Source organism: Synechococcus sp. CS-1328, assembly GCF_025128095.1.
Taxonomy (GTDB): Bacteria; Cyanobacteriota; Cyanobacteriia; order PCC-6307; family Cyanobiaceae; genus CBW1002.
Genome location: NZ_JAHLYT010000024.1, coordinates 55367 through 112325, shown reverse-complemented (window position 1 = coordinate 112325; position 56959 = coordinate 55367). Strand labels below are relative to the sequence as shown.

The window sequence follows — 56959 nt, the reverse complement described above, 5'->3', positions numbered from 1 at the left end:
TGGCGATCCGCGGCTCCCAGGTCTGCGCCCCAGCGTCGCACCTGCAGGACGCTCCTGCTTCGGCTGTACGGCAACCACAGGGAGCCAGGATGGGGCCTGTGCATGGGGCAAGACCCCGGCCAGACCGCATCGCCATGACCACCGATCTTGCCGGTCCGCCCCACCTCCAGGTGCGGCTCTTCGCCGGATTGCGCGAGCAGGCCGGCTGGGGAGAGCGGCACCTGGCGCTCCACGAGCCGGCGACCCCAGACGCCCACAACGGAGCGCCTCCCCCCACAGCCGCCCAGCTGTGGCAGAGGCTCGGCCTCGGCCCCTGGCCCGCCGGGGTGCGGGTGGCGGTAAACCGGGAGTTCGCCGAGCCCGGCCGGATCCTGGCAGCCGGCGATGAAGTGGCCTACCTGCCGCCGATCACCGGTGGCTGATCCCAGCTCGCCGCTGAGGGAGAGCAGCACGACCCTCTCGATCGCCCTGGAAGCCTGGCCCTTCGATCCCTTCGCGGTGTTGCGGCCCTGGAGCACGGGCAGCGCGGCGGCAGCCGAAGCCCACTTCATCGGCCGGGTGCGGGGCTGGAGTGCAGCCGGTGAACCCCTGGCGGCCCTGGAGCTGGAGCATTACCCGGGCATGACCGAAGCCCAGCTGGAGCGCCTCGCCGCCGCCGCCGCCGCCCGTCATGCCGTGCGAGCGGTACTGGTGCGCCATCGGGTGGGACGGGTGCAGCCGGGGGAGGCGATCGTGCTGGTGGCGGTGGCCGCCGATCGGCGCGGTCCTGCCCAGCGGTGCTGTCAGGAGCTGCTGGAGGCGCTCAAGCACGACGCCCCCTTCTGGAAAAAGGAAGTGGGCGTGGCCGGCCAAGGCCGCTGGGTGGACGGCAACACACCCCTGGAGGAGCCAGCCCCGCCAGGCCAGGGCACGCAGACGATCAGAACAGCGTGATCAGCTGCAGCATCACATTGGTGGAGCTGTAGGCGGCACTGGCCAGTCCTGGCTGGGGCAGGTAAGTGAGGGCCGGCTGCACGTAGGTCGTGCCTCCCAGGTGGAACTGGCCATAGGCCTGCAGCATCAGCTCAGCGGGGCGGAAGACCTCTCCGAGAAAGCTCCGATCGTTGACCCGGGCCCAGGACAGACCGACGCCGAAGCTGTCCTGGGGACGGCTCTCCATCGGCGCGAACACCGTCAGACCCGCAGTGACCGACCTGGTCATCAGGTTGGTGATCGAGGGCGTCCAGCCGGCACTCACGAGGCCCACCAGGCCGCTGTGGTCACGGCCATACCGAAAGTTGACCAGCCGCTGCGCCACGGTTCCGTAGAAGCCATGGGCTCCGCTCTCGCGAAGACAGGCCTGGTTGCTGCCGGATCCATTGCAACGGCGCGACTCCCCGCCCTGGAACCAGGCCCCGAAGCTGGCGGACCCGGGGCGATTGCTGGAACCCAGCGACCAGCCACCCCCCAGTTCCGCCACGGAAAACAGGGGCCCGCTGAGACTGGGGGCGGAGGGACCCGTGCGGATCGAGCCATCCCCCACACCGCCGCGGCCGTCGTACACCCCGGCGTTGAGGTACACCTTGCGATCCAGGGCCTTCGGTTGCCAGCTCAGCGAGGCCCCCAGGGCCGAATCGGGGTAACCGGGCATGCGCCCCAGCAGGGTGGGCATCGCATAGAGCGGCGTGAAGGCGAGGGCGCTGAGCGCCGGCACGGCATAGGTGGGGTTCTGGGTGAGGTCGGGGCGAGTGACGTTGGCGAACTCGATGCTGGCGGCCTGCTTGCCCACCAGGATCTTCAGCTGGCGATCCCAGAGGTCCTGGCGCAGCACATAGCTGTAGAGCTCGGTGCGATCAAGCGGTGGCGGCGCCACCAGGCTGTTGCTGCCCTGCACGCTTCCAGAGGGCAGTGCAGCTCCGGCGCCGGCGTTCACCTGCAAGCCCTGGACCCACAGCCGGCCGCCTCGCCAGCCAACGGCCCACTCCAGATCCAGGGTGGCGTCGAGCAGAAGCTGCTGGGCCAGGCCGTTGGCCGGAGCCGCCTGGATGCCCCCGACAATCTGGGACGTGCCATTGCCCACCCAGACCCCGCCAAGGCGCAAGGGGGAATCGGCCGGCAGGCCAAGCCAACGACCCAGCTGACCGGTGCCGGGGATGGCATCGGTGGCGGCCGGGTTGCCGGAAGGCAAGCGCAGTTCCGGGCCGAGCTTCGCTGCCCCTCCAGCCGGAGCCGGGGCCGCCGGAGCCGCTTCCTCCGCGACGGCCTCATCTGCTTCGGCAGCGACCGCAGCGTCTGGGCCCAGCAGCAGCAGGCAGACAGGCAGCAGACAGGACCACAGACGCGCCGAACGAACAGCCTCAGGGAACATGGATGCGGTCTCGTCGGGCATGAGTGCCCGGCAGCCTGACATCGAAACAGCAGCAGCCTCAGCAACTGGGAGCAGAATTCCTGAGCGGCCCCAGGAACAAACCGATGCAGGAAGAGGCCTGGATGTGGGGCCTGTGGGTATCAGAGCAGTGGATGTCAGACCTGCTTAAGCCAATAAAACTGATAGCTCGGTAGCAGGATGTTCTCCTCGATCTGGTGGGGCCTGCGACCGGTGAAGACATCAATCAGCGGCGCCGTGAAATCGAGCCCGCGCCGCCGCAGGGCGTCAACAGGAAGGGTCTGCGGACTGGAATGGAAGTTGGCCACCACCAGCACCTGCTCGGAGGGGCGTTGCTGATAGGAACGCAAGAAGCAGAGCAGATGCTCGTTGCCCGTATCCAACAACTCTCGGTTGTTGAAATCGGCAAAGGCATCCAGCGACTTACGGATGGCGATCATCCGCCGCAACGCCGTGAACAGCCGATTCTCCACCGTGCCGCTCTGATGACGCCGCTCAGCCTGCTGCCAATCAATGCTCGGCCGGTGCACCCAGCGGTTGTCCGAGGCCTTGGCTGGATCCTCCTGATAGCCATAGTCATTCAGCAGACCGAGGGCATCGCCGTTGTAGAGCAAGGGAATACCACCGAAGGAAAAGATCAGGCTGTGCAGCATCAGAATGCGACTAATGGCGATATTAATCTCTACCGGATTCTCTTCCTGAATCGCCTTCTCCAGGCCCGCCAGAGAAGCCAGCGACCCACAGATGCGAGCATCTCCGGTGGCTTCGTTGCGCATGAATGGAAGCCCCCGCGAGGGAGATCCCTCGAAATCACCACAGAAGAAGTCAGTCAGAAATCGACGATGAGACTTGGGCTGGTAACCGACAGCCAGCACATCCTGGTCGTCAAAACCAAAGCCGATGTCGTCATGACAACGCAGATAGTTAAGCCAGGTGGCACGATCCAGCTTGTTGGGCAGACTCCTGAGCCCCCGGATGAGCAGCTTGGCGTTCTGGGTCGCCACCGCATCCCAGAGCAGGGCCATGAAGGTGGCGTTGTAGGCGATCTCGCACTCCTTGGCGCTGATCGCATCTTCGCCGAAATATTTAATCACCTCGACAGGGGCGACAATCGCCTCAGCAATGAACAAGACTCCCGGCGCCGTGGCCTGGCAGCAGTCCTTCATCAGCTGGAGTAACAGATGGGCATTCCGCTCGTTCTGACAGTCGCTGCCGATTTCCTTCCAAAGGAAGGCCACGGCATCCAAGCGCATGATGTCAACACCGTTGTTGGCCCAGAACAGGACAACACCAAGCATCTCAATAAAGACCTCAGGATTGCTGTAATTGAGATCCCACTGATAACTATGAAAGACCGTCATGACCCAGCGCTGGGTCTGCTGATTCCAGGTGAAGTTACCTGGCGAAGACTCCGGGAAGACTTCAGGCATTGACTTTTCGAAAAGATCAGGAATATCGCGACTCTCATACATATAGTAGTAATCCTGATAGACGGGGTCCCCTTCGATGGCCTTTCGCGCCCAGGAATGCTCATCGGAGGTGTGATTCATCACAATGTCAAGCACCAGAAGAATCTGGCGCTGACGCAGTTCCGATGCAAGATATTGAAGATCCTCCAGATCACCAACCCGACCGTCAATCTGCCTGAAGTCGCTCACGGCGTAGCCGCCATCACTCTTGCCGATCGGACACTTCAGAATCGGCATCACATGAATCATGTTGACCCCGAGCTCCTGAAAATACTCGGTCTTCTCAGCCAAGTCTCGCAGGTTTTTAGCGAAGCCATTGGTGTAAAGGGCCATGCCGACCCATTGCTGGGAGAGAAACCAGTTGTGATCTTTCTCCCGAGCTATGTCGAGCGCCTCCAGCCCAGGCGAACGATTGACATAGCCTTCCGCCATCGTTTCGACCAAGCCCAGCATCTGGCGCTTGAAATCAGGCCTGTGGCCATAAAGGCGAAAGAACAGCGAGTATATCGCGTAAAAGTTGGCACCCAGACGCGTATAGAAGTGTCTCAGATCCTGACGGCGGATCTCAGGTCTCAGGTCATCAAGAATTGAGTTGAGCAGCGAGTGGGAGACCTGTTCATACATGATTCGGGTGCAGGCAAGAGAAAAAGATCGTCAACACACTGATCGGCTGCACTCAAGCTGCCCAACCAGTTTTCATCGGCACCTGACTGCGTCAGCGGAGCTGAACTCAACAAGGCTCGGCCAACCAGCTAGAACACTGTGGGTGGAAGTGGAGCACTCCTTCCACAATCCCGGCGGCGTAGTTGCCGTTCATCCCCATGAAGCCGCCCTGAGCCAGATAGAGAGTCTCCCGACCGGATCGCTCCCCCGGAGAACAGCCTAGCTGGGCCATCAGCGCAGGATCTGCATTGGCCACAAGAATCGAGGGGAGGTCACTCTTCATCACAGGCAGATCATTGCCGCTGTCCCCACAGAAGAGAGTCTGGGAGGAATCAAAACCCAGCGACTCCATCAGAAAGCGCACCGCATGCAACTTGGTGGCTGCCGCTGGCAACACATCCAGCAAGCCGATCTCAGCCTGCTCATCAATGCTGGTGATCAGACTGGCGCTCAGCTGCTCAAGCTGCAGCCGCCGCTCGATTTCGCCGCAGAGGCTGGGAACGTCAACCCCAAGATCGAGGTAATAGCTCAACTTGTACGTGTTCTGTTTGGCGGGCTCCTGCAGTTGCAGGGGGGAGAGATCCGCCAGCAGCTGGTGAAGATCCTGGGCCGTGCGACCGGCCCAATCCACTCCGATGCTCTGGTGCCATCCCCCATGGGCTCGCCAACCCTCGGGGGCCACCTCCAGGAGCGTGGTGCCCACATCGGCCACTACCCAGTCCGGTGGAGGGAGGGCATAGTCCGCAATCGCCTCAGCCACGAGACCGGCATCGCGGCCGCTGACATAGGCCAGAGTCACCTCGGGTCGCTGGACCAGGCGAGCGAACAGGCTCCTGGCGGCGGGCGACTCGGGCTGCCGCCCATTGGGGATCAGGGTGCGGTCGAGATCCGTGCAGAGCAACAACCTGGCCGGAGGGTCAGCAGCCATGGACAGCCTGCGGGAGCAGAGGGGACATCGCGGGCAGGATCGGAGCGATCGCGAACAACAGAAGCCTAGAGATTGAAGAAGTCATAGTGTTCAAGGGCCTCAAGGATCCCCCTGGCGTGGGATTGCTCCGCGAGATAGACATGCTCAGTATCTCCAAGAATGGACAGTTCCTCCCGGTGACGGTTGGCAACAACAACCCCCAGGGTGTTGCCGCGCAGCATGTCTTCATCGCCACCAGAACCACCGGTGGCCAGAATCCGATCTAAAGGGATATTCCAGCGCTGGGCGATGAATCGCAAGGCCTGCCCCTTGGAGGCCCGGACGGGCACAAAGTCGAGATACTGGCCAAACGACAATGTCACATTGACCAGTAAATCTTGTTGCCTGAGAATGGCTCGGACCTGATCCAGAGACGGCGCAAGATTGCCGTCATAGTGATAAGAATACTTGAATTGGCTTTGGTCCTTCCTCGACTGGGGCTGCAGACCAGGCAGCTCCTTCAGCGTCGCCCTGAGCACCTGGGGGGTCCAGAGGTGATTGATGTGCTTGGCCCAGGCAAGATCGGGAAGCCAGTGGGGAGCGTAATAAATTTCCGTACCGAGGCTGGTGATCAAGATATCCGGCACAGGGATGTCATACTCGCGAATGATCGCCAGGACAGAATCCAGGCGCCGCCCGGTGGCGATCCCGAACAGGCAGCTTTTACGGCGCTCACGAATCAACTGGCTGAGCAGATTCAGGCCGTCTCGATCCCCCAGCAGCGTGTTGTCAATGGCGGTGAAGATGGCCTTGGTGCGCCGGCGGTCGCCACTGAGGATTCGCGAAGCGGCCAAGGGCGGTCGCTGCTGCTGAACCAGCTGGTTGAGCTGATGGAGATAGGCCTTGGCATGGGCATCCCAGGAATAGAACTGGGCCACGTGGCGCACTCCATTGCGTGAGAAGGTCTCCCACTGGTTGGCATCCTCCAGAATGGCGATCAGGGCCTGGGCAATCGCCTGCTTGTTGAGGGGATCCACCAACAGGCCATTGCGGCAGTTGGCAATGATGTCCACCGGGCCACCATTCTCGGTCGCCACCAAGGGCAGACCACTGGCGGCGGCCTCCAACAGGGTCAGGCCAAAGGGCTCTGTCAGAGCCGGATTGACGAACACACCCCGGGTGCTGGCGGCCAGGCGATAGATGAGGGGAACCTCATCGGAGCTGTGGTGCTTGGGCAGGGCGGCAAGGCCATAGAGATCATAGGAATCCATGGCAATCAGCAACTCGGTGAACACCGCCTGGGGACCTTCATCGAGATCCCGCACATCATCACGATTGCCAGCCACGATCACCAGATTGGCGCGTCTCTGGAGTGGCTTCGACTCGCCGTAGGCTTCCAGCAGCGTGATGATGTTCTTGCGCAGATCCGGTCTGGACAACGCCAGAATCATGGGCTTGGTCGGATCTTTCAGAGAAACCTGGAGCCCCTCCTGAAAGCCTGAGTCCAGCACCGGCTCAGAGCCATCAGCAACATGAAACTGCTGGAGATCCGTGCCTGGCGGAACGACCACCATCTTGCCCGGGTTGCAACAGTCATAGAGCTCATACTGATCTTCAATTTCATTGCGCGTGCTGGTGATCACGAGCGCCGCTTGATTGATCACCTCTTCCTCGGCATCAATTCGCCTGGAGATATTGTAATCATCCTCAATCTTTTCAAGGGCGAGACCCATGGAGATCAAGCGTCGGTACTTGTCACGCCCCAGCGAATGGCCCGTATGAACCAGGGGAAGTCCCGTCATGTGGGCCAGCTTGACGCCAACGTAACCGGCATCCGCATAGTGGCTGTGCAACACATCCGGCCTGGCGGGCTGATTCTGGATCCAGGCAAAGAGATGGTCAGCAAAACTGTCGAGGTGATCCCAGAGTTCCTCCTTGCGGAGGTAGTCGGGCGGGCCCGCGTCGATCCGCACGATCCTCGCCTTGTCCGCCAGCGGCTCCAGGGGCTCGGCATAGTCGGCGCTGACGGCGGGATCCTCGATCCGGCGGGTGACCAGATCCACACCCGCCACCGAGGGGCTGCGGGCCAGGGCCTTGGCCAGCTCCACCACGTACTTGGTCTGCCCGCCTGTGTCGGGATCCCGGCCGAGTTCGAGCTGACGGCCCCGGATCAGGCCATGGATGCTGATCAGCAGGATCCTGAGCGGCTCCTGGCGCACCTCCGAGGCCTGCAGCGTGCCGCCAGGGGCACTGGCTGGGGGGAGGGCCATGGAGCCAAGCACGTCAAAGACCTGAAGCCAGCCTGCTCAGGTCTGGTGCCTTCCACAAGCTGAGGTCCACCAGCCGACATCCGCCGGCCGATCATGTGTCTGACCCTGCTGAACAACCGACTGAGTGCGTCGCTGATCGGTCCACTGCTGGCCGGCAGCCGGGCCTCAGAACAGCGGCAACCGCAGCAGCTGGGCCCAGAGCTCCTGCCCGGCCCCGAGGCTGCCGAGCTCCGCCGGGATCTCCAGCAGCAGATCGGCCCCCTGCAGCGAACCGATGCGGGAGGAGGCCTGGGAGCCCTCCGTCATCGCCAGGAGCTCACCAGCTGGGCCCACCCGCAGGCGGGCCCGGGCCAGCTCAGGGCGTCCCGCGCCGCGCTTCAACGGCCCCGCCAGCCGGACCCGCAGGCGGGGCAACGGATCCGGCTCAGCACCCTCGAGCTGCTGCAGCGCCGGCCAGAGCAGCTGCAGCGCCGTGATCGCCGCCGCCACCGGATTGCCCGGCAGCCCGAAGAACGGCACGCTGCCGGCCCCGGCAGGACGCTGCAGTGTCCCGTAGGCAAAGGGCCGGCCCGGCTTGAGAAACAGCTTCCAGAAGGCCACCGAGCCGAGCTCCGCCAGCAGCGGCCGGATCCAGTCGGTGTCGCCGGCGGACACGCCGCCGGTGCTGACCACCACATCGCAGCAGGCCGCCAGATCTGCCAGCGCCTGGCGCAGCGCGATCGGATCGTCGCCCACCACACGCCGCTCCAGCAGGGGATAGCCGAGCCGCTCGCACAGGCACGCCAACAGGGTGCCGTTGCTCTCCCAGATCTGGCCGGGGCCGCGCGGTGTTCCCGCCGGCACCAGTTCATCGCCACTCACCAGCAGGCCCAGCCGCGGCCGGGGCGCCACGGCCAGCTCCGCCACGCCGCAGCCCGCCAGCCGGGCCAGATCGGCCGGACCGAGCCGCTCGCCGCAGGCCAGCAACTCCTGGCCCGGTGCCGCCTCCTCCTCGGCGCTGCGGATCCAGGGGTTGGCCCCGGTGGCCTGCAGCAACCGCAGCTCGCCGGCCTCCACCTCCACCAGCTCCTGGGGCAGCACCCGCACGGCGCCCTCCGGCAGGGGGGCACCGGTGAGGATGCGAATCGCCTCGTGGGGCTCCAGAGTCCGCTCGAACGGGGCCCCCGCGGCTGAACGCCCCACCAGCGGCCAACACTGGCCGGGTTCCGCCGTTGGGCTGGCGATCGCGTAGCCATCCAGGATCGAGGCCCGAAAGCCCGGCACCGCCGCCGGGGCGATCACCGCCGCGGCGCACACCCGCCCGAGGCACTGCTCCAGGGGCAGGGTGCGGCAGCCGGCCAGGGGCTGCAGGCTGGCCAGCACCAGACACCGTGCCTGCTCAAGGGGCAGGCCCTCCGGCGGAAAGGGATCGGCCGACACCGGCACGCCGGCGGGGAGGGCAGACGACATCGGCAGCGGAACAAAGCTCAGGTGGGAGGGAAGGGCGACGTGGGCGGCGGCGGCGGCCCGGCATCGAGGCGCTCCACCACCACGGCGGTGCCATAACAAAGAACTTCGGTGGCACCGGTGGCGCCGCTCTCCACCTCGGAGCCGTCGTAGCGGGTGCCCACGATGGCGTTGGCGCCGAGCTGGCGGGCATGGGCCACCATCTGGTCGTAGGCCTGCTGGCGGGTCTGCTCACACATCTCGGTGTAGGCCCCGATGCGGCCGCCGATCATCGACTTGAGGCTTCCGAGAAAGCCCTGGATCAGGGTGGGGGAGCGCACCACGATGCCGCGCACGATTCCCTTGTAGTCGCGAATCGCGAAGCCTTCAATGGTGAAGGTGGTGGTCACGAAGACGGGCTTGACCATGACGGGGCACGCAGGGGTGGCTGGGATCGAAGGGGCGTCCTCAGGACAGGAGGCGCGAGGCTCAGCCCGGGTCAGGGATGACCGATGGGCGCTGCCAGGGGCCATGGCGTCCACCTTCCTTGGTCAGCAATCGCACCGGGCCGATCGTCATCGCCGGATCGGCGGATTTGAGCATGTCGTAGAGCGTGAGCAGCCCCACCTGCACGGCGGTGAGGGCCTCCATCTCCACGCCGGTGGGGGCGGTGGTGCGGGTCGTCGCCTCCAGCCGCAAGCCGCTGCCATCGGCGGCAGGCTCGATCCGCACCCCCACCCCGCTCAACGCGATCGGATGGCAGAGGGGGATCAGCTCCCAGGTGCGCTTGGCGGCCTGGATCGCCGCCACGCGGGCCACCGCCAGCACGTCGCCCTTGGGGGCCCGGCCCTCCAGCACCAGGGCCAGCACCGCCGGCTCCATGGCAAGAAAGCCCTCGGCCACGGCACGGCGATCGGTGGCGGCCCGATCACCCACCTCCACCATGTGCACCTCGCCGGCGGCGTTGAGATGGCTCAGCGAGGGAGTCGGCTCTGACGCGGAACGTGGGACTGGAGTTACGTTCAAGGCACCGGCAGCGCCGCAGCCCTGATCATGGCGCGACTCAGCCAGCCTGAGGCCGGGCCTCCCGGTGCATCCAGCTGATCCAGTCGGCGGAGATCTGCTGGGGGCAGACCGCCTCGCACTCCAGGGTGTTGCTGCAGCTGCCGAAGCCCTCCTCTGCCATGCGCTGCTGCAGGGCCCGGGCCCGCTGCCCTCGCTCCGGCTGGCCCTGGGGCAACTGGCCGAGATGGGCCAGCTTGGCCGCCACAAACAGACTGGCGGAGGCGTTGCGGCAGCTGGCCACGCAGGCGCCGCAGCCGATGCAGGTGGCCGTGTCGAAGGCCGAGGCCGCCTGCTCGCGGCCGATCAGGATCGTGTTGGCTTCCGGCGCACTGCCGGTGTTCACCGAGCAGTAGCCCCCCGCCGCCAGGATCCGATCGAAACCGGAGCGATCGACGCTGAGATCCTGCAGCACCGGAAAGGCCCTGGCCCGCCAGGGTTCGAGCACCAGGGTGGCGCCATCGGCCACGTGGCGCAGATAGAGCTGGCAGACCGTGGTGGCGGCGCGGGGTCCGTGGGCCTGGCCGTTCACCAGAAAGCCACAGCTGCCGCAGATGCCTTCGCGGCAGTCGTGATCGAAGCCCACGGGCCGCTGGCCGGCGGCGATCAGCTGCTCATTGAGCTGATCGAGGGCCTCCAGCAGGGAGAGATCGGCAGACACGCCCTCGAGCCGATGGCTTTCAAAGCCACCGGGAGCGTCAGGGCCGGCCTGGCGCCAGATCCGCAGGGTGAGGCAGAGGGTGCGGCTCATCGGTAGTCACGCGCCTGGGGAACAACGGTGCTGAAGCTGAGGGGCTCGATGTGGCGCTGCGGCACGCTGCCCTGGCGATGCTTCCAGGCGGCGATGTGGGCGAAATGGACGTCGTCACGCAGGGCTTCGCCGGTTTCGCTCTGGTGCTCCTCGCGGAAATGGGCCCCGCAGGATTCCTCCCGGGCCAGGGCATCGCGCAGCATCAGATCGGCCAGGCCGAGGAAATCCTCCAGCCGCAGGGCCTTCTCCAGTTCGCCCTGGATGGGGGTATCCACCGCCGGCAGGCAGAGATCGTCGTGGAAGCGCCGCGTCAGCTGCGCCACCTCCTCCAGCCCGCGACGCAGGCCGGCGGCCTGGCGGCTGATGCCACAGACATCGAGCATCAGCAGCCCCAGCTCACGATGCAGCCCATCCACCGAGCTGCTGCCGCCGATGGCCGTGAGGTGATCGATTCGGGCGCGCACGTCCGCCAGCGCCGCACGGCAGGCAGGGTGCTCCGGCCCCACCTCCGGCTGCGGCTGCCCCGCCAGCCAGGCCGTCACCGTGGCCGGGGCAATGACATAGCCATCCGCCAGGCCCTGCATCAGGGCACTGGCCCCGAGGCGATTGGCACCATGCTCGGAGAAATTGGCCTCCCCCAGCACAAACAGACCGGGAATCGTGCTCATCAGGTGGTAGTCCACCCAGAGCCCGCCCATCGTGTAGTGGGGAGCGGGAGCAATGCGCAGCGGCCTGGCGAAGGGATCCTCGCCGGTGATGCGCGCATACATCTGCAGCAGGTTGCCGTAACGGGCCTCGATGGCGGCCCGGCCATCCCGGGCGATCGCCTCAGCCAGGTCCAGATACACCCCCTGAGCGCCGCCGGAGCCGCCATCGCCAGGGCCAACCCCCTGGCCGGCGAGGCAGCGTTCTCGCGCCCGGCGGGAGGCCACATCGCGGGGCACCAGATTGCCGTAGGTGGGGTACTGACGTTCGAGGAAGTAGTCGCGCTCGGCTTCGGGAATCTCCGCCGGCGGCCGGTCGTCGCCGGGCCGCAGGGGCAGCCAGACCCGCCCGTCGTTGCGCAGGCTCTCGCTCATCAGGGTGAGCTTGCTCTGGTAGGCGCCGCCGCTGGGGATGCAGGTGGGGTGGACCTGGGTGAAGCAGGGGTTCGCGAACCAGGCGCCGCGGCGATGGGCACACCAGAGCGCGGTGGCATTCGACTTCACCGCATTGGTGGAGAGGAAATAGACGTTGGAATAGCCACCACTGGCCAGCAGCACGGCATGGGCGGTGTGGCACTCCAGGGCGCCGCTGAGCTGGTGGCGGCACACCACCCCACGGGCGACGCCGTCGACCGTGATCAGATCGAGCATGTCGCGCCGGCAGAACAGGCGCACCCGACCGGCCTCCACCTGCCGCAGCAGGGCCTGAACGGCGCCATACAACAGCTGCTGGCCCGTCTGGCCGCGGGCATAGAAGGTGCGGCTCACCAGGGCACCGCCGAAGCTGCGGTTGGCGAGGGTGCCGCCGTACTCCCGGGCGAAGGGCACTCCCTGGGCGACGCAGTGGTCGATCAGGCGGCCGCTGATCTCCGCCAGGCGGTGGCAGCCGGCCTCGCGGGCACGGAAGTCGCCTCCTTTGACCGTGTCGCGGAACAGCCGTTCGATGCTGTCGCCATCGCCGGCGTAATTCTTGGCGGCATTGATGCCCCCCTGGGCCGCCACAGAATGGGCCCTGCGGGGGCTGTCGTGATATGTGACCACGTCCACCGCGTAGCCCTGCTCCGCCAGGGTGGCGGCCGCCGAGGCACCGGCCAGGCCGCTGCCCACCACCAGCACCCGCAGACCCCGTTTGTTGGCCGGGCTGATCCGCGGCAGATCCAGCAGGGTGCGCTCCCAGGCCGTGGCCAGCCGCCCCGCCGGCAGGTGCGGGTCCAACGGGAGATCGTCAAGGGAGGCATTCCCCGAGGGGGCTGCGGTCATCGGCCCACCCCCTGCAGCACCAGCGCCAGCGGCAGCAGCGTGAAGCCGCCCCCCAGCAGCAGTGCCAGCCAACGACCGGCCATGCGGATGCGGCCGGCGTTGATGGGATCGAGCCAGCCGAGGCTGCGATGGGCGCTCTCGACGCCATGGAGCAGATGCAGGCCCGCCGCCGCTCCGGCCGCCCCGTAGAGCAGCAGCACGCCGGGGTTGGCGAGCACGGCCCGCAGGGCAGCGAGCTCCGCGGCGGCCGCTGGCCGGTGCCAGCGCAACTGCAGCAGGTGCACCACCAGGAACAGCAGCAGCAGGGCACCACTCCAGGGTGCAACGCGGGCCGCCAGGGCCGCGAGGGCCTCAGCGGGCCCGGCGGCGGCCCGGCGACTGCGCAACACCAGGGGCCGCTGCGCTCCGGCGGCGCGGGCGTTGCGGCTCACCCGCAGAAGCGCCGCCAGGCCATGGCCGAGCCCAACAGCCGCCAGGGCCAGCTCCAGCGGCGGCAACCACCAGGCGCTGTGCAGAACGGCCACCAGCCGGCCGAAGGCCACCGGATCGACCAGGGCCACCCCCACACCGGCCAGGTGCAGCACCAGGAAGAGCACCAAGGCCAGGCCCAGCGCGGCGATCAGCGGTCGGGCGGCCGCTCCCTGGGCTCCTGCGTCCATGGGTGGCGCGGCGACAGCGATTCCCATGGTGGCCCCAGCGCGCCGCCGCCGCAGAGGGCCATGGGAATGTGAAGACCCCCTGGGCCCCTCGCCGTGCGCTGGACGCGCCCCTCCACCCTCCTGTGCGTCTTCATCACGCTGCTCAACGACCGGCTGGGGGAGAGCATCGTGTTTCCACTTCTGCCCTATCTGCTGGCGGGGATCACCAATGACGGACGGGTGCTGGGCCTGCTGGCCGGCAGCTATGCCCTGGCCCAGTTCGGTTTCACCCCACTGATCGGCGCCCTGAGCGACCGCTACGGCCGCAGGCCGGTGATCATGGTCTGCGTGACGGGCTCCCTGCTGGGGCTGAGCCTGTTTGCCCTCACCCTGGCCTTGCCCTGGGCCAGCCTCTGGCCAGCGGCGGCGGCGGCTGGCTGGCCCCTGGCCCTGTTGTTCGCGGCGCGGCTGATCGACGGTGTGAGCGGCGGCACGGCGGCTACCGCCGCTGCGGTGCTGGCAGACATCTCGGCCCCGGAACAACGGGCCAAAGCCTTCGGCCTGATCGGGGTGGCCTTTGGGCTGGGCTTCATCCTCGGACCTGCCCTGGGGGGCGCCCTGGCCGGGATCAACATCACCCTGCCGCTTCTGCTGGCCGTGGCGATCGCCGCCCTCAACCTGGTGCTGGTGATCCTGCTGCTGCCCGAAACCCATCCGCCGCAGGCCCGCTCACCCCTGCCGCGCAAGCGCGATCTGCAACCCTTCACCCAGCTGGCGCGGGTGATGGCCAACCCGCAGGTGCGTCGCCTGAGTGCGGCCTTCTTCCTGTTTTTTCTGGCCTTCAACGGCTTCACGGCCGTGCTGGTGCTGTATTTCAAGCAGGCCTTCGGCTGGGGGCCCACCACCTCGGCGCTGGCCTTCCTGGTGGTGGGCGTGGTGGCGACCCTGGTGCAGGGCGGCTTGATCGGACCCTTGGTGCAGCGCTTCGGTGAATGGCGCCTCACCCTGGCGGGCATCGGCTTCGTGATCGTGGGATTCCTGCTGATCCTGCTGGCCACCGCCGGCAACGCCCAGCCCCAGGTGTTCATCGCCCTGGCAATCCTGGCCACCGGCACCGGTCTGGTCACCCCCAGCCTGCGCAGCCTCGTCTCCCGCCGGCTCGATGAGGGCGGTCAGGGAGCCGCCCTCGGCAGCCTCCAGGGTCTGCAGAGCCTCACCGGGTTCGTGGGGCCACCGCTGGCGGGCCTGGCCTACGAAACCGTGGGGCATCAAAGCCCATTCTGGTTCGGCACCGTGTTGATGGTGGGGGTGGCCCTGCTGGTGGCCGGGGGGCTGCCCGGTCAAGCAACCCGATCACCAGGAGCAACGGAGTGAGATTGCTACGTTGCCGGGGAGGAACCGGCAGCGTGCGTCGTGTCAGCACCGCCGACAGCAGAACACCATGGGCGAGCCCGCCGTCGCTGCCGAGCTGTACATCAACCGCGAGTTGAGCTGGATCGATTTCAACCGGCGCGTTCTGGCCCAGGCGCTGAATGAACACACCCCGCTGCTGGAGCAGGCCAAGTTCAGCGCCATCTTCAGCAACAACCTCGATGAGTTCTTCATGGTGCGGGTGGCATCGCTGAAGTCGCAACTCGAAGCCGGTGTCACCAGCCTCAGCGACGATGGCCGCACACCCCTCCAGCAACTGGAGGCGATTCAGGAGAAACTGCGCCCCCTGCTGGATCTGCAGCAGCAGCACTACCGCCATTCGCTCAAGAACCAGCTGGCCGAGTACGGCGTCCATCTGATCGATTACGCCAACCTCAGCAACCGCCAGCGGCAGTGGGTGGATCACACCTTCCAGACGGCCATCTTCCCGGTGCTCACACCCCTGGCGGTGGATCCGGCCCACCCCTTCCCGTTCGTGAGCAACCTCAGCCTCAACGTGGCAGCCCTGGTGCGCGATCCAGACACGGGCCAGCAGCAGTTCGCGCGGGTGAAGGTGCCCCAGAAAATCCTGCCCCGCTTCGTGGAGATCCCCAGCGATCTGAGCGGCAAGCGGCCCAAACCTGTGTTCACGGCGGTGCCGCTGGAGCAGGTGGTGGCCTTCAACCTGCAACTGCTGTTCCCCGGCATGACGATCGAGGGGCACTACTTCTTCCGGGTCACCCGCGACGCTGACCTGGAGCTGCGCGATCTCGAAGCCGACGACCTGATGGAGGCCCTGCAGGAGGGCCTGCGTAAGCGGCGCAAGGGCGGCGAGGTGGTGCGGCTGGAGGTGGCCGACGAAATGCCCGACGAGGTGATTCACGTGCTGATGGACGGCATGCACGTGGAGGCGCAGGATCTCTACCGCGTCAACGGTCCGCTCGGCCTCGATGACCTGATGAGCCTGCTGGCGATTCCCCTGCCCCAGTTGAAGGACAAGCCCTTCCAGGGCCGCACCGTGCCGGCCCTGGCGCGGGCGCAGCGCAGCCATCTGGACGACGGCTCGCTGAAGGAGGAGGACTTCCAGAGCATCTTCGCGGCGATTCGCCAGGGCGATGTGCTGCTGCACCATCCCTACGACCTGTTCGCCACCTCGGTGGAGGAGTTCCTCAACCAGGCCGCCGACGATCCGTTGGTGCTGGCGATCAAGATGACGCTCTATCGCACCTCAAAGGATTCGCCGGTGGTGGCCGCCCTGATCCGGGCGGCGGAGAACGGCAAGCAGGTGATGGCCCTGGTGGAGCTCAAGGCCCGCTTCGATGAAGACAACAACATTCAATGGGCCCGGCGGCTGGAACGCTCCGGCGTGCATGTGGTCTATGGGGTGCTGGGTCTGAAGACGCACACCAAGATCCTGCTGGTGGTGCGCAAGGAGAAGCAGATCCTGCGCAGCTATGTCCATATCGGCACGGGCAATTACAACTCCCGCACCTCCAGCCTCTACACCGACGTGGGTCTACTCACCTCCCACACCGATTTCGGCCAGGATCTGGTGGAGCTGTTCAACTACCTCACCGGCTTCTCGAAGCAGCAGAGCTTCCGCAAATTGCTGGTGGCCCCGGTCACCCTGCGCAAGGGCATGGAAGCGCTGATCCGTCGCGAGATCGACAGCGCCAAGGCGGGCCAGGGCGGTCAGATCCGGGCCAAGATGAATGCGCTGGTCGACCCGGCGATCATTGCCCTGCTCTACGAGGCCTCCCAGGCGGGCGTGAAAATCGAGCTGGTGATCCGCGGCATGTGCTGCCTCAGGCCAGGCGTTGAGGGCATCAGCGACCACATCCAGGTGGTGAGCGTGATCGGCCGCTTTCTCGAACACTCGCGCCTGTTCTGGTTTGCCAATGGCGGCAACCCTGAGATGTATTTCGGCAGCGCCGACTGGATGCCCCGCAACCTGGACCGCCGGGTCGAGGCGGTGGCGCCGGTGGAAGACCCACGGCTGCGCGGCCAGCTGGAGGACCTGCTGGACCTCTATCTGAGCGATACGGGCGCCTGGCACATGCGCAGCGATGGCAGCTTCGAGCAGCTGCAGCCCGAAGGTGATGCTTTCCAGACCCAGGAGACCCTGATCAAGCGCTGGCGCGGCGGCCTGCCATCCGCCAGCTGAAGCGAAACAGCAACATCCGTTACACAAGCGCCAGCCTGTGGTCGTCTTGCTTACAGGATGTCTTTGGTTTACATTCCTCATTCCAGCAGTAACGCTGCTACATTCCGGCCACCAACTCACGGAGGCCGGGGTGATGAGTACGCCTCAGCGTTCCGCTCATGACGTAATCGCCAACACCGAGAACGTCAGCGGGCGCCGCACACCAACCAAATCCGCCAGTGCTGCCAAGCAGGCTGCCGGTCGCATCAGCGCCGACACGATCGGCTGGTACCTGAGCACGATCGGCCGTGTGCCACTGCTCACACCGGCCGAAGAAATTGAGCTGGCCCATCACGTTCAACAGGGCAAGCGTCTGCTGGAGCTGCCTGCTGACACCCTCACCACCCAGCAGCGCCGCCAGATCCGCATGGGCCAGCGGGCAAGGGACCGGATGATGGCCGCCAACCTGCGCCTGGTGGTGAGCGTGGCGAAGAAATATCAGAATCAGGGACTGGAACTGCTTGACTTGGTCCAGGAAGGCGCGATCGGCCTGGAGCGGGCCGTCGACAAATTCGACCCGGCCATGGGGTACAAATTCTCCACCTATGCCTATTGGTGGATCCGCCAGGGCATGACCCGCGCGATTGACAACAGCGCCCGCACGATCCGGTTGCCGATCCACGTCAGCGAGAAACTCTCGAAGATGCGGCGCATCTCGCGCGAGCTCTCCCACCGGCTCGGCCGCCAACCCAACCGGCTGGAGCTGGCCCACGCCATGGGCATCCCGCTCAACGAACTCGAAGACCTCGTGTCGCAGAGCGCCCCCTGCGCCTCCCTCGACGCCCACGCCCGTGGCGACGAAGACCGCAGCACCCTGGGGGAACTGATCGCCGATCCGGCCAGTGGGGCGCACATCGAATCGATGGACCGCCTGTTCCAGAAGGAGCATCTCGGCACCTGGCTGGCCCAGCTGAACGAACGCGAGCGTCGCATCCTGCAGATGCGGTTTGGCCTGGAGGGCACCGAACCCCAGACCCTCGCCGAGATCGGCCGCCAGATCAACGTGTCCCGCGAGCGGGTGCGGCAGCTCGAAACCAAGGCGATCATGAAGCTGCGGCTGATGAGCAACCGCACCACCTACGGACAGCAGGCCGCCTGACCACGACCCTTCTGGTGGACAACTGGGCCCTGAGGCAGCTGGTCGGCATCGGCGTCCTGGCTCTCTGGCTCGGCCTGCTGGCAGGGGCAGCCACGGCCATGGCGAAGCGCTGGCCGGAGCAACGCGAGTGGCACCGCAAGTTCGTGCATGTGGGCTGCGGTCCGGTGATCCTGCTGGCCTGGTGGCTGGGGATCGACCGCAACCTTGCCATCGGCCTGGCTGGGCTGATCACCGCCCTGGCCGCCCTCAATCACCGCCTGCGGGTGCTGCCCGCCATCGAAGACGTGGGCCGCGCCAGTTACGGCACCGTGGCCTATGGAGCGGCGATCACCCTGCTGCTGTGGCTGTACTGGCCGGATCAGGCCGCTGCCGTGGCAGCGGGCGTGCTGGTGATGGCCTGGGGCGATGGTCTGGCGGGCCTGGTGGGTGTCTCGGTCGCCTCGCCCAGCTGGCGCCTCTGGGGCCAGCGCAAATCCGTGGCGGGCACCAGCGCCATGGCCGCCGCCAGCCTCAGCGTGCTGCTGCTGCTGCAGGCCTTCTCGGCAGTGCCCAGCCCGGCCATCGGCGGCGCCACGACCTGGCTGGTCCCGATCGGCATCGCCCTGGTGGCCTGCCTGCTGGAGCAGGCTGCCCTGCTCGGCCTCGACAATCTGACGGTGCCCCTGGCCGTGGGCTGGCTCTGGAGCCTCTTCTACTCCGGAGCCAGCCTGTAGCCGCCGCGGCCTCAGGCCTGCAGCAAGAGCTCACAGCGGCATTCCCAGTCGCGCTGCGTACCCAGTCCGGCAACCACCATCCGATCGGCCGGCTCCTCCCGCAGCCGCAGCTGCCACTGGCGGATCACATCAGCCCGCTCGATCCACTCATCCAGCACGGTGCGCTCGATCAGCGCCGGATCCCAGCAGCGGCCGCGGGCGGTCTCCACGGCCCAGGCGAGCAGGTCGTCGAGCTGGAATGGGCGGAAGCCTCCGAAGGCCGGCCCCGCCGTCTGCTCCAGATAGAAGAGCTGGAGAGGATCGGTCAGACCACAGAACTGCAGGAGATAGCTCATCACGGAACTCCTGAATCACACGAGGAGCCCAAACGTACCGAGAACCGAGAGATCGCATGTCCACAAGGAACATTTCGATGGGATCATCATGCTTTGGCACTCGCAATCCTTGAGTGCCAATGAGCAGGAATTCAGGCCGTCATGCCGCCGCCAGCTGCCGATCACCGGCCTGGCGCACCGCAGCGGCGAGATGGTCGAGCAACTGCCGCGTGGTGGCCAGATCGATGCAGGCATCGGTGATGCTCTGGCCGTAGGCGAGCTGGCTGAGGTCCTTGGGGATCTTCTGGCTGCCGGCCACCAGGTGACTTTCCAGCATCACGCCCATCACCCTCCGGGAGCCATCCCGCAGTTGCTCGGCCACCTGTTCCAGCACCTCGCCCTGACGGCGGTAGTCCTTATTGGAATTACCGTGGCTGCAATCCACCATCAGCCGGGCCGGCAGGGTCTCCTTCTCAAGGGAGAGGGAGGCCGCCTCGATCGCTTCGCGGTGGTAGTTGGTGCCGGTCTTGCCGCCCCGCAGCACCAGATGGCCATCGGGATTGCCGGTGGTGGTCACGATCGAGGCCTGACCCTCGCTGTTGATGCCCAGGAAATGGTGCGGCCGTGCCGCCGCCTGCATGGCATGGATGGCGGTGCTGGCACTGCCATCGGTGCCGTTCTTGAAGCCGATCGGCATCGACAGCCCCGAGGCCATCTCCCGGTGGGTCTGGCTCTCGGTGGTGCGGGCGCCGATGGCGGTCCAGCTGATCAGGTCGGCGATGTACTGGGGCACCACCGGATCGAGCAGCTCGGTGGCGGCCGGCAGTCCCATCTCGGCGAGGTGGAGCAGCAGGGTGCGGGCGCGGCGCAGGCCGGTGTTGATGTCGTAGCTGCCGTCGAGATGGGGATCGTTGATCAACCCCTTCCAGCCCACGGTGGTGCGGGGCTTCTCGAAATAGACCCGCATCACCACCTCCAGCTCGCCGCGGTGGCGCTGGCGCAGCTCCTGGATCGCTGCGGCGTACTCCTGCGCCGCGGCCACATCGTGCACCGAACACGGACCCACGATCACCAGCATGCGGGCATCGTCGCCACGCAGGATCGCCTTGATGCGCTCGCGGGCCTGTTGCACCGTGGCGGAGGACGTCTCCGTGATCGGCAGATCCCGGTGCAGCAGCGCCGGTGGAACAAGGGGCCGGGTCTCCACCACGTGCAGATCGGAGGTGGCTGTCATGAACCCTGGGCTGCTCGTCTGGCGCCGCGGAACGGACTTCACCCTAGTCATCGGCTTCCGCAGGCCGTTCGGAGTGAACCTTTGGCAACGGTCGCCACCAACAGCCGGCCGGTCTGGCAAGAACAATGGAGAGCAGAAGCCGAAACCCCTGGGATGACCGTTGCCAGCTCGAGCCCAGCCAGCTCCTCCCCCGATCCGGCCAGGGTCCTCAGCAGCTACCGCGCCGCCGCGGCGGAACGGGAGGCCCTGGGGGTGCCGCCCCTGCCCCTGAACGCCACCGAAACCCAGGCCCTCACCGAGCTGCTGGGCGCACCGCCGGCCGGGGAGGAATCCTTCCTGCTGCACCTGCTGAGCGAGCGCATCCCCCCGGGGGTGGATGAGGCGGCCTACGTGAAGGCCGGCTGGTTGAGCGGCGTGGCCCAGGGCAGCGTCAGCAGCCCCCTGATCAGCCCGGTGGAAGCCGTGCAGCTGCTGGCCACCATGATCGGCGGCTACAACGTGGGCGCCCTGATCGAGCTGCTCAGCAGCAGCGACAGCACCATCGCCGAGACGGCGGCCGAGGGCCTCAGCCGCACCCTGCTGGTCTACGACGCCTACCACGACGTTTTCGAGCTGGCCGAGAGCAAGCCCTACGCCAAGCGGGTGATCGACAGCTGGGCCGCCGCCGAGTGGTTCACCGCCAAGCCGGAACTCCCCGCCGCCATCACCGTGACGGTGTTCAAGGTGGAGGGCGAAACCAACACCGACGACCTCTCCCCCGCCACCCACGCCACCACCCGGCCGGACATCCCCCTGCACGCCATGGCGATGCTGGAGACCCGCATGCCCGGCGGCCTGGAGCTGATCGCGGAGCTGAAGACCAAGGGCCACCCGGTGGCCTACGTGGGCGATGTGGTGGGCACGGGCAGCTCGCGCAAATCGGCGATCAACTCGGTGCTGTGGCACACCGGCACCGACATTCCCCACGTGCCCAACAAGCGCAGTGGTGGCGTGGTGCTGGGCGGCAAGATCGCACCGATCTTCTTCAACACGGCCGAAGACTCCGGCGCCCTGCCGATCGAATGCGACGTGACTGCCCTCAACTCCGGGGATGTGATCACGATCCGCCCCTATGCCGGCACGATCGAGCGGGCAGCCGGCGAAGCCAACGCCGGCGAGATCGTGGCCCGCTTTGAGCTCAAGCCCAGCACGATCACCGATGAGGTGCGGGCCGGCGGCCGCATCCCCCTGCTGATCGGCCGCTCCCTGACCGACAAGGTCCGCGCCCAGCTGGGCCTCAGTGCCAGCGACCTGTTCATCCGGCCGGTGGCCCCCGCCGAAACCGGCAAGGGTTTCACCCTGGCCCAGAAGATGGTGGGCAAGGCCTGCGGCCTGGCGGGCGTGCTCCCCGGCACCAGCTGCGAGCCGCTGATGACCACCGTGGGCTCCCAGGACACCACCGGGCCCATGACCCGCGATGAGATGAAGGAGCTGGCCTGCCTCGGCTTCTCGGCGGATCTGGTGATGCAGAGCTTCTGCCACACCGCCGCCTACCCCAAGCCGGTGGACCTCAAGACCCACGCCGAACTGCCCGACTTCATGGCCTCCCGCGGCGGCGTCGCCCTGCGGCCCGGCGACGGCATCATCCACAGCTGGCTCAACCGCATGCTGCTGCCGGACACCGTGGGTACCGGCGGCGACAGCCACACCCGCTTCCCCCTCGGCATCTCCTTCCCGGCGGGGTCGGGCCTGGTCGCCTTCGCCGCCGCCATCGGCGCCATGCCCCTGGACATGCCGGAATCGGTGCTGGTCAAATTCAGCGGTTCGCTCCAGCCGGGTGTGACCCTGCGGGACGTGGTCAACGCCATCCCCTATGTGGCGATTCAGCAGGGGCTGCTCACGGTGGAGAAAGCCGGCAAGAAGAACATCTTCTCGGGCCGGATCATGGAGATCGAAGGACTGCCCGACCTGAAGCTGGAGCAGGCCTTTGAGTTGACCGACGCCACCGCCGAACGCTCCTGCGCCGGCAGCACGATCAAGCTGAGCGTGGACACGGTGAGCGAATACCTGCGCAGCAACGTGGCGTTGATGAAGAACATGATCGCCCGCGGCTACAGCGATGCCCGCACCCTGGCCCGCCGCATCCAGGCGATGGAGGCCTGGCTGGCCAACCCGGTGCTGATGGAGGCCGATGCCGATGCCGAGTACGCCGCCGTGATCGCGATCGATCTTGATGCGATCACCGAGCCGATCCTGGCCTGCCCCAACGACCCCGACAACGTCAAGACGCTCTCGGAGGTGGCGGGCGCACCGATCGATGAGGTGTTCATCGGCTCCTGCATGACCAACATCGGCCACTACCGCGCCGCCGCCACGGTGCTGGAGGGCCAGGGCGCCAATGCCGCCCGCCTCTGGGTCTGCCCCCCCACCCGCATGGACGAGGAGATGCTCAAGCAAGAGGGCTACTACGCGATCTTCGAGGCGGCCGGCAGCCGCATGGAGATGCCGGGCTGCTCGCTGTGCATGGGCAACCAGGCCCGGGTGGAAGACGACACCACCGTGTTCTCCACCAGCACCCGCAACTTCAACAACCGCCTTGGCAATGGCGCGCAGGTGTACCTGGGCAGCGCTGAGCTGGCGGCGGTGTGCGCCCAGCTGGGCCGCATCCCCACCAAGGAGGACTACCTGGCGATCGCCGCCGAGAAGATCGACCCCAACGGCGCCACGCTCTACCGCTACCTCAACTTCGATCAGATCGAGGGCTTCGAGGATCAGGGCCGCGTGGTGAGCAGCGAGGAGGAGGCGAAGGTGCTGGCGGGGGTCTGAGCGGGGTCCGCGGATGCTGGGGCGCTTCCGCCGCATGATTGGGGCGGCCGGTGGTGGCGCGGGCATCGCGGCCGTGTTCCGGGCGCCGATCGGCGGCTTCCTCTACGCCCTGGAGGAGCTGCTCCTGCAGGGCGCCCGACCGGTGGTGATGCTGTTGTTCGGCCACAGGGCCCTCGTGGCCCTGGCCGCCGAGCTCTACTGCCGCTACGTGGAGGGGCAGAATCGGCTGCGGTTGCAGCTGCAGATCCCTCTGGCGGCGGACTTCATCAACCGCGCCGGCATTCGCCAGGCGATCGCCGAGGGCAACGTGGACATCGGCCAGGCTTTGGCGATCTTCCTGGTGCTGTTCTTCAGCACGGGGCTGGCCGCCGCGGCCGGCACCCCTGGGGGCCTGTTTGCTCCCATGCTCACCCTGGGTGGAGCGCTGGGTCTGGCGGCGGCCGATCTGGTGGAGCAGTGGGGCCCTGATGCACCGAACACGGCGGTGTTCGCCGGCATGGGCGCCTTCATGGCGGCCTGTGCCCGCACACCGATCAGTGCCACGTTCCTCACCTTCGCGATCAGCAAGGATCTGCTGATCCTCAAACCGGTGCTGGAGGCCTGCCTCGGCAGCCTGGTCACAGCGCGGCTGCTGCATCGCCAGTCGCTGTTCAAGCGGCTGATCCCCAGCGAGCCAGATGGCGTCGCCCCCTCAGGCCGAACCGACAACTTCACCCTGCCCTCGGTGCCACTGCGGCCACGCCCCCTGCCACGACCAGAACGGGCGTCTGTGCCGAGCGATCCGCCTGCCTGATGGGGCCTGCGCGCCTGTGGCTACGTGCATACAGTCCGGCTAGGCCCTCTGGCGCGAGCGTTGATGGACTTCGTGGTAAGCAACCTCAATGACGCGGGACTCGGCAGCCTGCGCTGGGCCCTGGAGCAGGCCAACAGCACCGCTGGCTTTGACAGCATCAGCTGCGACCAGAACCTCAGTGGCGGGAGGATCGCCCTGGCTTCGGCACTGCCCGACATCCTGGATGGCGTCGCGATCAAGGGGCTGAGCAGTCCAACCGGTGCTCCTCTGGTTCAGATTGATTTCAATGCCAACGCCGGCCTGATCTTCCGTGGCGGCTCGGCACGCTCCAGCCTGACGGGATTTTCGCTGGTGGATGCCGGCAGCGACGCGCTCCGCCTCGAGGCCTCCGCGATCACGATCGCCTCGAATTACATCGGCGTGGATCTTGACGGCATCACCGGCATCGCCAACCGTGGGCACGGCATTCGCATCGGCAACGCCTCCTCAGACAACCTCATCGGCACCTTGGAGCCGTTAACCGGGATTGCACTGGCTGATCAGGTCTCCAATGTGATCAGCGCCAATACAGGCAATGGAATCTTGATCGAGGGATCCCGAGATAATCAGATCGTCAATAATCGCATCGGCACCAATGCAGGCGGCACCTCCGATCTCGGCAATAAGGGAACCGGCATCCAGATCACGGCGCAGGCGAACAATAATCGCATCGGTGGGGATGCCAGCGGTGGCAACAGTCCCACCAATGGGGTGTTCGTGAGGCCCCCTCAGGGCAATCTGCTGTCTGGAAATAGCGGTGATGGCCTGCGGATTGATAGCGATTCCAGGGGGAATCTGCTGATGGGCAATTTCATTGGAACCGATAGCGCAGGCACAACGGCAATCGGCAACGACGGCGACGGGGTCGCCATCCTCAACGCGAATGATAACAAACTGATCGGAACCACGTTCAGTCAGGATCCCTTCGTCTTCTTCAACGTCCTTGGTGGCAATGGCGGCAATGGCCTGCGTGTCAACAGCAGCAACGACACCACCATCCACGCCAACTTCTTTGGCCTCGGTTCGGACAATGCCACGATCGTGGCCAATGGTGGCAATGGTGCCTTGATCGAAGGCAGCTCGAGCAACACTCAATATGGCGGAGTGATTCCTCTTGGCAACGTCAATGCCGGCAACCGTGGCAACGGCATTGAGGTGCGGGACAGGGCCAGTGACTTCATCAGCTTCAACACCTTCGCCGGCCTCACCGCATTTGGCGGCATCGCGCCCAATCAAGGCGACGGCATGCTGATCACATCGCGAGGCAGAAACAACACGATTCGCACCAATGTGATCTCCGGCAATCTTCTAAATGGCCTGCACATCAGCGGCCGGGCTCGCGGCGTTTCAGTGGATCCCAACATCATCGGGCTCAGCACCAATGGCCTGATGGCGACTTACACCGACAGCAGCGGCGCCCAGACCTCCTGGGGGAATGGCCTGGACGGCATACGAATTGATGGATCCGCCAAAGACATCACCATCGCCGGCAACCGCCGCTCCGTCATCCCTCGCAACACGGTCGCCAACAACCCGGGCTACGGAATTGCCATCCAGGACCAGGCAAAAAGAGTGTTGGTCAGCAATACCAGCGTGGGACTCAGCAGCACCGAAAAGGAAACATTCCCCAATGGAGAGGGTGGAATCTACGTGGGCCCCTCCAACCGCAAGGTCGTCATCGGCAGCCAGAAGCGGCGCCTGATCAATCAAGTCGTCGGCAACATCGGTGACGGGATCATGCTCGATGGCACCCGCAAGGCCACCGTGTACTTCAATCAGCTGAATCAGAATCGTGGCAGCGGGCTACGGCTTCAAGGTGGAGACGGCAACCGCATCGTGCACAACCAGGCCAGTGACAACGGTCGCTATGGATTCGAGCTGGTCAGGAGTCCAGACAACACGCTTCGAGGCAATCGTGGCTCCGGCAACCGGCTCGGTCTCTACAGCTGATGATCATCGACGCCTGCTTCGTCTGATCCCCCTGACAACAGTGGCGGTTGAACAAAGGGAGCCACGCCGGCATGACTGGGCGATCAGAGCAGCTCCCCCAGCCCCAGCAATTTCAGGGATGCCAGCAACAGCACCAGGGCCAGACTGCGCCGGATCCAGGCCACGGGCCAGTGACGACTGCCCAGGCGGGAGCCGATGGCGCCGGCCAGCAGCACCACAGCCAGCCAAACCAGCAACTGGGGCGTCAATACCGCAGCGATGGCAGCCGGGCGGGCCAGCAGCAGCCCCGCCAGACCGGCCAGGGAATTGAACAGGATGAAGACCACCGACACCGCAGCCGCCTGACGGGTGCTGCACCAGCGAAACAACAGCAGCAGAGGCGTGAGGAAGACACCACCCCCTGTGCCCGTGAGGCCCGCCAGCAACCCCAGCCCGCCTCCAACCAGCGTCAGCAACGGCGCACTGGGCTCGCGGTAGCTGGGCGGATCGTGGGGGTGGATGCCGAAGCGCCAGGCGGAGAACAACAACACGCCCCCCACCAACCGCTCGAACCAGACCCCCGGCAGATTCCACGAGCCGCCAAGAAAGGCGCCGGGCACCGCCAACAGCAGCAACGGCCAGAAGCGGCGCCAGGGAAGGTGACCAGCCTGCAGAAAGTTCCAGCACCCCACGCTCGCCACCACGGTGTTGAGCATCAGCGCCAGGGGCTTGATCAGCGGAGGCGACTGCCCGGCCAGGGCCAGCACAGCGATGTAGCCCGATGCCCCGGCATGCCCCACCGAGGCGTAGAGGAAGGCCACCAGGGCCAGAGCAGCCGTCAGGGCCAGGCCGGCGGGCAGGATCAGAACCGACACCAGCACACCCATCACGATAACGGCCACGTTCAGAGGTAGGCGGCCACTGTGCAGAACGGTCAGGAGAATCAGGCCCCAGGCCACTGCAGCATTGACAACTGCAGCCATCGGTGGAGAACTGCCAAACAGATGAGTCTGATCTGGATTCTCCACTGGATCAGTCAGCCTGGGTTGCTAATGGCACGATGGGGGGCCAGCAGGCAGACACTTTGGGTTCTCTGAGCCAGCTCACAGAACCGAAGGCCGGGCCACAAAATCGGCCGCGGAGAGAGTGCCGTCGCCGTTGGGATAATTGGCAAAGCCCACAGTCACATTGTCGTACTGGGAGTTGGAGGTGGTGAGCACACTGGCGATGCCGGTGTCGCTGTTCACCACGTTCAGATCACGCCAGCGGGCTTTGGCCTGGAAATGCTGGGAGGGCTTGCGCCTGACCGTCACCACGGAGGGGATCGAGATTTCAGCCCTATCGGAGACGCCCACGGAGGTGGCAGGCAGGCGGTACTTGCCGTTGTCGGTGCGATAGATCCCTTCGAAATGGGTGATCAGATCACCGCGTTTGCGGTTGTCGTAGTTGAACGCCTGGTAATGGGAAAAGCGCCCAGTGATGCTGTCGTAGTCGATCAGATAGCCGGAGCCCGCCTGCAGCACAGAGCCACTGGGGCCCGCCACGTCGCCCGAGCCACCAGCAATGGTGTAGGTCCGATCTCCGTTGTCCCAGATGCCGTAGGCCGTATGGGTGACATCCAGGCCGGAGCCGGGGAAGCGGATGTTGATCTGCCGGCCGCTGGCCAGATCCACGATGAAGGCGGTGGAGGCAAGGCTGTAGCCCGTCAGGGAATCGGCGGCAGCGGTGTCGACGTTGCCCACCGCCAGCCCCCCATCGACGCTATGGACAAAGGTGTAGGTTCCCGCTTCCCCGCTGCGGGTCTGCCCCTGAACGCTGCGGTAGCCGGAGCTGGTGGAGCCATCGATGGCCCCGGTATAGAGAAAGCCCACGGTGTTGGGATCCTCCCCTGTGGCCGAATCACCGCTGACCGTGCGCGTGTAGGACCCCACCAGATCGACCAGGCCACCACCGAGGTTGTCGGGGCCATAGACGCTGGTGCCATTGACGTTGGTGAAGGCCCCCGTCTCGGGAACATCGATCGTGTACCAGGTGCCGGAACCACTCACCCCATCCCGTTGCACCGAATCGAGCGGACCCTCGTAGACCAGGCCGACGGAACCCGGGCCGGTGGCATTGATACTGCCGGCCAGAAGATAGGTGCCCCGTTGATCGCCTCCCTTGATCCCCTGCAGGAAGGTGACATTGGCGGGATCCTGCGTGGGGTTGTACTCAAACGGAGAGATCACCTGCAGCTTTGGCATGACACCCGCTCAGCAGCCCCCGCTCTAGCCAGGCACAGCAACCGGCACCAGGGATCCGTGAGACTGCCCCATTGGCATGCCCCTTCCCCTGAACCAGGAAACCCTGCTGTTCGAGCCCGCCCAGCCCGTCGCCGGTGCCCTGCGCGCCGTGCTGGCCTTCCCCAGCACCTACTCCGTGGGAATCACCAGCCTGGGCTACCAGGTGGTCTGGGCGACCCTGGCGCGGCGCGCCGACGTGGATGTGCGGCGCCTGTTCACCGACCGCAGTGACCCACCCCACCGCCATGGCGACCTGTTCGGCCTGTCGCTGAGCTGGGAACTGGACGGGCCGGTGCTGCTGGATCTGCTGGAGCAGCAGCGCATCCCAATCTGGGCCGAGCAGCGCGGCGAGAGCGATCCGATCGTGTTCGGCGGCGGACCGGTGCTCACCGCCAACCCGGAACCGCTGGCGCCCTTCTTCGATGTGGTGCTGCTCGGTGATGGCGAGGAGCTCCTGCCGGCCTTCATCGATGCCGTGCAGCAGCATCGGGATCAACCCCGGGCGCTGCGGCTGCGGGCCCTGGCCCAGGTGCCGGGGATCTATGTGCCCAGCCTCTATGCCCCCCGCTATGCAGCCGGCGGTGAACTGCTGGCGGTGGAGCCGATCGAGGCGGGCGTGCCGTCCACCGTGGCCAAGCAGACCTGGCGGGGCAACACCCTCAGCCACTCCACCGTGATCACCCCGGAGGCGGCCTGGCCCGACATCCACATGGTGGAGGTGGTGCGCAGCTGCCCCGAACTCTGCCGCTTCTGCCTGGCCAGTTACCTCACCCTGCCCTTCCGCACGCCATCACTCGACGACGGCCTGATCCCGGCGGTGGAGAAGGGTCTGGCGGTGACCCAACGGCTGGGGCTGCTGGGGGCTTCGGTGACCCAGCATCCCCAGTTCCCGGAGCTGCTGCAGTGGCTGGATCAGGACCGCTTTGAGGGCACACGGGTGAGCGTCAGCTCGGTGCGGGCCGCCACGGTGACCGCCGAGCTGGGGCGCATCCTGGCCAAGCGGGGCAGCAAGTCGCTCACGATCGCGATCGAGAGCGGCAGCGAACGGATGCGGCAGGTGGTCAACAAAAAACTCACCACCGAGGAGATCTACGCCGCGGCTCGCTACGCCCGAGAGGGTGGCCTCAGCGGCCTGAAGCTCTACGGCATGGTGGGCCTGCCCAGCGAGGAGGAGGCCGATGTGGAGGCCACCGCCGCCTTGATGCTGGCGCTGAAAACAGCGACTCCGGGGCTGCGGCTGACCCTGGGGGTGAGCACCTTCGTGCCCAAGGCCCACACCCCGTTCCAGTGGCAGGGCGTGCGACCGGAGGCCGAGAAACGGCTCAAGCTGCTGGCCAAGCGACTCAAGCCCAAGGGGATCGAGCTGCGGCCGGAAAGCTATGGCTGGAGCGTGATCCAGGCCCTGCTGTCGCGCAGCGACCGGCGGCTCGCGCCGGTGATCGCCGCCGCCCGCGGCAGCCACGACAGCCTGGGGGGCTGGAAGAAGGCCTACCGGGCCGCGCTGGCGGGCGAGCTGGAGCCGGCTGGCGGTTCGCCACTGCCACTGCCACCGGCCTGGGAGGAGGTGGTCCATGCCGAGTGGGAACCAGGGCGGGTGCTGCCCTGGGTGCATCTGCAGGGTCCCCTGCCTGAAGCCACCCTGCAGCGGCACCAGCAGGACGCACTGCCCAGGCAGGAGGCCATCGCCTGACACGCTCGGACCCGGTCTCAGGCGTGAGCGCTTCCCTCGTCGGCTGTCGCCCCGCCCATCGCGTCGACCGGGATCTGGGACACCGGCAGGCGACCCGCCTGGGACAACCCGGCCAGCAGCACCCAGCCAGCCACATTGATGCGGCTGTCATAGAAGGGCATATCCGTGGCATGCAGGGCCACCAGCACCAGGACCGCCGTCCACCAGGCCCGCTCGAACAGGCTGGACGCGGCCATGCCGCGCCAGGCGGCACGCAGCAACAGCCAGAGCACGAAGCCCACCAGCAGCACCGCCACCGGCAGTCCGTGGCTCACCGCCAGATCGATCGGCAGGTTGTGGGGATGGCCGTGCCACTGGCCCGTGCGCAGTGGATAGATCAGGCTGAAGGCGGCCGCGCCCCAGCCGAGCCAGGGGCGTTCGCCGATCAACTCCAGGGCCACACCCCACTGGGCCAGCCGGGTGGAGGCCTGCACCCGATCGCCGCTGTGCTCCAGGTCGCTGAGACGGCCCCAGATCGATTCAGGCACCAGCTGGCGCAGGGGCTCCTGCACCACCTCCGGCACCCCCGGCACGCTGGCCAGCGCCACCAGCACCACCAGCAGGGTCAGCAGGGGCAGCAGCCACAGCCAGCTGGCCGGCCCCACCACCAGCGGCACCGCCAGCACCAGGGCACCCCAGGCGTTGCGGGAATCGGTGAGGTACACGGCCGCCACCATGGCTGCCGCCATCAGCAGAGCCAGGGCCAGCAGGATCCCGGCTGACCGGGATGGCACGTCGTCGCCAGCAGCGGGATCCCGCAACCCCTGCCGCCAGCGCTGCCAGGTCTCGAGCAGCGCCGCCAGTTGCAGGGGCCAGGCCAGGGCCAGCCAGGAGCCGGCGATGTTGGCGTAGTCGAACAGGCCGGCCAGACGATCTTCGGGGCTGCCGCCTGCCTTGAGGTGCCAGATGATCAGACCACCCAAGGCCTGAAACGGGCCGCTCCAGCCAAACCACAGCTGGCCCAGGCCGGTGATCACCACGGGCACGGTGCCGGCCACCAGCCACAGGGCCACCCGTCGCCGGGCCGCCGCCGTGGCCAGATAGGGCTGATAGCCCCAGAACGCCCAGAAGAACGGCAACCAGTTGCCCAGTCCCACCCAGGCCAGGCCGCCACTGCGGGCTCCGAAGCAGCCGGCCACCATCAGCAGGGCGATCAGCAGCAGCACCCGATTGCTCCCGTCCTGCCAGGGCGAGGAGCGGCCGCGACTCCCCTGGATCAGGGCCACGAACAGCAGCAGCCCCCCCAGGAAGGCACTGCTGGCCAACAGAAGCAAACCCAGCTGGAAACATCGCCAGCCCAGGGGTGACGCGTCAGCGGGTCGATGACGGAGCAGGTGCGCATCGAGCGCGTCCAGGCGAATCGCGGCCAAGGGCCTCAGATCAGTTGCCATCAAGGTCAATTGCCATCAATCGAACACGGCCGTGCGGCCGCGATAGACCATCACCTGCCGGCGCAGATGCAAGCGCAGCGCCCGTGCCAGGGCGAGCCGCTCGGTGTCGCGCCCCTTGCGGATCAGATCGTCCACATCGTCGCGGTGGCTGACGTGCACGGTGGCCTGCTCGATGATCGGGCCGCCGTCGAGGTCCTCGGTCACGTAATGGGCGGTGGCGCCGATCAGCTTCACGCCCCGCTCCCAGGCCCGGTGATAGGGCTGCGCCCCCTTGAAGGCCGGCAGAAAGGAGTGGTGGATGTTGATCACCTGCCGCTGAACCGTTTCCCTCGAGCGTCCCCCGCCCATGAAGCCCTCGAGCCAGGCCGGGCTGAGCACCTGCATGTACTTGGCCAGCACCACCAGCTCAATGCCGTGCTGCTCCAGCAGCGCCAGTTGCTGGAGCTCCACCTCGGTCTTGGTTTCGGCCGTCATCGGCAGATGGACGAACTGAACCCCGAAGCCTTCGGCCACCTGGCGCAGATCGGGATGGTTCGACACCACCAGCGGCACCAGCATCGGCAGCTCGCCGGCCCGGGTGCGCCAGAGCAGATCCACCAGGGCATGGTCCTGCCTGCTCACGAAGATCGCCACCCGGGGCGTTTCATCCGAGAAGTGCACCTGTCCTTCCCCCCCCAGCCGCTCGGCCAGGGCCAGCACCGCGGGCGTGATCGCTTGCCGTGGCAGCCCGAAACCCTCCAGCGCCCACTCGATCCGGCTGAGGAACAGGCCGGCACCGGCATCGGTGTGGTGATCGGCGTGGCGGATGTTGCCGCCGTTGGCGGCCACCCAGCCGGAGAGCTCGCTCACCAGGGCCGGACGGTCCGGGCAGATGACCTGGAGGATGGCCGTGGGGGAGCTCATGCCGGCGCGAAGGGCGGAACCGCAATTGTGCCGAGCGGAACGCCGATCTCCCCTGACAGGGGCCACGGGTAAAATCGCGCCGCATTGAACGCCCGGTCGGCGAATTCCCATGGTTGCTGCCAGCACTGCCTCCAGAACGGGCGTCTTCGACCTGCTGCGCCGCCTGGCGATGATCGGCGTGGCTCTGGTGCTTTCGGTGTCGCTGGCGGCCTGCGATGGCGGTCAGAGCCGCAAGGCCCCCAGCATCAGCCCGGCAGATATGGCCCTGATCACCCGTCAGGCTGAAGGCTTCCTGGCCGCCAAGGATCGCTTGCCTGAGCTGGCCAATCTGGTCAATCAGCGCGACTGGGTCTTCACCGGCAACCTGATCCACGGACCCATGCAGGAAGTGGGCCGCGAGATGCTCTACATCAACCAGCGCCTGCTGCCCGCCGACCGGGCCGAAGCCGGCAAGCGCGCCGACCAGCTCAAGAGCGCCCTGGCCCAGCTCGATGAGGCCGCCCGCCTCCAGGACGGCGAGCGGCTGCGCAAGTCGTACATCAAGGTGGCCAGCGGCTTCGGCTCCTATGCCGAGGTGATTCCGGCTCCAGCTCTCGACGCCGCCGAGCAGGCCTGAACCGCTTGCACCAGGCCAGCACCTCCGAGGCCCGCCGCGCTGACGTGATCGTCATCGGGGCGGGCCTTGTTGGTGCGTCGACCGCCTGGTGGCTGCAGCAGCGGGGCCATGCCGTTGTACTGATCGATCCCGGTCTTGCTGGGCCCAAGGGACCTGGTGCCGCGGATCCCCCCCAGGTGGTTCGCAGTGGTAGCCACGCGGCCCTGGGGCTGCTGATGGCCGATGTCGCGCAGCGCAGCAGTGGCCGGGGCTGGCGCCTGCGGCAGCGCAGCCTCATCCTCTGGGACCAGTGGTGCCGGCAGCTGGCGGAGGCGGGCTGGGCCGTGCCACGCCGTCCGGGCCTACTGGTGCTGGCCGCCGATGCCGAAACCAAGGAGCGCCAGCAGCGGCTGGTGTTGGAGCGGCAACGGCGGGGGGTGCCGCTGGAATGGTGGGAACGGCCGCAACTGGAGCAGCTGGATCCGTTGGTGCCCGCCGCCGCCCTGGGCGGGCTGTACTCCCCCCGGGATGGCCAGATCAATCCGATCGCGGCCCTGGAGGCCCTGCTGGGGGATGGCCACCGGCATGGGGTGCAAGGACTGGCCGAGCGGGTGCTGCGCCTGGAGCGACCGGTGAACGGGGGATGGAGCGCCGTGCTGGCCGGCGGCGACCACCTCCGAGCCGACTGGGTGGTGATCACCGCCGGCCTCGGATCAGCGGCGCTGCTGCGCCAGTTGCCGGAGCTCGCGGGGGCTGCTGCCATCCCGCCGCTCGAGCCGGTGCTGGGCCAGGCCCTGGAGCTGGAACGGATCCCAGACGCGAACGATGAGGCCCTGTGGAGCTGGCCAGGAGCGGTGGTGTGGCGCGGCCTCAACCTGGTGCCCCGGCCGGATCTGGCCGGTGGCCGGCGCTTCTGGCTGGGCGCCACCCTGGAGCCGGGAGAACGGGCCGATCCGCTGGCCCTGGAGCGGCTGCGCAGCCTGGAAGGGGAGGCACCCCCGTGGCTGCAGCAGGCACGGCTCCTGCACAGCTGGCAGGGGTGCCGTTGCCGTCCCCAGGGCAAGCCGGCACCCCTGCTGGAAGCCCTCGCAGACGGCCTGCTGCTTGTGAGCGGCCACTACCGCAACGGCGTGCTGCTGGCGCCGGCCAGTGCCGAATGGGTCGCCCAGCAACTGGAGCCAGCAACGCTGCAGGCTGCTGGGGCCTGACCACCAGCCATCAAAAAGCCCCCCAAGTGGGGGGCTGGATCAGGGAGCGGGCCTGAGTCGGGGCGGCAGAGCCGCCCGCAGACTCACTTGCTCTCGGTGAACTCGGCGTCGATCACATCGTCGCTGCTGGCGGCGGAGGCTCCGTTGGAACCCGCGGCACCATTACCACCGGGAGGCTGGGCGGCTGCGTCGGCACCCGCCTGCTGGTACACGGAGGCACCGGCGGCGTAGAGGGCCTGCTGGAGCTGCTCGAGGGTGCTCTTCATGGTGTCGTAGTCCTCTTTTTCGATCGCTTCCTTGAGCGTCTTGGAGAATCCCTCCACCTTGGCCTTGTCATCGGCACTCACCTTGTCGCCCAGCTCGCCGAGTTGCTTCTCGGACTGGTAAACGAGGGTTTCGGCCTGGTTCTTCAGGTCGATGCGCTCGCGCTTCTCCTTGTCGGCCGAGGCGTTCGCTTCGGCGTCTTTGACCATCTTGTCCACCTCGTTATCACTGAGGGTGGAGGCGCCGGTGATCGAGATGCTCTGCTCCTTGCCGCTGCCCTTGTCCTTGGCGGTGACGCTGAGGATGCCGTTGGCGTCGATGTCGAAGGTGACTTCGATCTGGGGCACGCCGCGGGGAGCGGGGGGGATGCCATCGAGGCGGAAGGTGCCGAGCGACTTGTTGTCGCTGGCCATCTCGCGCTCCCCCTGCAGCACGTGGATCTCCACGTTGGTCTGCCCATCCACGGCGGTGGAGTAGGTCTCCGACTTCTTGGTGGGGATGGTGGTGTTGCGGGTGATCATCTTGGTCATCACGCCACCGAGGGTCTCCACACCCAGCGAGAGCGGCGTGACATCCAGCAGCAGGATGTCCTTCACCTCACCGGCGAGCACACCGCCCTGGATGGCGGCACCCACCGCCACCACCTCGTCGGGGTTGACGGTCTGGTTGGGGTCCTTGCCGGTGACCCGCTTGACCAACTCGAGAACGGCGGGGATGCGGGTGGAGCCGCCCACCATCACCACTTCATCGAGCTCAGAAGCTGAGAGCTTGGCGTCCTTGAGGGCCTGCTCCACCGGCACGCGGCAGCGGTCGATCAGCCGGCTGGCCAGCTCCTCGAACTTGGCGCGGGTGAGGGTGAGATCGAGGTGCTTGGGGCCCTCCGGGGTGGCCGTGATGAACGGCAGGTTGATCTCGCTCTGGGTGGCGCTGGAGAGCTCGATCTTGGCCTTCTCGGCGGCCTCGGTGAGGCGCTGCAGGGCCTGCTTGTCCTGGCGGAGGTCGATGCCCTCGTTCGACTTGAAGTTGTCGGCGAGATAGTCGACGATCACCTTGTCGAAGTCGTCGCCACCCAGGTGGGTGTCACCGGAGGTGGAGAGCACCTCAAACACACCATCGCCCACCTCGAGCACCGACACGTCGAAGGTGCCGCCGCCCAGGTCGAAGACAAGGATGCGCTCGTTGCTCTTCTTGTCGAGGCCGTAGGCCAGAGCCGCCGCGGTGGGCTCGTTGATGATGCGCAGCACCTCGAGGCCGGCGATCTTGCCGGCGTCCTTGGTGGCCTGACGCTGGGAGTCGTTGAAGTAGGCGGGCACGGTGATCACCGCCTGGGTGACCGTTTCGCCGAGATACTTGCCGGCGTCTTCCGCCAGCTTGCGCAGCACCTGGGCACTCACTTCCTCGGGTGCGAACTGTTTGTTCAGCACCGGACACTTCACCTTGACGTTGGAGCCGGCCTTCTCGACGCCATAGCTCACTTCCTTCGATTCTTCGTTGACCTCATCGACGCGGCGGCCGATGAAGCGCTTGACGGAATAGAAGGTGTTCTCCGGATTCATGACCGCCTGACGTTTGGCGATCTGTCCGACCAGCTGATCCTGATTCTTGGTGTAAGCCACCACTGAGGGCGTCGTGCGGAACCCTTCAGCGTTGGCGATCACCGTGGGCTTGCCGCCCTCCATCACGGCGACGCAGCTGTTCGTCGTGCCGAGGTCAATGCCAACAACCTTTCCCATGGGTTCCCACCTCCTGAGTGGAGAAGCAAGTTCTGAATGAAGGCATCTTCATCAGCGGGGCCTGGCCAAGGCGAGGTGTGGTTCCCGAACCGCTGCCGTACAGAGCCCTGTGAATCCCTACGGTCTGGGCCTCCGGCGCTGTCGCCATGGCCTCCCTTTCCCGCTTCGCTCAGCCGATCAGCGGCAGCACCGCCCTTGTCGGCGTGCTCGGCGATCCGGTGCGGCACTCGCTCTCGCCGGTGATGCACAACGCCGCTCTGAAGGAGCTGGGGCTCGACTGGGTCTACCTCGCCCTGCCGGCGCCGGCCGAGCACCTGGGCGAAGTGGTGCGGGGCCTCGAAGCGATGGACTGCCGCGGCCTCAACGTGACCCTGCCCCACAAGCAGGCCGTGGCCGGCCTGGCCAGCGAGCTCAGCGAACTGGCCCAGCGGGTGGGAGCGGTGAACACCCTGGTGCGCCGGCCTGGCGGGGGCTGGCTGGGCACCAACACCGATGTGGAGGGCTTCCTGGCTCCCCTGCGCCACGACGGAGCCCAGGCCTGGCGAGGACGCCGCGCCGTGGTGCTGGGCTGCGGCGGCAGCGCCCGGGCCGTGGTGGCGGGCCTTGTGGACCTGGGGCTGGAGCGGATCGACCTGCTGGCCCGCCGCCCCGAGGCCCTGGCCAGCTTCGTGGCCACCTGCCGGGCCTGGGCGCCAGAGCTGCAGCCGCAGCCGTGGGTCAGCGGAGCCGCGATCGATGGCGGCGGTGGCGTTGATGGCGCCGCGGCCCTGGAGGCCCTGGAGGCCGCCGATCTGGTGGTGAACACCACGCCAATCGGCATGGCCTCGGCGGCGGCCGCCACGGAGCGCTCCCCTCTGACCGCCGCCGAGCTGGAGGTGCTGCGGCCTGGGGCCACCGTCTACGACCTGATCTACACGCCGCGGCCGACGCAGTTGCTGCAGCAGGCGACAGCCCGCGGCTGCCGCAGCCTGGACGGGCTGGAGATGCTGGTGCAGCAGGGAGCCGCCGCGCTGCGGCTCTGGAGCGGCCACGCGACCGTGCCGGTGGCGGCCATGCGCGAGGCCGCCCTGGCCCACCTGGCCGGACGCTGCCCGTAGCTTGGGCACAAGCCCCCCTCCGGACCCGCTCCCGCCATGCAAGGCCCACCGATCTGGCAACGGCTGCTGGCCGCCCTGCTCTACGCGCTGCCCTGGGCCGATGCCGTTCCGTTCGGACGGGCGCTGTTTGGCCTGTTCCCAGCCCTGCAGTGGCTCACCCTGCCGGCCCTGCCCCTGGCCCTGCTGCAGAACCAGATCCCCTTCGGCGGCTTCCTGCTGTTCCTGGTGCTGTTCCTGGCGGTGGTCCGCAACCCGAAGGTGCCCTACCTGATCCGCTTCAACGCCCTGCAGGCGATCCTGATCGACATCGTGCTGATCCTGGTGTCGTTGGCGTTCAACGTGCTGCTGGCACCGCTCGGCGGTGGCTTCGCCTTGCGCACCCTCAGCAACACGGTCTTCCTGGGCACGCTGGTGCTGGTGCTGTTCGCCGTGATCCAGTGCCTGCGGGGCAAGGAAGCCGACATCCCCAGCCTCTCCGAGGCCGTGCGGATGCAGCTCTATTGAGGCGGCGCCAGGAAGCGGCGAGGGTGCGCTGATAAGTTGGTTGATCCGTCGCTGGAGGGCCTGCCAGGGCTCTTCAGCCCATGCCCGACGCGGCGACTCCCGACAGGCGACCATGACGCAGCCTTATTACGAGACCATGTACATCCTCCGTCCGGATATTCCGGAAGAGGAAGTTGAAACCCACGTGACCAAATACCGCGACCTCGTGACCGAGGCCGGTGGCGAGGTGCTCGACTGCCAGATGCGCGGCAAGCGCCGTCTGGCCTATTCGATTGCCAAGAACCGCGAAGGCATCTACGTCCAGCTCAATCACAACGGTGACGGCCAGCAGGTCGCTCCCCTGGAGCGCGCCATGCGCCTCTCGGAAGATGTGATCCGCTATCTCACCGTCAAGCAGGACGGCCCCATGCCCGCGCCCCGCAGCACGACCGGTGCCGCTGGTGAGGCTCAGGAACAACCAGCCGGCGCCTGAAGCCAGGGCTCCCCGCTGCTCCGCGCCGATCGTCAGCCCCGGCTCCGGTCGGGGCTTTCCCATGGGCAGGCAGCGACAGGGCTGCAGCACCAGGATTCGCAGTGTCTTGTAATGGTCCCAGGAGGCCAGTAAGGTCGCGCCATGGAGCCGGATCGTTCCCACCCTCCGCATCTGCCGCCCGATCCGCCCCAGGCTGGTGGGCCCCTCTCGACCTGGCAGCAGGCGATCAGCCCGCAGCAGCTGCAGCAGCAGCAGGCCTGGCAGCAGCAGATGCTGGAGCGGGAACTGGCCAGCACCCGCGCTGAGCTTGAGGCGATGCAGGAGCTTCTGCAGGAACTGCCGGAGATCTTCGAGCGCAAATTCCAGCAGCGGCTCCAGCCCCTGCTCGCCCACCAGCAGCGGCTCCTGAGCGAAAACGAAGGATTGCGCTCCCAGATGCGCCTGCTGCGGCCGGCCGATCCAGCGCCGGCGGACGTTGGCAGCGGAACTGCAGCCCCAGTTCCTTACTCGCCAACTCCTGAGTCGACAGCCGTACCTCCGCCAACCGCTGCTGCACCCTTCACAAGTCCGGCCGCCACCAATCCCCCTGAGGCGCCCTCCCGGCCACCCCTGCAGTGGACACCGCTTCAGCCGCAGGCGGGATCAACGCGACCCGCAGCGTCGCCTCCAGCGCCGGAAGCCGGCAAGGGGCCCACGCCCGGCAACACAGCGGTGGCGGCAGACACCACCCCACTGCTGCCCCAGCTGCCGCAACGGCCCCGCATCCCCCAGGCAGTCCGGCACGCCTTCGGCCTGGGCCGGCGGAACCGCAAGGCGCTCAGCCGCCGGAACGATGACGGCCCGCCCACAGACGGGTCGGAAGACCCCACACGTAAATGAAGCCCTCTGCGGCTCTGTGGTCGAACTGGTCTTCGGAGCCGTAGGTGGCCATATCCGGCACGTAGAGGCTGTCAGTGCTGCTGCTGCGACCCACCACCGTGGCGTTGCCCTTGTGCAGCCGCAGCCGCACCAACCCATTGACGCTGGACTGGGTGCGATCGAAGAAGCCGTCGAGGGCATCTTTGAGCGGGCCGAACCAGAGGCCCTGGTACACCAGATCGGCCCACTGCATTTCGAGCTGGCGCTTGGTGCGGAGCACATCGGCGGCCAGGGTGAGGCTTTCGAGTTCCTGGTGGGCCCGGATCAGCAGCAGCAGGCCGGGGGTCTCGTAGATCTCTCGGCTCTTGATGCCCACCACCCGGTTCTCGATCATGTCCAGCCGGCCGAAACCGTGGCGACCAGCGAGAGCATTGGCCTGGCGGATCAGGCTGACCGGATCGAGCCGGACGCCATCGATCGCCACGGGATTGCCCTGCTCAAAAGCAATCTCCACCAGCTGCGGTTCGTCTGGAGCCGCCGCCACCGAGCAGGTCATGGCGTAGATCTCCTCGGGGGGCTCCACCATCGGATCCTCGAGCGGACCGGCCTCGATCGAGCGGCCGAGCAGGTTGAGATCGATCGAATAGGGGGATCCCTTGCTCACGGGTGAGGGGATGCCGCAACGCTCGCCATAGGCGATGGTCTCCTCGCGGCTCATGCCCCACTCCCGCGCCGGGGTGAGCACCTTCAGATCAGGAGCCAGGGCGCCGATGGCCACATCGAAGCGCACCTGGTCGTTCCCCTTGCCGGTGCAGCCATGGGCCACGGCATCCGCTCCCACCTCCCGAGCGATCTCCACCAGGCGGCGGGCGATCAGGGGCCGGGCCAGGGCAGTGGAGAGGGGGTAGCGACCCTCGTACAGGGCATTGGCCCGGATCGCCGGGAAGGCGAACTCGGTGATGAAGGGCTCGATCAGGTCGCCCACGATCGACTGGCTGGCTCCGGAATTCAGGGCCTTCTGGCGAATCGGCTCGAGTTCATCGCCCTGGCCGAGATCCGCAGCGAAGGTGATCACCTCCTCCACGCCCCACTCGTTCATCAGGTAGGGGATGCAGACGCTGGTGTCGACGCCGCCGGAATACGCCAGCACCGCCTTCTTGGCCCGACCCATCAACCCGTCTCCATCGACTTAGTCGCCCGATTCTCCCCCCTCACCGACCGGGGCCCCGTGCGGGGGCAGACGCCACTGAGTGACGATCCACAGCGCCAGCCCCAGGGACGGGCTGAACAGCAGCACCCCGATCAGCCAGCCACGCGGCACCAACGTGGCGGCCCAGTGGTGGCCGGCCGCGACCAGCAGAGCACTGAGGACCAGGGCCAGGGTCCAGAGGCGCAGCACCGAGGCGAGCTTGCTGCTGAGGGCCATGGGGGCAACGAGGGGGGCGAACGGCAGAAGAACAGCCAGCACCAGGATGCCGCTTCTGCACCAGAGCCGCTGCACAGGAACGACTGCTGCAGAGCCGCTGCACCGAAACTGCTTCAACGACGCCACTGGAGCAGAACCACTGCACCGGAGCCTGTGGACCAGAAACGCAGTCCAGCCGAACGGCAGGGCTGCACAGTCGGGGGTTGATCGCTGGGGTTAATTGGAGAGCTCGATCAACTGACGGCTACAGTGATTGATTGGCCATTGAAGAGTCCGCGCGACGGCATGAGTGATCTCGCCTCCACCTCCGGCACCCTGACGGGATCGCTGGACAGCATCAACCCCTCGCTGACCCGCTACCGCCGCGTGGATCCGGCTCCGGTGCTGCCCTTGCGGGACGAGCCCGATCTGCTCAGCTGGCTGGAGACCACCGGCCGGCTGGTGGCCGACGAAGAAACCGCCAGCACCGAAGTGAGCACTGTGGAGGAGGAGGAACTCTCCGCCCTGATGGGCGAGAAGGAGGACTACAACGCAGCCGACGACCAGAACGACGAGGCCTGGGAAGACTGAAAGCCCGCGGGCCTCTCCGCCAAGGAGCCAGTGCTGCGGGAACCAGCGCTGCGGGAAACTGAGCGCCCTCTCCCCCCTTGTCCGTGACAGCCGCCAGTCCTGCCGATCGCCCCAGGCCGCGCACCGCCAGAGCAGCAGCAGCCATGCTCAGCCTGGCGCTGCTGGGCGCCTGCCTGCTCAGCGACGCGCTGGTGGCCAACTCGATGCTCAGCCTGCCCCTGGTGGTGGCCCTGGCGATCAGCGCCCTGACCACCGCCTGGGGCGTGCCTCGCCTGCGCCGGCTCAAGCTCGGCCAGGTGATCCGCGAGGAAGGGCCGCAGGGTCATCTCAGCAAGGCCGGCACCCCCACCATGGGGGGCCTGCTGGTGGTGCCGGTGGGGGTGCTGGTGGGCGGCCTGGTGAGTCCGGAGGATCCCAGGCTGCTGGCGGTGGCCGCCATCACCCTGGCCTACATGGCGATCGGCGCCGTCGATGACTGGCGCAGCCTCACCAAGCTCACCAACACCGGCCTCAGCCCCCGCGGCAAACTGCTGCTGCAGGCCGGAGCGGCCCTTCTGTTCCTGCTCTGGGCCGCCCAGGGCCAGTGGCTCGGCGGCGCCGACGGCGGGGACATCGCCCTGCCCTTCGGCTGGATTCTGCCCCTGGGGCTGCTGATCTGGCCCCTGGGCCTGTTCGTGTTCCTGGCAGAAAGCAACGCCACCAACCTCACCGATGGTCTCGATGGGCTGGCGGCGGGCTGCGGCGCGGTGGTGTTCACCGGCATGGGCCTGCAACTGATGCTGCGGGGCCACGAAGGGGATCCGGCCCTGGCGGCCTTCTGCGTGGCGATGGCAGGTTGCTGGCTCGGCTTCCTGGCCCACAATCGCCATCCGGCCCGGCTGTTCATGGGAGACACGGGCTCCCTGGCCATGGGCGCCGCGCTCACCGCCGTGGCCCTGCTGAGCAACAGCCTCTGGCCGCTGCTGCTGATGGGGGGGGTGTTCCTGGCGGAATCGCTGTCGGTGATCCTGCAGGTCTGGGTGTTCAAGGCCACCAAGGGTGCCGATGGCCAGGGCCGCCGCCTGTTTCGGATGGCGCCGCTGCATCACCACTTCGAGCTGGGCGGCATCAGCGAACAACGGGTGGTGTTCAGCTTCTGGGGCGTCAGCTTGCTACTTGTGCTGATGGGCCTGGTGCTCCTCCCCTGAGCCCACAGCCCCTGAGCCCACCATCCCTCAGCCCACCGTCACCCTCGCCCGCACCCGTCATGGCCTATTTCACCTGGAAGGAACAAGGGCTCACCGGCGATTGCGCCAGCCTGGAGGCGATGGCAGCCCGTTTCGAGGAGGCGGCGGCCCTGATGCGCCGCATGGCGGCCGAGGGCTTCCGGCTGGAGCGCGACAGCGACGGGCAGCGGATCACCCACCCCGATCCGGCCGTGTTCGAGTCCTATGGCTTCATCAGCGAGGAGACGCCGGAGCGGCAGCTCACTTTCATGTCCGGCTTCGAGAGCTGAAGCGCCACTGACGGCCTCAGCTGCGGCGCAGGTAACCCACCACCCAGACCACCACGAAGGCCAGCGACGACAGACCGAGGTAAACCAACGCCCCCTGCTGCAAGGTGGCGATGTCCCAGCCGAACAGCAGACCGCCGGCCGCATCGCCGGCGGTGCTGTAGGCCAGGGGCAGATCGGCGCGCATGGAAGAGAGTCCGCCGGAAGCGAATGCGGGCCCCTCTCTAGCAGCCGCACCCAAGGCCGCCGCGACAGGACGGACCGGCGGAGGCGAGGATCGGACGCCACCACCGCCACCGCCCAAGGATCCCCCGCGATGCCCGATCCCAGCAGCGCTCCCTTTCCCCGCACCCTGATGCTGCTGGGCAGCGGTGAGCTGGGCAAGGAAGTGGCGATCGCGGCCCAGCGTCTGGGCTGCCGGGTGATCGCAGTGGATCACTACCCGAATGCCCCGGCCATGCAGGTGGCGGATCAGGCGGAGGTGGTGGCCATGGGCGACGCCGCGGCCCTGACGGCCGTGGTGCGGCGCCACCAACCCGATCTGGTGATTCCGGAGATCGAGGCGCTGGCGGTGGATGCCCTGGCCGACCTGGAGGCCGAGGGCATCACCGTGATCCCCACGGCGCGGGCCACGGCCGTGACCATGAACCGCGACCGCATCCGCGACCTGGCCGCCAGGGAGCTGGGCCTGCGCACAGCCCGTTTCGCCTACGCCAGCAGCGCCGAGGAGCTGGCGGCGGCCGCGGCCCCCCTGGGCTGGCCGGTGGTGGTGAAACCGGTGATGAGCTCCTCCGGCAAGGGGCAGAGCGTGGTGGAGGGTCCTGAGGGCATCGGCGCCGCCTGGGAGGCCGCCCTGGCAGGAGCGCGCGGGGCGGGAGCCCGGGTGATCGTGGAGGAGTTCCTGCGCTTTGATCTGGAGATCACCCTGCTGACGGTGAAGCAGTGGCAGGGCCCCACCCTGTTCTGCCCGCCGATCGGCCATCTCCAGGAGGGCGGCGACTACCAATGCAGCTGGCAGCCCGCTGCGCTGGGACGCGAACAGCTGTCAGCCGCCCAGGCCATGGCCAGGGCCGTGACCGACAACCTCGGCGGCGCCGGCCTGTTCGGCGTGGAATTCTTCCTCTGTGGCGAACCCGGCCATGAGGAGGTGGTGTTCTCTGAACTCTCACCCCGCCCCCATGACACCGGGCTGGTGACCCTGGTGGGCCAGAACCTGAGCGAATTCGCCCTGCATCTACGGGCCGTGCTGGGCCTGCCGATCCCGGAGATCCGCTCGCTCGGACCCGCCGCCAGCCGGGTGATCCTGGCGCCGGGCAGGGCCAGCACGGTGCGCTACGACGGCGTTGCCGCCGCTCTGGCGGAACCGGAGACCGAGGTCCTGCTGTTCGGCAAACTTGAGGCCCACCCGCAAAGGCGCATGGGCGTGGCTCTGGCTCGGGGCAGGGATTTGGCCGAAGCACGGCGGCGCGCCGATGCCGCAGCAGGCTGCGTGCGGGTGAGTGCCGCCTGATCCAGACGGACCCAGTCCTTGACAGCTGACAGGAACCGCTCGGCAAAGCGCCTCCGGCCACTGGCCGGAAGGGGGCACCACCCGTAAGGTGCGCCGATCAGGACCCATCATGAGCCAGGCCCAACCCACACCCCGTTCCAATCGGGAGGCTGCGGCCCGGGGCGCTGCCGCCATCACGGACCTCACCCGCCGGCGTCGCCAGCAGCGCGCCAGCAAGGCACTGAGCCCTCCGATCGAGGCCACCCGGGGACGGCCCGGCAAGGCGGCTGCGACCGATGTGCAGGCCGGGAACGGGGCTGGCCGCCGCCGCCCGCCCCTGCTGGCCTTCGGCTTGGGTGCCGTGCTCGGCTACGGCCTGGCCGGTCCGCTGCCCCACTGGATCACACCGGTGCTGGCCGGGCTGAAACAGGGATCGAGCAGTGTCTCCAGCCTGCTCAATCCTCTCGCCCAGCAGCGCCGGATCCTGGTGCTCGGAACCGATGCGGTGAGTGGCAGCACCGATGTGATGCTCACGGTCCAGGTGAAGGACGGCACCACCGAGCTGACCCAGGTGCCCCGCGACACCTACATCGAAACCCCCGACTTCGGCGTGCAGAAGGCCAACGCCCTCTACGCCCTTGGCGGCCCTGAGGCGGTGAAGCGGGAACTGACCCAGCTGCTGGACGTGCCTGTGGACCACTACATCAGGGTGAACCTGCGCGCCGTGCAGCGACTGGCCGACGCCCTGGACGGCGTCGAGGTGGATGTGCCCAAGCGGATGTACTACGTGGACAACAGCCAGGGGCTCTACATCGACCTCTACCCCGGTGTGCAGGTTCTCAAAGGCGAGAATTTGGAAGGGTTCCTCCGCTTCCGCCACGACGAACTCGGCGACATCGGCCGCCTCGAGCGCCAGAAACTGGTGCTTTCGGCCGTGTTCCGCAAGCTGGTGCAACCCAGCACAGTGACCCGGCTGCCGGAGCTGCTCCGCATCGCCGGCGACGACATCCGCACGGACCTGTCTCCGGTGGATCTGGCCCGGCTGGTGGGGTCGATGGCCTCCACCAAGCTGAAGACCGAGCAATTACCCGGCCGCCTGTATTGGTACAATGACCTCAGCTACTGGCTGCCTGACACAGGGGCAGGCAAAGGCGCCCAGGAGGGGCTCACCACTGACGGAAACAGTGAAGGGGTAAGGGCAGCTGCCGAAATCGAGCCTTCAGGCGGCAGCCGCTACTAAGCAGCCAGACAACCCTGACCAGTCAGAAGACGCACGACAGGACAGGTTCAGGGCTCCAGGTCCTTCGGGCTGGGCTCCACAGGGGAAACCTCTGCTGCCGCGCCCACCTCCGACGCAGCTGAATCCTCAGACGTGGAACCGCTACGGCCCTCTGACTCGGCCGGAACCGGCGGAGGTTCCGGCGGGGGTGGACTCCGCGGGATGCGAGCCTCCCCCTCCCTCAGGGGCAGCGGCGGCGGAATCTCCGAACCGATCGGCAGGGTCGCGGCGGGGTTGGGCTTGGCTTCAGGACCCACCACCACAATGGCGGACTTCTGTACCACCAGCCGGTAACGAATCGGTTGCTGGCTGTTGATGAACTTCTGCACAGCTGCCACCTGCGCCGGGGTGGGAAGCGTCGGATCGGTCACCCGCACATAAGCGCGGATCAGGGGAGGGTTCTGGGCCCAGTCGATGTTCACGCCAACCAGCTGGGCATCGCAGCCGAGGCTGATCGTGCGGTTGCGCAGGCTCTGACCAATCGCCTGCTCCACCTGGCGCAGGTTCGCACCCTGGCGCGCCTGGCGCAGCAGCCCTACCAGGCTGCCAGTGAGCGGCACCAGCAGCAGGGCCGTCAGGCCCAGACTGGTGAGCCCCAGCCGGCTGCGCAGCAAGACCAGACGGAAGCTGGGCTCCACCACGACCAGGGCCACGAGTGCACCGCTGAGAATGCCCAGCAGGTTGGTCACAAACAGCAGGCCGGCGCCGAGGGCGCTTTTGAAATCACCGCTGGCCAGCACCAGGCCCATGCTGCACACGGGCGGCACCAGGGCCACCGCGATCGCCAGGCCCGCCAGGGAGGACACCGCATCACGGCGCAACTTGGCATAGATGGCCAGAGCACCGGCCACCAAGGCGATGGCCAGATCCAGCAGGTTGGGGTTGGTGCGGCTGAGCACCTCGCTGCCGTAGGTGGCGAAACCGAGCAAGCGGCCGATCCCCACGGACAAGATCACCGTGGTCGACACCCCCACCATCAAGGTGATCAAGGCCCTCAGGACCAGGTTGAAGCGGCCGCGCAGGATGCCGTAGGCGATCGCCTGCAGCGGCAGGATCCAGGGCGCCACGACCATGGCGCCGATCACCACGGAGGCGCTGTTGGTGAGCAGACCAAAGGTGGCGATCAGGCTCGCGCCCACCGAGAGCACGACGAAGACCTGGCTGAGGCGTGCGTCAGCCTCAAACTCCCGGCGCAGCCGCTTCAGGAAGGGGTGGTCTGGAGCATCACCCCTTGGCAACGCCGCCGAGGGTGCGGGATCAACAACCTCAGACGGCACGCCAGAGTCAGCGGCGCAGGAAGCGATGGTGATCTAAACCATCCAGCAGCCCCCAGGCCTGGGGCTTTGAGGAGAAGTACACACGCCGATGTCCTCGCAGGGATTCGAGCGAGGGGTCATGGTCATCCGGCACCACGCCGAGGGGCAGGCCCTGCAGCAGTTCGCCATCGCCCTGCTGGCTGGCCCCCACCAGGATGCTGCTGAGCGGCAGTTTCCAGCGCAGCGCCACGTAGCGGATCGCCTCCGCCTTGGAGGCCGTGAGCGGCAGCACATCCAGGAAGCAGTGCTGGAACACATGGGGCCGGGCCTGCAGGGCATGGCTGCGCAGGGCCTGCCGCACGAGCGGCAGGATGCCCTGATCAGGTTCCTGCAGCACGTAGCTCACCTTGTAAGGACCCTGCTCGCTCTCGTCCTGCAGGCAGAGGCGGGGCTCGAGCTCGGCCATGGCCGCGACCACCGCCTGGCGCTGCCAGCTGCGGCCGATCCGCTGCTGCCAGAGCGGATCCAGCACTAGGTCGGCGATCTCAAGTCCAGGTCCGGCCCTCTCGCCACCAGGCTCGACATGGCCCAGGTCCGGATCGCCCCAGGTCAGCTCAGGACTAGCCAGATCGCGGAAGCGGATGTCGGTCCCGGCCTCGGTGATGGTGACGCGGGGCAGCGGCAGTTGCAACGCGGCAAAGCGCTGGCAGGCCGCCTGGAAGGAGCGGCCGCTGAACACACCCACCGACAGCCGGGGGTCGGCCTCCAGCCGACGGCGCAGCTCCACCAGGCTGGCGTCGTCGGGCGAGGCCAGAGACACATCGAGATCGAAGAGCAGCAGGCGCTGGGGCGGAGCCAGGCGCCGGGGGGATTGCAGCATGGGACCGGATGGCCCCGGCACCCTGGCCTGAGCGCTGGCGGCAGCCGCAGCGGCCTCGCCCAGGTAACTGCAGACATGGGCATTCCAGCTGAAGTGGCGGCTGACCGCCTCGATGCCGTTCTCCGACCAACGCCGCCACTGCTGGGGGCTCGCCAGGCTGCCCTCCACCGCCTGCTGCAGGGCATCGAGATCGGAGACGTCCACCAGCAGACCGCTGTCGGTGCGGCTGAGGATGTCGCGGGGGCCGCCGTCATCGGTGGCCACGATCGGCAGGCCGCAGGCCGCCGCCTCCAGCAGGGTGAGCCCGAAGGGCTCGGTGAGCGCGGGATTGACGAACACACCGCCCAGCTGGGCCGCCCAGCGGTAGAACCCGGGAATCTGATCGCGCCGGTGCTGCTTCGGGTAGGCCACCTGGCCATAGAGATCGAAGCGATCCACCTGCTCAAACACCTGCTGGAACACCTCGCGCTGCTGTTTTTCGAGCTCGCGGGGGTCGTCGCGGCAGCCGAGCACCAGCACCAGATTGTGGTTCTTGCGCAGGTGCTCGGAACGGCCGAACACCTCCACCAGGGCCGGGATGTTCTTGCGGTGATCAGCACGGCAGATCGCCAGCACCGGTGGCTTGGCCGGATCGCGCAGAAAGGGCTGAAGCAGCTGCTCGATCGCCGTTTCAACCTCACCGCTCACGGGCGGGTGGAACAGGCGGGCATCCACACCGGGAGGGATGACACGGGCCTGATCCAGCCGGAAGCGGCCATAGCGGGCGTATTGATGCTCCCGCTCCTGGCTGGTGCTGGTCACCACCAGCACGGCATGGGCCAGGGCCAGCTCCTCGGCATCGATGCGACGCGCCATGGCGTAGGTCTGATCGATCTGGCGAGGGTCAAGGCCGGAGAGCATCAGCCGGCGGCGCTTCTCGCGCCCGAGCGAGTGGCCCGTGAACACCAGCGGGATGCCAAGCCGACGCCTCAGCAAGGCCCCCACATAGCCGGCATCGGCGTAATGGGCGTGGATCCAGTCCGGCAGGCGAGGCTGCGCCACCAGAACCTCGGTGAGGGCGTCGGCCAGTTCGTCGAGGTGGGGCCAGAGCAGTTCCTTGCGCAGATAGCGCGGCGGACCGAAGGGAAGGCGGCGGATGGCGGCATTGGGGCCGATCGGCTCCAATGGCCGGGCGTAATCGGGTGACACCCGCCGATCGCGGATCAGGCGGGTAACCACCTCGACCCGCTCCACCTCGGGTCGGGCCGCCATCGCCTGGGCCAGTTCCAGCACATAGGTGGTCTGGCCACCGGTATCGGGATCACGACCCAGCTCCAGGTCATGACCTCGAAACAGACCGTGCAGATGCAGGTGGAGGATGTGAAAACCCATGGCGGCCCCGAAGAGGTGGACGAACGGGTGAGCGGTGGTCGTCGACCACGGCGTCAGCGGTGAAAGCGCGGCTGGAGCGGATCAGTGCATAGGGAATCCCTAGCCAACGTTGCCGAATCGCGCCGCAGGAAAACCTGCCAAGTACGGGCGGAGCACGGCTCTGCCCGAGCGAAGATCCCGCGCCACAGCGGGATCAGGTCGCCCGGCCAAGCAAGGGCTCCAGCTCAGCCCTGTCAGCATTCAGAGACAAAGACGGCAGTCCGCCACGCCGCCAGGCAACCATCCGAAGGCAGTCGACGGTCAGGGCTGGGGCGAAAGCACCCTGCTGGTGGCGTCCACCAGTGGCTTGTCCGCATCGCCCCAGCCGCCGGCTGGAAGCAGTGGCGGAGCCCCGGGAGCCGGCCGCACAGTCGGACCGGCGGCATAGGCCCCATTCACCCAGCCCAGCAAGAGGCCGCGCAGCGGGCCGCCATTGCCAGTCGCTGGTGCACGCAGGTTGAAATGGTCACCGCCACCAGCCACCACCAGCTGATGACCGGCCGGCCGGGAGCGGCTGAAGGGCGCGATCGCCTCGGGCCCGGCAGGGACCACCCAGTCACGGCTGCCCGTGACCAGCAGGGCCCGTGCCGTCATGCCGGCGGTGCTCCCCTGATCAAACAGCAGGTAGAGGGGCGGACTCACCGCCGCCACAGCGATCACCCGTGGATCGGCCGCGCTGGAGCGATCGGCGCTGCTGAGGAAGCTGCACTGCAGCACCCAGCTCATGTTGCGGTCGGGATCGTTGCGGTTGCGGCGCGGATCACTGCCGTCGTTGCAGCGCTGCTCCAACCGACTGCTGCTGGGCCGCAGCCCGGCCAGCTGCAGGGCGGTAGTGGCACCCCAGGAATGGCCGATCACCACCACCTTCTGGGTGTCGGCACCGGTGAAGCCATCCAGAATGGCCTTCACATCCAGGGGCCGCAGCCGCAGCTCCTCCGGGCTGGGGGGCTTCGCCTCTCCCGAGAGCATGGCCCGCTGCTGGTCCCGGTCGCTGCCCGGGTGGAGGGGCAGCACCACGGTGTAGCCGTGGCTGGCCAGGTGGCGCGCCCAGCCCTCGAAGCTCTCGGGGGCATCCCAGAGGCCATGGGAGATCACCACCAGCTGGCCATTGCCCCCCTGGGAGGGTTTGATCAGCACCACCTGCAGGGGTTGCGGGCGATAGGACACCGGCAGGGTGAAGGTGCTGCGCACGGGGGTGAAGGCACCAGGCGCGGAAAGCGCAGGATCCACGGTCGCGGCCGGGAGGTCACGCACCAGCTCCAGGGCGGGGGCCTGCTGATTCTGCAAGCGACGGGCGGTCGCCAGAGCCTTGCCCAGATCCACGGTCACGGTGTCGCCCGGCAGGGCCCGCAGCAGGGAAAGCAGGGTGAGCTGCCCGCCGGAAGCCGCCTGCCGCACCGCCTCCGCCAGCTCAGCGCCGCCGATGTCGGAACCGGCAGGCAGCCCCTCCACCTGGCCGAGGGCGGACACCGCCAGCAGCGCCTGATTGAGCAGGGGCGTGCCGCTGGCCTGATCCACCACAGCCTCCACCTGCAGGGGCAGGGGGCGATTGAACACCTCCAGCAACTCCCGGCCCACCGCACCATTGGTGGCGCGGTCGAGTTCGGCCAGATCACTGCTGCCGCTCAGAAGCCGGGCCGGTTGCTCCAGCTCGCTGAGCTTGACGCGGAAGCTGGTCTCCACCAAGGGCAACTTCAGCAGCACCGTTTCCAGGGCCCGGGCGGGAGCCGCGGCGCTGGCCAGTGCCAGACCGGCCGCCAGCCAGCCGATGCGACGAAGCCGGAAACGGGAAACGCGCATTGGAGGGGTGGTGGTCTGGTGGGTAAGGCCTGCAGGGAATTGTGCTCCATCCGACCCCGATAACAGAAGCCGGCGCAGCAGGCTGCCTGGATCAGGCTGCCTGGATCAGACCGTCGGGGTGAGGCGCCGGAAATCCTTGACGAACTGACGACCGAGCTGGGCCACGATGGTGGGATCCTCCTCGATCAGGCCCATCTCCCGATTCACGGTCACCGAGTCGGGGGAGAGGCTGATCGAACCCACGTAGGCGAGGCGGCCATCCACCAGGGCGGCTCTGGCATGCATGTAGGGCTGACTGAACATTTCCACGGGCCCACTGGTGTGCACCACCACCCCAGCGGCCACCAGGGCCGCGATCGAGGCACTGTGCTGGTTGTTCTGCTCCGGGCTGGCGCCGTTCACCTGCACCGGCGTGATCAGACGCACCCGCACCCCCCGATTCACCGCCGCCACCAGTTCGCTCTCGAGGGCGGCATTGCCCAGCTCCTCGGTGTACACATCCAGTCTCCGCTCCGCCTGCTGGTACAGATCTGCCATGCCGGCGGCGGCATTGCGCGGCGCGATCAGCAGCTCCGGAGGTTGCACCGGCGGGGTGGGATTGAAGGGAGAGGGCTCCTGACCCACCGGCGCCGAGTACGCCCAGTCGTTCGCGAACAGGGTCTTGATGGTGTCCAGCACGGTGGGATCGGTGCTGGCGAGGGCGAAATCGCGGTACTGGGCAAAGGTGGTGGAATCGAGACAGGCGGAGCCATACACCAGCAGCTTCGAATCGATCAGGATCGTCTTCGGAAAGGAGCGCGGAAAGATCGGATTGCTGAGCTGCAGTTCCCCACCGGCCGCTGTGAAATCCGCCGCCAGGTTCTGCTGTTCCGCCGTCAGGTCCCCGTACTTGCCGCGATCGACGATCGCCCGCACGCGCACACCGCGATCGAGCGCGTCCCGCAGGCCGGCGAGAATCTTGGGGTCTTCCAGCACACAGATTTCGATGCGAATCTGCCGCTCGGCCAGGGCAAAAGCCTTGCGATAGATGCGGCGACCATCCTGCGGCAACACCTGCAGCTGATCGAAGGGGGCACCGGTGATCGGATCACGCGAAGAATCGGCAGCCTCGGGCGGCTCGAGCCCGGGTCGGGCAAGCTCGGACCGGGCAATGCCGATCCCGGAACCGATCAGCGGCACCGCGGTGCCCTCGGTTGGGAAGGCCGCGGCGGGGACATGCGAGGACCGAGCCCAGTCCGGCCCGTTCAGCCGAGGATCCGGCTCCAGGAAGGAAGCAGCCGAGGCGGATTCGAGCATGGGCAGCGGCGGCAGAATCTCCGGTATCCACCGGGGCAACTGGACCAGCCTAGATGGATCTACTGCGAAGGGATTACACCGAAGTGCTGTCGCAATCCACACCGTGGAGGCTCTGGTGACTCATCAGCCAAAGCCATCCAGAAGATCAGAAACCGAGCCGAGCTTCCAGACCGTGACGAACGGCCAGAGGAGATCATTGTGTCGGGGCAGGGTGATCTGGAAACCCCTTGGAAGCACAGGCCTGTCGATGATCGCCTCCGAATGCATCTCCAGCCACGATGGCAAGCATCACCCCCTATACCGCTGACTGACCATGACGCTCCGAACGGCGATCGCCTGCCTGCTGGCTCTGCTGACCCTCTGCGCCACCACTGCCCTGGCCGGGGAGGTTCCGATCGTGGGCGGCTACGGCTTCGACTGGCTGCAACCGACCACCACAGCCTGCCGGAAGATCACCGCCGCCGATCGGGACCGGTTCCAATCCTGTACGTTCCAGGCCTCCGGCCATGCCTTTGGGCTGACGTCCTCGTATCAGGTCTGCAACCGATCGGCCCACAGCCAGGTGCTGATCTATGCCTCCCCCACCCTCTGCCAGGAGGCCTACGACACCATGCAGTCGAATGGGCCATAAGTTCAACCCATTCGGCCATCCATTGGGCGATCAGTGCAGGATCGCCAAGCCCGAGCGTGGCGTCGTTCAGATCGCCAGCAATTGGGGAAGATGCTGCTCCAGCACCTGTTTGAGATACCGGCCCGTTTGACTGGTGGGATGCTCCGCCACCTCTTCCGGGGTACCACACACCACGATCTCACCGCCCTTGTCGCCCCCTTCAGGACCCAGATCGATGATCCAGTCGGCACAGCGGATCACATCAAGGTTGTGCTCGATCAGCAGGATCAAATTGCCTTCGACGAGATCAAGATACCCACTTCACAAGGTGCCCACTTGATACAGCGGATCTAAACTTTTGCGCGAGCAGAGAACTCAGCAAGCTCAAGCGAGGCGGCATCTGGATTTTGAGCTTCAATCATGAAACGCCTGGTTTCCCCATGCAACCCTTTCTCATTCAGAACAATCTGATCAATCATCTCTCTCTTTGAGTTGAGCACATTGAATCGCATCAGGATGTCACCACATGGACGATCGACACATTTAACTTCGAAAACCTTGAGCACTCCACCACCATACATCTGGGGAGCATGACACTGCTCAAGACACCAACGATAAAAAACACCGGTTCCATCCTGTCGCCAGCCCTGGGAGGTCAGCAGCTGTTTATCTGATGGCTGCCGCAATGCCCAACGGAGCTGCGCATTCTGAGCCCCAGCCCAGAACCCCAAACCAAGACAGAGAAATCCGAATACAGCCCAACGAATGAATATAGAAAGGATCTTTGCCACCTGTTGATCAGCAACATGAACTTTTGGTTTGCTCTTGGCAAGAACAGGCCCATCAACCTCGGCCATGAGGTCTTGCAGACGCTTACTCCGAAACTGATCGTCAGTCTTCTTTGTCACGATCGCCATCTCCGTAAAGCGACTTAAACATGAGGCCTGCGCCTGCGGCAATCATGACGATCATGGTCACAAGAGCCCAGAGCGTCGTTGGCATAAAGTTCATGTCCAGGCTGTGAAGAATCCCGACAATCAATGCAGCCCCAGACCCCCAGACCAAGAGCCAGGCAAGCTTGCGATAAGCATTAACAAATAGAAGTGCCACTCCCAAGCCAAAAGGAATCATGAGAAGTCCCATGCCGCCAGTGAGGCCACCAATCGGAGGAAGTCCCAACCCAGCCCCATAGCCATATCTCATTCCATGGCGGTAGGCACCGCCCCCGCGACCCATGGCACCAATCCCGCCGGGCGTGGCGACCATCACTTGGTTGAGCAATAGGAAGATGCCACCAGCAAATAAACCTCCACCCAGAAGAAAGGAGAAGAAGTCCTGCGCAGGACTGCGGTGCATGCCAAGGAATAGAACTACTGCAAGTGTGGCGCGGTATCACTGGCGTGTCATCCCCCACACTCCTCGTCTGGCCCTCCTTCAAGTGACCACCAAAGCCACCGGCCACACGTCCCCAACCAACCACCCTCCGAGTCTTCCAGATCCCTTCGAAGATCTCAAGCCTCAGGCCGACACAGGTATAGGCGGATGCTGCTCCAGCACCTGCTTGAGATACCGGCCCGTATGACTGGTGGGATGTTCGGCCACCTCTTCCGGGGTGCCGCACACCACAATCTCACCGCCCTTGTCGCCCCCTTCTGGACCCAGATCGATGATCCAGTCAGCACAGCGGATCACATCGAGATTGTGCTCAATCACCAGGATCGAATTGCCCTTGTCCACCAGCCGCTGCATCACGTCCATCAGCTTGTGCACGTCGTAGAAGCTCAGGCCGGTGGTGGGTTCATCGATCAGATACAGCGTCTTGCCCGTGGCACGTTTGGATAACTCGGTAGCGAGCTTCACCCGCTGCGCTTCCCCACCGGAGAGGGTAGGCGCCGGCTGGCCAAGCTTGATGTAGCCCAGCCCCACATCCACCAGGGTGCGCAATCGATCGGCCGCCTGGGGAATGGCGGAGAACACATCGGCAGCCTGTTCCACCGTCATCTGCAGCACGTCGGCGATGGTGAAGCCCTTGTAGGTCACCTGCAGGGTTTCGCGGTTGTAACGCGCCCCCTTGCAGACATCGCACTGCACATACACATCCGGCAGGAAGTTCATCTCAATTACATTGACGCCCTGCCCGCTGCAGGCCTCGCAGCGCCCGCCTTTGACGTTGAAGCTGAACTGACCCACCTGGTAACCGCGGGCCTTGGCCTCCACCGTGGCCGCGAACACCTGGCGGATCGGATCAAAGGCGCCGGTGTAGGTGGCGGGGTTGGAACGGGGCGTGCGGCCAATCGGGCTCTGATCGATCACGATCACCTTGTCGATCGACTTCATCCCCTTCAACGACTCCAGCCCCGAGGGGAAGGGCACCTTCAGGCCGAGCTTGTGCTCCAGCGCCGGATGGAGCAGCTCATTGACCAGGGTGCTTTTACCGCTGCCGCTCACGCCGGTCACACACACCAGCCGCCCCAGTGGGATCTCGACGCTGATGTCGTCCAGGTTGTTGCGGCGGCAGTTCACCAGGGTGAGCTGGCGGGTGCAGGCCTGGCGGCGCTCCGCGGGGGTGGGAATCGAGCGGCGGCCGCTGAGGTAAGCGCCGGTGAGTGAATCCTCCGCCGCCAGCAGCTGCTCGAGACCCCCCTCGGACACGATCCGGCCGCCGTGCACCCCGGCACCGGGGCCGATGTCCACCACATAGTCGGCGGCGCGGATCGTGTCCTCGTCGTGTTCCACCACGATCAGGGTGTTGCCCAGATCCCGCAGCTTCAGCAGGGTGGCCAGCAGCCGGTCGTTGTCGCGCTGGTGCAGGCCGATGCTGGGCTCATCCAGCACGTAGAGCACCCCGGTGAGGCCAGCGCCGATCTGGGTGGCGAGGCGGATGCGCTGGGCCTCCCCGCCCGAGAGGGTCATGGCCGGGCGGTCGAGGCTGAGGTAGTCGAGCCCCACATCCAGCAGGAACTTCAGGCGCATGCGGATCTCCCGCAGCACCAGATCGCCGATCTGGATCTGGCGGGGGCTGAGCAGGGGTGGCGCCCCGGCACTGGCCCCCACCCCCATCAGCGCCTCGATCCGCGCCAGGCTTTCGCCCACGCTGGTGCTGGTGAGCTCGTGGATCCGGTACGGACCCACCCGCACCGCCAGGGCCTCGGGCCGCAGCCGCAGCCCCTGACAGGTGGAGCAAGGCACCAGTTCGAGGTACTTCTCCAGTTTCTGGCGCACCGCCTCGCCGCTGGCGTCGCGCAGCTGCCGCTCCAGGATCGGCAGGATCCCCTCGAAGGGACGCTCGTAGGTCTGGCTCTTGCGGTAGCGGCTGTCGGCCTGGATCGCGATCGGCTCGCTGCTGCCGTGCAGCAGCACCTGGCGCTGCTCCTGGCTGAGTTCGCTCCAGGGCAGCTTGAGCTCGAAGCCGAAGGCCTCCCCCACCGAATAGAGCAGCGAGAAGTAGTAGGAGCTGTCTTTGTCGCTCCAGGGGGCAATCGCCGCGTAGACCGGCAGCGAGGGATCCGGCACCACCCGATCCTCGGTGAACTGGCGCAGATGGCCGAGGCCATGGCAATCCGGGCAGGCGCCATAGGGGCTGTTGAAAGAGAACAGCCGCGGCGAGAGCTCCTCCATCACGGCGCCATGCACCGGGCAGGCGAAGTTCTCCGAATAGAGCCGCTCCCGCTCCAGCCCCTCCGGCAGCTCCTCGCCGGTCTTGGGCACCACCTCCACCAGGGCCAGCCCGTCGCCGCGCTTCAGGGCCGTGCGCAGCGAATCGGTGAGCCGCTCCTGGATGCCCTCGCGGGCCACGAGCCGGTCGACCACCACCTCGATGTGGTGGGCGTGGTTCTTGTCGAGCTCGATGTTGTCGGCCAGTTCGCGCACCTCGCCGTTGATCCGCACCCGCGCGAATCCCTCCGCCACCAGGCCGCCCAGCAGCTTCACGTGGGTGCCCTTCTTGCCCCGCACCACCGGCGCCAGCAGCTGGTAGCGGGTGCCCTCGGGCAGGGTGAGGATCTGGTCCACCATCTCGTCGATGGTCTGGGGCCGGATCGAGCGGTCGCACTGGGGGCAGTGGGGCTCTCCGGCACGACCGAACAACAGGCGCAGATAGTCCTGGATCTCGGTCACCGTGCCCACGGTGGAGCGGGGGTTGTGGCTGGTGGATTTCTGATCGATCGAGATCGCCGGGGAGAGCCCCTCGATCGCATCCACATCCGGCTTGTCCACCTGGCCGAGGAACTGGCGCGCGTAGGCCGAGAGGCTCTCGACGTAGCGGCGCTGCCCCTCCGCGAAAATCGTGTCGAAGGCCAGCGAACTCTTGCCGCTGCCGCTCACGCCGGTGAACACCACCAGGCGGTTGCGCGGGATCGTGAG

At 66.7% G+C, this 56959-nt stretch carries 49 protein-coding genes and 1 pseudogene (1 of these 50 only partly in view); 22 read left to right on the top strand and 28 right to left on the bottom strand.

Translation table 11 applies throughout. The features are described from left to right. Nucleotides 1-134: 134 nt before the first annotated feature. On the top strand, nucleotides 135-422 hold the full coding sequence (locus tag KQ310_RS04075; protein ID WP_259720503.1) for a MoaD/ThiS family protein: 288 nt from the start codon (nucleotides 135-137) through the stop codon (nucleotides 420-422). Beyond that, nucleotides 415-933, top strand: a complete 519-nt coding sequence (locus KQ310_RS04070) for a molybdenum cofactor biosynthesis protein MoaE (RefSeq protein ID WP_399237595.1) — start codon at nucleotides 415-417, stop codon at nucleotides 931-933. The genes KQ310_RS04075 and KQ310_RS04070 overlap by 8 nt, the downstream gene beginning before the upstream one ends. Here the strand turns inward: KQ310_RS04070 and KQ310_RS04065 are convergent. The 10 genes from KQ310_RS04065 to KQ310_RS04020 form a co-directional block, all read right to left on the bottom strand. Then, entirely contained in the window at nucleotides 920-2347 is a 1428-nt protein-coding gene (locus KQ310_RS04065) for a carbohydrate porin (RefSeq protein WP_259720502.1), read from the bottom strand. The two genes, KQ310_RS04070 and KQ310_RS04065, sit on opposite strands and share 14 nt — an antisense overlap. A 155-nt stretch (nucleotides 2348-2502) precedes the next feature. Further along, entirely contained in the window at nucleotides 2503-4458 is a 1956-nt protein-coding gene (locus KQ310_RS04060) for an alpha-amylase family glycosyl hydrolase (protein WP_259720501.1), read from the bottom strand. Nucleotides 4459-4564: 106 nt separating this feature from the next. Next, nucleotides 4565-5425 carry an HAD family hydrolase gene (locus KQ310_RS04055; RefSeq protein WP_259720500.1) on the bottom strand — a complete coding sequence of 287 codons (861 nt, stop codon included), beginning with the start codon at nucleotides 5423-5425 and terminating at the stop codon, nucleotides 4565-4567. Nucleotides 5426-5490: 65 nt separating this feature from the next. Next, nucleotides 5491-7674 carry an HAD-IIB family hydrolase gene (locus KQ310_RS04050; protein ID WP_259720499.1) on the bottom strand — a complete coding sequence of 728 codons (2184 nt, stop codon included), beginning with the start codon at nucleotides 7672-7674 and terminating at the stop codon, nucleotides 5491-5493. Nucleotides 7675-7839: 165 nt separating this feature from the next. Beyond that, nucleotides 7840-9123 carry a molybdopterin molybdotransferase MoeA gene (locus tag KQ310_RS04045; RefSeq protein WP_259720498.1) on the bottom strand — a complete coding sequence of 428 codons (1284 nt, stop codon included), beginning with the start codon at nucleotides 9121-9123 and terminating at the stop codon, nucleotides 7840-7842. Between the two features lie 17 nt (nucleotides 9124-9140). Next, the gene (locus KQ310_RS04040; protein ID WP_259720497.1) at nucleotides 9141-9527 is read right to left on the bottom strand and encodes a YbjQ family protein; all 387 of its coding nucleotides are present in this window, start codon (nucleotides 9525-9527) and stop codon (nucleotides 9141-9143) included. Between the two features lie 61 nt (nucleotides 9528-9588). Continuing rightward, on the bottom strand, nucleotides 9589-10125 hold the full coding sequence (gene moaC / locus KQ310_RS04035) for a cyclic pyranopterin monophosphate synthase MoaC (protein WP_259720496.1): 537 nt from the start codon (nucleotides 10123-10125) through the stop codon (nucleotides 9589-9591). 37 nt (nucleotides 10126-10162) lie between these two features. Further along, a complete protein-coding gene (locus KQ310_RS04030; protein WP_259720495.1) occupies nucleotides 10163-10912 on the bottom strand; it encodes a succinate dehydrogenase/fumarate reductase iron-sulfur subunit in 750 nt (249 codons plus the stop codon). Then, nucleotides 10909-12876, bottom strand: a complete 1968-nt coding sequence (locus KQ310_RS04025) for a fumarate reductase/succinate dehydrogenase flavoprotein subunit (protein WP_259720494.1) — start codon at nucleotides 12874-12876, stop codon at nucleotides 10909-10911. The genes KQ310_RS04030 and KQ310_RS04025 overlap by 4 nt, the downstream gene beginning before the upstream one ends. Beyond that, complete coding sequence (locus tag KQ310_RS04020; protein ID WP_259720493.1) at nucleotides 12873-13562, bottom strand: succinate dehydrogenase; 690 nt, start codon at nucleotides 13560-13562, stop codon at nucleotides 12873-12875. The genes KQ310_RS04025 and KQ310_RS04020 overlap by 4 nt, the downstream gene beginning before the upstream one ends. Nucleotides 13563-13628: 66 nt before the next feature. Between KQ310_RS04020 and KQ310_RS04015 the strand changes: the two genes are divergently transcribed. The 4 genes from KQ310_RS04015 (at nucleotide 13629) to KQ310_RS04000 (ending at nucleotide 18939) form a co-directional block, all read left to right on the top strand. Next, nucleotides 13629-14888, top strand: coding sequence for an MFS transporter (locus tag KQ310_RS04015; RefSeq protein WP_259720492.1), 1260 nt, complete (start codon nucleotides 13629-13631; stop codon nucleotides 14886-14888). Between the two features lie 67 nt (nucleotides 14889-14955). Further along, nucleotides 14956-17088 carry a polyphosphate kinase 1 gene (gene ppk1, locus KQ310_RS04010; protein WP_399237589.1) on the top strand — a complete coding sequence of 711 codons (2133 nt, stop codon included), beginning with the start codon at nucleotides 14956-14958 and terminating at the stop codon, nucleotides 17086-17088. A gap of 133 nt (nucleotides 17089-17221) precedes the next feature. Further along, nucleotides 17222-18226, top strand: coding sequence for a sigma-70 family RNA polymerase sigma factor (locus KQ310_RS04005; RefSeq protein ID WP_259720490.1), 1005 nt, complete (start codon nucleotides 17222-17224; stop codon nucleotides 18224-18226). A gap of 14 nt (nucleotides 18227-18240) precedes the next feature. Next, a complete protein-coding gene (locus tag KQ310_RS04000) occupies nucleotides 18241-18939 on the top strand; it encodes a diacylglycerol/polyprenol kinase family protein (protein WP_259720489.1) in 699 nt (232 codons plus the stop codon). Between the two features lie 11 nt (nucleotides 18940-18950). Here KQ310_RS04000 and KQ310_RS03995 read toward each other — a convergent pair whose 3' ends face one another. Together KQ310_RS03995 and KQ310_RS03990 are read right to left on the bottom strand one after the other, a co-directional pair. Continuing rightward, complete coding sequence (locus KQ310_RS03995) at nucleotides 18951-19274, bottom strand: hypothetical protein (protein ID WP_259720488.1); 324 nt, start codon at nucleotides 19272-19274, stop codon at nucleotides 18951-18953. 139 nt (nucleotides 19275-19413) lie between these two features. Further along, nucleotides 19414-20487 carry a 3-deoxy-7-phosphoheptulonate synthase gene (locus KQ310_RS03990; RefSeq protein WP_259720487.1) on the bottom strand — a complete coding sequence of 358 codons (1074 nt, stop codon included), beginning with the start codon at nucleotides 20485-20487 and terminating at the stop codon, nucleotides 19414-19416. Nucleotides 20488-20640: 153 nt separating this feature from the next. On the opposite strand from KQ310_RS03990, the gene acnB reads away from it, so the two are divergent. The 3 genes from acnB (at nucleotide 20641) to KQ310_RS03975 (ending at nucleotide 26074) form a co-directional block, all read left to right on the top strand. Then, a complete protein-coding gene (gene acnB / locus KQ310_RS03985) occupies nucleotides 20641-23292 on the top strand; it encodes a bifunctional aconitate hydratase 2/2-methylisocitrate dehydratase (protein WP_259720486.1) in 2652 nt (883 codons plus the stop codon). A gap of 13 nt (nucleotides 23293-23305) precedes the next feature. Continuing rightward, nucleotides 23306-24085, top strand: coding sequence for a chloride channel protein (locus tag KQ310_RS03980; RefSeq protein WP_399237585.1), 780 nt, complete (start codon nucleotides 23306-23308; stop codon nucleotides 24083-24085). Between the two features lie 63 nt (nucleotides 24086-24148). Further along, nucleotides 24149-26074 (top strand): right-handed parallel beta-helix repeat-containing protein, encoded by a 1926-nt coding sequence (locus KQ310_RS03975; protein WP_259720485.1) that lies wholly within the window; start codon nucleotides 24149-24151, stop codon nucleotides 26072-26074. Between the two features lie 83 nt (nucleotides 26075-26157). Here KQ310_RS03975 and KQ310_RS03970 read toward each other — a convergent pair whose 3' ends face one another. Together KQ310_RS03970 and KQ310_RS03965 are read right to left on the bottom strand one after the other, a co-directional pair. Then, nucleotides 26158-27036, bottom strand: coding sequence for a sulfite exporter TauE/SafE family protein (locus tag KQ310_RS03970; RefSeq protein ID WP_259720484.1), 879 nt, complete (start codon nucleotides 27034-27036; stop codon nucleotides 26158-26160). Between the two features lie 120 nt (nucleotides 27037-27156). Then, nucleotides 27157-28296 carry a hypothetical protein gene (locus KQ310_RS03965; RefSeq protein WP_259720483.1) on the bottom strand — a complete coding sequence of 380 codons (1140 nt, stop codon included), beginning with the start codon at nucleotides 28294-28296 and terminating at the stop codon, nucleotides 27157-27159. 76 nt (nucleotides 28297-28372) lie between these two features. Here KQ310_RS03965 and KQ310_RS03960 point away from each other — a divergent pair, with 76 nt between their 5' ends. Next, entirely contained in the window at nucleotides 28373-30025 is a 1653-nt protein-coding gene (locus KQ310_RS03960; RefSeq protein ID WP_259720482.1) for a radical SAM protein, read from the top strand. A 17-nt stretch (nucleotides 30026-30042) separates the two neighbouring features. Here the strand turns inward: KQ310_RS03960 and KQ310_RS03955 are convergent, their stop codons facing one another. Both KQ310_RS03955 and purU read right to left on the bottom strand, forming a co-directional pair. Next, nucleotides 30043-31329 (bottom strand): O-antigen ligase, encoded by a 1287-nt coding sequence (locus KQ310_RS03955; RefSeq protein ID WP_259720481.1) that lies wholly within the window; start codon nucleotides 31327-31329, stop codon nucleotides 30043-30045. 141 nt (nucleotides 31330-31470) lie between these two features. Beyond that, the gene (gene purU / locus KQ310_RS03950) at nucleotides 31471-32358 is read right to left on the bottom strand and encodes a formyltetrahydrofolate deformylase (RefSeq protein ID WP_259720480.1); all 888 of its coding nucleotides are present in this window, start codon (nucleotides 32356-32358) and stop codon (nucleotides 31471-31473) included. A gap of 109 nt (nucleotides 32359-32467) precedes the next feature. Here purU and psbQ point away from each other — a divergent pair, with 109 nt between their 5' ends. Both psbQ and KQ310_RS03940 read left to right on the top strand, forming a co-directional pair. After that, nucleotides 32468-32974 carry a photosystem II protein PsbQ gene (gene psbQ, locus KQ310_RS03945; RefSeq protein WP_259720479.1) on the top strand — a complete coding sequence of 169 codons (507 nt, stop codon included), beginning with the start codon at nucleotides 32468-32470 and terminating at the stop codon, nucleotides 32972-32974. A gap of 5 nt (nucleotides 32975-32979) precedes the next feature. Then, the gene (locus KQ310_RS03940) at nucleotides 32980-34161 is read left to right on the top strand and encodes an FAD-binding oxidoreductase (protein ID WP_259720478.1); all 1182 of its coding nucleotides are present in this window, start codon (nucleotides 32980-32982) and stop codon (nucleotides 34159-34161) included. An 83-nt stretch (nucleotides 34162-34244) separates the two neighbouring features. On the opposite strand, the gene dnaK is transcribed toward KQ310_RS03940, so the two are convergent. Further along, nucleotides 34245-36158 carry a molecular chaperone DnaK gene (dnaK, locus tag KQ310_RS03935; RefSeq protein WP_259720477.1) on the bottom strand — a complete coding sequence of 638 codons (1914 nt, stop codon included), beginning with the start codon at nucleotides 36156-36158 and terminating at the stop codon, nucleotides 34245-34247. Nucleotides 36159-36304: 146 nt separating this feature from the next. Between dnaK and KQ310_RS03930 the strand changes: the two genes are divergently transcribed. The 4 genes from KQ310_RS03930 to KQ310_RS03915 all read left to right on the top strand — a co-directional run bounded on the left by KQ310_RS03930 (nucleotide 36305) and on the right by KQ310_RS03915 (nucleotide 39110). Continuing rightward, nucleotides 36305-37255, top strand: coding sequence for a shikimate dehydrogenase (locus KQ310_RS03930; protein WP_259720476.1), 951 nt, complete (start codon nucleotides 36305-36307; stop codon nucleotides 37253-37255). 36 nt (nucleotides 37256-37291) lie between these two features. Then, nucleotides 37292-37759, top strand: coding sequence for a Tic20 family protein (locus KQ310_RS03925; RefSeq protein WP_259720475.1), 468 nt, complete (start codon nucleotides 37292-37294; stop codon nucleotides 37757-37759). Nucleotides 37760-37871: 112 nt separating this feature from the next. Continuing rightward, nucleotides 37872-38231, top strand: a complete 360-nt coding sequence (gene rpsF / locus KQ310_RS03920) for a 30S ribosomal protein S6 (protein ID WP_259720474.1) — start codon at nucleotides 37872-37874, stop codon at nucleotides 38229-38231. Between the two features lie 141 nt (nucleotides 38232-38372). Then, complete coding sequence (locus KQ310_RS03915; protein WP_259720473.1) at nucleotides 38373-39110, top strand: hypothetical protein; 738 nt, start codon at nucleotides 38373-38375, stop codon at nucleotides 39108-39110. On the opposite strand, the gene KQ310_RS03910 is transcribed toward KQ310_RS03915, so the two are convergent. Both KQ310_RS03910 and KQ310_RS03905 read right to left on the bottom strand, forming a co-directional pair. After that, nucleotides 39049-40260 carry an argininosuccinate synthase gene (locus KQ310_RS03910; RefSeq protein WP_259720472.1) on the bottom strand — a complete coding sequence of 404 codons (1212 nt, stop codon included), beginning with the start codon at nucleotides 40258-40260 and terminating at the stop codon, nucleotides 39049-39051. The genes KQ310_RS03915 and KQ310_RS03910 overlap by 62 nt on opposite strands. 18 nt (nucleotides 40261-40278) lie before the next feature. Further along, nucleotides 40279-40557, bottom strand: a complete 279-nt coding sequence (locus KQ310_RS03905; RefSeq protein ID WP_259720471.1) for a hypothetical protein — start codon at nucleotides 40555-40557, stop codon at nucleotides 40279-40281. A 243-nt stretch (nucleotides 40558-40800) separates the two neighbouring features. Here KQ310_RS03905 and KQ310_RS03900 point away from each other — a divergent pair, with 243 nt between their 5' ends. From KQ310_RS03900 to KQ310_RS03890, 3 genes are all read left to right on the top strand, one after another. Continuing rightward, nucleotides 40801-41085, top strand: a complete 285-nt coding sequence (locus KQ310_RS03900; RefSeq protein WP_197157799.1) for a DUF3134 family protein — start codon at nucleotides 40801-40803, stop codon at nucleotides 41083-41085. 143 nt (nucleotides 41086-41228) lie between these two features. Continuing rightward, nucleotides 41229-42272: a phospho-N-acetylmuramoyl-pentapeptide-transferase gene (gene mraY, locus KQ310_RS03895; RefSeq protein WP_259720470.1), complete on the top strand. Its 1044-nt coding sequence runs from the start codon at nucleotides 41229-41231 to the stop codon at nucleotides 42270-42272. A 59-nt stretch (nucleotides 42273-42331) separates the two neighbouring features. Then, nucleotides 42332-42580, top strand: a complete 249-nt coding sequence (locus KQ310_RS03890; protein WP_259720469.1) for a hypothetical protein — start codon at nucleotides 42332-42334, stop codon at nucleotides 42578-42580. A gap of 16 nt (nucleotides 42581-42596) precedes the next feature. Here the strand turns inward: KQ310_RS03890 and KQ310_RS03885 are convergent, their stop codons facing one another. Continuing rightward, a complete protein-coding gene (locus KQ310_RS03885; protein ID WP_259720468.1) occupies nucleotides 42597-42764 on the bottom strand; it encodes a cytochrome B6 in 168 nt (55 codons plus the stop codon). A gap of 129 nt (nucleotides 42765-42893) precedes the next feature. Between KQ310_RS03885 and purT the strand changes: the two genes are divergently transcribed. Beyond that, nucleotides 42894-44087, top strand: a complete 1194-nt coding sequence (gene purT, locus KQ310_RS03880) for a formate-dependent phosphoribosylglycinamide formyltransferase (RefSeq protein ID WP_259720467.1) — start codon at nucleotides 42894-42896, stop codon at nucleotides 44085-44087. A 109-nt stretch (nucleotides 44088-44196) separates the two neighbouring features. Further along, entirely contained in the window at nucleotides 44197-45306 is a 1110-nt protein-coding gene (locus KQ310_RS03875; RefSeq protein ID WP_259720466.1) for an LCP family protein, read from the top strand. Nucleotides 45307-45353: 47 nt separating this feature from the next. On the opposite strand, the gene KQ310_RS03870 is transcribed toward KQ310_RS03875, so the two are convergent. The 4 genes from KQ310_RS03870 to KQ310_RS03855 form a co-directional block, all read right to left on the bottom strand. Next, nucleotides 45354-46622, bottom strand: a complete 1269-nt coding sequence (locus KQ310_RS03870; protein ID WP_259720465.1) for a DUF389 domain-containing protein — start codon at nucleotides 46620-46622, stop codon at nucleotides 45354-45356. A 7-nt stretch (nucleotides 46623-46629) separates the two neighbouring features. Then, nucleotides 46630-48852 carry an HAD family hydrolase gene (locus KQ310_RS03865; RefSeq protein WP_259720464.1) on the bottom strand — a complete coding sequence of 741 codons (2223 nt, stop codon included), beginning with the start codon at nucleotides 48850-48852 and terminating at the stop codon, nucleotides 46630-46632. Nucleotides 48853-49152: 300 nt separating this feature from the next. Beyond that, nucleotides 49153-50691, bottom strand: coding sequence for an alpha/beta fold hydrolase (locus KQ310_RS03860; RefSeq protein ID WP_259720463.1), 1539 nt, complete (start codon nucleotides 50689-50691; stop codon nucleotides 49153-49155). Between the two features lie 105 nt (nucleotides 50692-50796). After that, entirely contained in the window at nucleotides 50797-51987 is a 1191-nt protein-coding gene (locus KQ310_RS03855; protein WP_259720462.1) for a phospholipase D-like domain-containing protein, read from the bottom strand. A gap of 313 nt (nucleotides 51988-52300) precedes the next feature. Here KQ310_RS03855 and KQ310_RS03850 point away from each other — a divergent pair, with 313 nt between their 5' ends. After that, nucleotides 52301-52618, top strand: coding sequence for a hypothetical protein (locus KQ310_RS03850; protein WP_259720461.1), 318 nt, complete (start codon nucleotides 52301-52303; stop codon nucleotides 52616-52618). Between the two features lie 66 nt (nucleotides 52619-52684). Here the strand turns inward: KQ310_RS03850 and KQ310_RS03845 are convergent. The 4 genes and pseudogenes from KQ310_RS03845 to uvrA form a co-directional block, all read right to left on the bottom strand. Then, nucleotides 52685-52897, bottom strand: a pseudogene (locus tag KQ310_RS03845) (DNA helicase UvrA); the annotation flags it as partial. 50 nt (nucleotides 52898-52947) lie between these two features. Then, entirely contained in the window at nucleotides 52948-53454 is a 507-nt protein-coding gene (locus tag KQ310_RS03840; RefSeq protein ID WP_259720459.1) for a hypothetical protein, read from the bottom strand. Nucleotides 53455-53488: 34 nt separating this feature from the next. After that, the gene (locus KQ310_RS03835) at nucleotides 53489-53953 is read right to left on the bottom strand and encodes a hypothetical protein (protein ID WP_259720458.1); all 465 of its coding nucleotides are present in this window, start codon (nucleotides 53951-53953) and stop codon (nucleotides 53489-53491) included. Nucleotides 53954-54115: 162 nt separating this feature from the next. Further along, nucleotides 54116-56959, bottom strand: the 3' portion of a protein-coding gene (gene uvrA, locus KQ310_RS03830) for an excinuclease ABC subunit UvrA (protein WP_259720457.1). It continues 156 nt past the right edge of the window; only the last 2844 of its 3000 coding nucleotides appear in the window; its start codon lies beyond the right edge, outside the window; its stop codon occupies nucleotides 54116-54118.

Excerpts from the sequence above, each read along its gene's own strand:
- KQ310_RS04005 (WP_259720490.1), top strand. The coding sequence starts at position 17,222 with ATGAGTACGCCTCAGCGTTCCGCTCATGACGTAATCGCCAACACCGAG.
- mraY (WP_259720470.1), top strand. The coding sequence starts at position 41,229 with ATGCTCAGCCTGGCGCTGCTGGGCGCCTGCCTGCTCAGCGACGCGCTG.
- KQ310_RS03915 (WP_259720473.1), top strand. The coding sequence starts at position 38,373 with ATGGAGCCGGATCGTTCCCACCCTCCGCATCTGCCGCCCGATCCGCCC.
- KQ310_RS03885 (WP_259720468.1), bottom strand. The coding sequence starts at position 42,764 with ATGCGCGCCGATCTGCCCCTGGCCTACAGCACCGCCGGCGATGCGGCC.
- KQ310_RS03990 (WP_259720487.1), bottom strand. The coding sequence starts at position 20,487 with ATGACAGCCACCTCCGATCTGCACGTGGTGGAGACCCGGCCCCTTGTT.
- KQ310_RS03995 (WP_259720488.1), bottom strand. The coding sequence starts at position 19,274 with ATGAGCTATCTCCTGCAGTTCTGTGGTCTGACCGATCCTCTCCAGCTC.
- dnaK (WP_259720477.1), bottom strand. The coding sequence starts at position 36,158 with ATGGGAAAGGTTGTTGGCATTGACCTCGGCACGACGAACAGCTGCGTC.
- KQ310_RS03855 (WP_259720462.1), bottom strand. The coding sequence starts at position 51,987 with ATGCTCGAATCCGCCTCGGCTGCTTCCTTCCTGGAGCCGGATCCTCGG.
- ppk1 (WP_399237589.1), top strand. The coding sequence starts at position 14,956 with ATGGGCGAGCCCGCCGTCGCTGCCGAGCTGTACATCAACCGCGAGTTG.
- KQ310_RS03875 (WP_259720466.1), top strand. The coding sequence starts at position 44,197 with ATGAGCCAGGCCCAACCCACACCCCGTTCCAATCGGGAGGCTGCGGCC.
- KQ310_RS03910 (WP_259720472.1), bottom strand. The coding sequence starts at position 40,260 with ATGGGTCGGGCCAAGAAGGCGGTGCTGGCGTATTCCGGCGGCGTCGAC.
- KQ310_RS04060 (WP_259720501.1), bottom strand. The coding sequence starts at position 4,458 with ATGTATGAACAGGTCTCCCACTCGCTGCTCAACTCAATTCTTGATGAC.
- KQ310_RS03930 (WP_259720476.1), top strand. The coding sequence starts at position 36,305 with ATGGCCTCCCTTTCCCGCTTCGCTCAGCCGATCAGCGGCAGCACCGCC.
- KQ310_RS03980 (WP_399237585.1), top strand. The coding sequence starts at position 23,306 with ATGCTGGGGCGCTTCCGCCGCATGATTGGGGCGGCCGGTGGTGGCGCG.
- purU (WP_259720480.1), bottom strand. The coding sequence starts at position 32,358 with ATGAGCTCCCCCACGGCCATCCTCCAGGTCATCTGCCCGGACCGTCCG.
- KQ310_RS04050 (WP_259720499.1), bottom strand. The coding sequence starts at position 7,674 with ATGGCCCTCCCCCCAGCCAGTGCCCCTGGCGGCACGCTGCAGGCCTCG.
- KQ310_RS03850 (WP_259720461.1), top strand. The coding sequence starts at position 52,301 with ATGACGCTCCGAACGGCGATCGCCTGCCTGCTGGCTCTGCTGACCCTC.
- KQ310_RS04030 (WP_259720495.1), bottom strand. The coding sequence starts at position 10,912 with ATGAGCCGCACCCTCTGCCTCACCCTGCGGATCTGGCGCCAGGCCGGC.
- psbQ (WP_259720479.1), top strand. The coding sequence starts at position 32,468 with ATGGTTGCTGCCAGCACTGCCTCCAGAACGGGCGTCTTCGACCTGCTG.
- KQ310_RS03840 (WP_259720459.1), bottom strand. The coding sequence starts at position 53,454 with ATGGCCGAGGTTGATGGGCCTGTTCTTGCCAAGAGCAAACCAAAAGTT.
- KQ310_RS03900 (WP_197157799.1), top strand. The coding sequence starts at position 40,801 with ATGAGTGATCTCGCCTCCACCTCCGGCACCCTGACGGGATCGCTGGAC.
- KQ310_RS04040 (WP_259720497.1), bottom strand. The coding sequence starts at position 9,527 with ATGGTCAAGCCCGTCTTCGTGACCACCACCTTCACCATTGAAGGCTTC.
- KQ310_RS03865 (WP_259720464.1), bottom strand. The coding sequence starts at position 48,852 with ATGGGTTTTCACATCCTCCACCTGCATCTGCACGGTCTGTTTCGAGGT.
- KQ310_RS03835 (WP_259720458.1), bottom strand. The coding sequence starts at position 53,953 with ATGCACCGCAGTCCTGCGCAGGACTTCTTCTCCTTTCTTCTGGGTGGA.
- KQ310_RS03860 (WP_259720463.1), bottom strand. The coding sequence starts at position 50,691 with ATGCGCGTTTCCCGTTTCCGGCTTCGTCGCATCGGCTGGCTGGCGGCC.
- KQ310_RS03890 (WP_259720469.1), top strand. The coding sequence starts at position 42,332 with ATGGCCTATTTCACCTGGAAGGAACAAGGGCTCACCGGCGATTGCGCC.
- KQ310_RS04020 (WP_259720493.1), bottom strand. The coding sequence starts at position 13,562 with ATGGGAATCGCTGTCGCCGCGCCACCCATGGACGCAGGAGCCCAGGGA.
- rpsF (WP_259720474.1), top strand. The coding sequence starts at position 37,872 with ATGACGCAGCCTTATTACGAGACCATGTACATCCTCCGTCCGGATATT.
- KQ310_RS04025 (WP_259720494.1), bottom strand. The coding sequence starts at position 12,876 with ATGACCGCAGCCCCCTCGGGGAATGCCTCCCTTGACGATCTCCCGTTG.
- KQ310_RS03925 (WP_259720475.1), top strand. The coding sequence starts at position 37,292 with ATGCAAGGCCCACCGATCTGGCAACGGCTGCTGGCCGCCCTGCTCTAC.
- KQ310_RS04045 (WP_259720498.1), bottom strand. The coding sequence starts at position 9,123 with ATGTCGTCTGCCCTCCCCGCCGGCGTGCCGGTGTCGGCCGATCCCTTT.
- KQ310_RS04055 (WP_259720500.1), bottom strand. The coding sequence starts at position 5,425 with ATGGCTGCTGACCCTCCGGCCAGGTTGTTGCTCTGCACGGATCTCGAC.
- KQ310_RS04065 (WP_259720502.1), bottom strand. The coding sequence starts at position 2,347 with ATGTTCCCTGAGGCTGTTCGTTCGGCGCGTCTGTGGTCCTGTCTGCTG.
- purT (WP_259720467.1), top strand. The coding sequence starts at position 42,894 with ATGCCCGATCCCAGCAGCGCTCCCTTTCCCCGCACCCTGATGCTGCTG.
- acnB (WP_259720486.1), top strand. The coding sequence starts at position 20,641 with ATGACCGTTGCCAGCTCGAGCCCAGCCAGCTCCTCCCCCGATCCGGCC.
- KQ310_RS03970 (WP_259720484.1), bottom strand. The coding sequence starts at position 27,036 with ATGGCTGCAGTTGTCAATGCTGCAGTGGCCTGGGGCCTGATTCTCCTG.
- KQ310_RS04075 (WP_259720503.1), top strand. The coding sequence starts at position 135 with ATGACCACCGATCTTGCCGGTCCGCCCCACCTCCAGGTGCGGCTCTTC.
- KQ310_RS03965 (WP_259720483.1), bottom strand. The coding sequence starts at position 28,296 with ATGCCAAAGCTGCAGGTGATCTCTCCGTTTGAGTACAACCCCACGCAG.
- KQ310_RS03975 (WP_259720485.1), top strand. The coding sequence starts at position 24,149 with ATGGACTTCGTGGTAAGCAACCTCAATGACGCGGGACTCGGCAGCCTG.
- KQ310_RS03960 (WP_259720482.1), top strand. The coding sequence starts at position 28,373 with ATGCCCCTTCCCCTGAACCAGGAAACCCTGCTGTTCGAGCCCGCCCAG.